Consider the following 47,242-nt stretch of genomic DNA (forward strand, 5'->3'; position numbering starts at 1 on the left):
ACGGCAAGGTGTAAGGACTACGTCCCGCTTACGCGATTGGCAAGGTGGTGATTGCTGTGCCGCCGGAGTACACCACCCAGGAGTGTTCAAGGTGCGGCTACCTGGTGAAGAAGACTTTATCCACTCGCACACACCGATGCCCGCGTTGCGGTCTGGTGCTGTGTCGCGACCACAACGCCGCTCTCAACATCTTGCGCCGAGGTCTAGAACTCTTGGGCATGGTGGGGAACGGTACCTCAGGGCAAAGCGCTCCCCGCCGCTGGCGCGAGGAGGGAACCGCCCCGGAAGGGGGAACGCTTGGGGAGAGCGGCACCGCTGCCATGAAGGGGCAACCTGACATGGTAAGTGCGCTCGTGGAACCAAGAACGAGAATCCCCGGCCTACGGCCCGCTGTCGCGAATGCCCTTCAGGGCGGGGAGTATGTCAACAAGTTGCGGCGGCGGCAGGAGTACGATTAGTTTAGCGCTTCCTCGCCGATCCCTGAGCCGGGAAAAGTAAGCCATGCCTGCCCCGATGATTCTTCTCAACCACGTCAGCAAGGTCTATGCCAACGGCACAGTGGCCTTGCAGGATATGAGCCTAGCCATTCCAGAGGGGCAGTTTGTCAGCTTGGTGGGGCCCTCTGGCTGTGGGAAAAGCACAGTGCTCCGGCTAATTGCCGGCCTAGGGCAGTTGACCAGTGGCTCTATTGAGTGGGGGGGCCGCTGCCAGCAAAACCTCCCCAGCCGCTCGGTGGAACCCAAGTTGGCTTTTGTCTTCCAGGAGCCAGCCCTCCTGCCCTGGGCCACGGTGATGGAGAATGTGCGCTTGCCCCTGAAGTTGGCGGGCGAGCCTAGGGAGAAAGCGGAGCCCAAGGTATTGCAGGCGCTGCGCCAGGTGGGCTTGCAAGGGTTTGAGCGCAGTTTTCCCCGCGAGCTCTCAGGGGGGATGCGCATGCGCGTTTCCATTGCCCGCGCCCTCGTCACCCAGCCCCAGGTGCTGCTCATGGACGAGCCGTTTGGAGCTTTAGACGAGATCACCCGCAGCAAATTAAACAGTGAGCTGCTGGAGCTGTGGCAGGAGCAGCAGTGGACGGTAGTCTTTGTTACCCACAACATTTACGAGGCCGTCTACCTCTCCAACCGTGTCGTGGTCATGGCGGCCCGTCCGGGGCGAGTAGTGGCGGATATCCCCATCGATGCCCCCTACCCTCGGTCAGAAGACTTTCGCACCTCGCCCCTTTACAACGACTACTGTCGGGAGGTGGCAGCCCGTTTGCGCGAAGCTATGGGTAGCACGACTCAGGAGCCTTGCCTACCTCCTCTCTCGGTTGGACGGTTGCGCTGACAGGGTGCCTGCTTTTCTCTATGCTGGATCTTTTCGCCTCCCTTCTCCAGTTCCTGGATCGCCGGCTGGGATCCCTGCTTGTCCTGCCGGAGCGCTGGTCTTGGCATGGGTTGGCTGGGAATCTAAGCAGTGGGGTGAAAGAAAAACTCAGGCCTGGCCCCCGCGGTGAGGCTGAGGTAGCTGGCTCTGGCCTGCCGACTTCTCCCCAGCGGTTGGATCTGGGCAGGTGGCTCAATCCAGATGTGATTGCCCCTGGGATCGTCGGCCTCCTCTTTCTGGGGCTTTGGGAGGTGGCGGTGCGGCTGACAGGGGTTCCCCCTTACCTGTTGCCGGGGCCGGTTTTGGTGGCCAGAACCCTGGTGAAGGAGTGGGGATCCCTTTTTCCTTCGCTGCTGGTTACCTTGCAGGTTACCGTGGTGGCTTTCCTCTTGGCTGCCATCTCTGGGCTGTTGCTGGCCGTTTTGTTTAGCCAGAGCAAATGGATTGAGCGCAGCCTTTTCCCCTATGCGGTGGTTTTGCAGACAACGCCCATCATTTCCATCGCGCCACTCATTATCATCTGGCTGCGCAACAACACCTTTGCGGCCATGGTGGTCTGCGCCTGGATTGTTGCCTTCTTCCCCATTCTCTCCAACACTACCCTGGGGCTAAACAGCGTCGATCACAACCTGCTCAACCTGTTTCAACTGTACAAGGCCAATCGCTGGCAAACTCTGATCTACCTGCGCCTGCCCAGCGCCCTGCCCTATTTCCTCGGGGGCTTGCGCATCAGCGGTGGCCTTTCTCTCATTGGAGCGGTGGTGGCCGAGTTTGTTGCAGGTAGCGGCGGGGAGCGGGCCGGGATCGCCTACCAGATTTTGATCTCCAGCTTCAACTTACAGGTGCCCCGCATGTTTGCGGCTCTGGTGCTGCTGACTGGCCTGGGGATCCTAATCTTTGTGGCCTTGAGCGCCCTGTCCGACAAAATCCTGGGCCACTGGCATGAAAGTGTTGTGCGCCGCGAAAACTAGGGGGGCTGCCTGGTGGCCAACTTGCCAGCGCCAGCAAGCTCCCAACCTAGGGTGTGGACCTATCTCGAAAAGCTCAGGAAAACAAGATAGGATGCCAGGAACCAGATTCGAACTGGTGACACGAGGATTTTCAGTCCTCTGCTCTACCAACTGAGCTATCCCGGCTTTTCGTAGCCCCTATTTTAGGGTGCTCAGGAGGTCTTTGGCAACAGGTAGCGCCCTAGTTTAGCCAAGGAGCTTTTCCAGGGCCTCCAGCTGCGGAATACAGAGGATGTTGCGGTTGCGATCCCGGCGGATCAACTCCTTTCGTTCTAGCTTGGAGAGAACGCGGGTAACGGTCTCCCTAGCTAAGCCGCTTAAGCTACTCAGCTCCCGATGGGGTAAGTTGGGGATTTCCACACCGCTGCGGCTGACCCAGCCCCGGGATTCGGCCAAGAAGAGGAGAATATCGGCAACGCGGGCAACACTGCTGGCCTCGCGCAACTGCAGCCGCCGGTTAAGCTGCCGCAGACGGCGGGACATAAGCTGGGCAAGGCGAATGCCAGCCTGGGCATTGGCAGCCAAGAAAGCTAGAAAATGCTGGGCCGACAGAGAACAAACCTTGGTCGGTGTTAAGGCAACCACATCGCTGGAACGAGGCGCCTCATCCAAAGCGGCCATCTCTCCAAAGATCTCGCCTGGGCCGAGAATGGTGAGGGTAATCTCCCGCCCCTCTGTATCGTGAGTGCGAATCTTGACCCAACCCTCCAGGATGAAATAGACGGTACTGCCCCAGTCATTTTGCAACACGATGGCCTGGTTGACGGCATGGGAGCGCAGCGCCATCTGACGGGCTAGCGGCTCGAGCACCTCGGGGGAAAAGCCTTCAAACAACGGCATCAAGTGCAAATCCTTAGCCGTTACCTCGCTCACTGGTGATCTCCTGCAGTTGCGCTTGCCAATCTTGACTGGTGTCCAACACCGTCAAGTAAGACCGTTCCCCCTCGGAAAAATCCTGCCACTGCGCCTGCTGCTGGGCAAGGAGATCGGCAGTGGCATCGGCAATGTCGGCTAGGTTTCCTCCCTCGACTGTACCTGCGGCCATACGCCGTTGCAGACGCTCACGGAGGACAGGTTCAGGGGCGTAACAGTGGAGGATGCGCAAGGGAATCCCGCACTTTTGGGCCTGTTCAATGGCCATGCCCCGCAGCGCTTGCCGGTCAAACTTGGCGTCCAGAATTACGCTATAACCCTCTCGGGCCAACTCCACGCCCAATTCCACCAGGCGGCGGTAGGTCTTCTCGGTCATCTCTGGCGTATACACCTCCGGCCCCCCCCGCTGCCGCAGAGGGATCCCGGCCAAGTGCTTGCGCACGGCATCGGAGCGGATGTGAATGGCTCCCCGCTGCCGGGCTAGGTACCGGGCCACTGTACTTTTGCCCGCTCCTGACAGGCCAGCCATCAAAAACAACTGTCCCTGTTTGGGAAGCGTGTATTCCCAGGCCAGTCGGTAGTAGCGGGCGGCAGTGTGGAAGGCATTGGCTTTGTCAGCTTCCGCAGCGGCAGGATCGTCCAGCAGAAAAGAGGTAACCTTGGCCCGCACATAGGCCTGGCGATTGAGGTAAATGGGCAAGATCTTCAGTCCTTCCCAGTCACCCGTTTCTTCCAGATAGGTGTTTAAGTAGGCGTTGCCCAGATCAGAACGGTGGCGGGCGTCCAGATCCATCACTGCATAGGATACGTCGTACATCGTATCCACAAAGCGGAAAGCCTCGTTGAACTCGATGCAGTCAAACAGCAAGATCTGGCCTTCCCACCAACAGAGGTTGCCAAGATGCAGATCCCCGTGGCCTTCGCGGATGCGGTCTTGGGCCATCCTCTGGTAAAACAGCTCCTGCCGCTCGGCAAAAAAGCGCTCCGTGTAGGCTTGGGTCTCCTGATACTGCTCAGCCGTCTGGGGACCGCCCACGTAGCGCTGGGTTTGGGCGTAATTTTCGTCGAAGGCCTCCCGTACCCGCTCTGGCCGGCCAAAGCTGCGGATGTAGTCGTTGGTCTCAGCCTGGGCGTGAAAGGCTGCCACCACCCGTCCCAGCTCCTCCATCAAGGCTGGCGTCAGCTCCCCCCGCTCGAGGAGGTTGCTGAAGAGTTGCTCTTGGGGAAATTGCCGCATTTTAAGGGCGTACTCCACCGGCTCGCCACTGCCGCCAAGCTGAAACCGGCCTTGGGTTTGCCCAATGGGCAACACCTGGAGGTAAAGCCCCGGCGCCCCGCGCTGGTTTAGGCGCAGCTCTTCTTGGCAAAAGTGGCGCCGTCGCTCCAGGGTGGAGAAGTTTAGAAAGCCAAAGTCCACGGGCTTCTTTACTTTGTAGGCATAGTCGCCCGTCAGGAGAACATAGGAGATGTGGGTTTGGAGAAGCTGGATCGGCTCCCGCACCGGATGGGGGTAAAACCCCGGCTCCAACATTGCTTGAATGAGGGGCGGCAGGTGGGCACTGGCCATAGAAAACTGGGGATAAGGGATCCCTATTTTCGCTTAGCCTCCAAAGGGCAAAGCAGCCTCTGGGGGTGAAAGGCGAATAATGCTGATCCCTTGCTTAACCAGAGTCTCTTGAGCGGCAGCAGAAAGGGCGTAGGGCCAGACCAAGTATTTGGTGTTGATGTAGTCTTGTCCTCGCTTGGCCAGGCTCACCTGTTCCGAAAGCATGCGCACTTCTGGCCCGCGGGTGATGATGGCTTCGGTGCGGCGGATGCGTTGCATCAGTTGGCTAAACAGCTCTTGGGGCTGCTGCACGAACACCACAATTGCCAGGTCGCAGGGATTGTAGTAGGTGCCGATGCCGCAAAGTAGGAGAGCCTCGCTGGCAAGGACAAGCGTCTCCTCGTCTCCTAGGGCCACCACCGGGTAGAGAAAGGTGCGCACGTCTTCCGGCTGCCAGTGGTTAAAAGAACGGCTATCCACTTCTCCCCGCACCCACGAGGAAATTGGTGGGAAAACCGCTTCGCTCAGCAGCCGATAGACCGTCTGCGGCCGCCCCAGCCAGCAGAGGGCGTTCTCATAGAAGCTCTCGTTCTCCAGCAGGTGAGGGGTAAGTGGGTCAGCCATAGGCGGAGCTGGGCAGGGCCTCCCTTAGCCAGCCTAATCGGGAATAGTTAAGGCAATTTTGCCGAGAACGGATCCCTGCTCCAGCAAGCGGTGGGCAGCAGCCGCTTCGGCCAAAGGAAAGGTGTGGCTGAGACGGATACGCAGTTGGCCTTGGTCGATGAGGCGAGCGCACTGCCTGAGAATCTCTGCCTGATGTTGCTGGGCAGCAACAAGATTCTTCAGCATCGGCGTGAGCATCAGCTCAAAGCCTACCCGTAGGTTGCGGTCACGGGCCACCCGCCAATCGGTCTCCGGAGCAGGCGCCAGCAGCGTGACGAGATCGCCGTACACACGCACAGCCGGAAAGGTCTGCTCCAGTACTGGGCCGCCCAGGGTATCTAGCGCCAGATCCACTCCTTCCCCAGCCGTCCAGTCTAAGACAGCCCGCACAAAGTCAGTCTGGCGGTAGAAGATGGGCAGGTTGGCTCCCAGAGAACGGACGAACTCAGCCTTTTCTGGCGTGCTCACCGTAGTGGCCACCTCGCAGGCCCGCAGACGGGCTAGTTGAATGGCTACATGACCTACCCCTCCGGCGCCGGCGTGGATAAGCACCTTTTGGCCAGCCTGCAGCCGCCCTCGCTCGTAGAGGGCCTCCCAGGCAGTGATCAACACTAGGGGAGCCGCAGCAGCCTCGGCAAAGCTAAGGGTTCTGGGCTTGGGAGCCACAAAGCGCTCATCCACCACGATCAGCTCAGCATAGTTCCCCGGTTGCTTGCCCAGGCCGCCATAGCAGAAGTAGACCTCGTCGCCAACCCGAAACTGCCGCACCCCGGATCCCACCGCTTCCACAACGCCAGCCCCGTCACACCCCAAGATGGCCGGCATCTCTTCTGGGTAGAAGGTACCTCGCCGCCGCAGCTTAGTGTCGATGGGGTTGACGCCAGCAGCCTTGAGACGAACAAGCAGCTCTCGCTCGCCGCGGATCTGGGGATCGGGCACTTCCTGGAGTTGCAAGACCTCCGGCCCGCCGGGCACGTTCATGACAACAGCTTTCATGTTTTCGCTGCCTTTGGCTTGAGTCCACCAACTGCTCCCCTTCTGCCCCCAGCGAGGGAGGCTGTGAGGGACATGCAAAGGGCGACCTTCGCGCTTGGGTTCAACGATGCCGTGCCTTCCTGGAAAGTTAGGACAAGGCTTCGGGCCGCGCCCCACGGCCGCTCTTTCCCTTCCTGGGAGATCCTTAGCGCGCTACCACGATGGTAACGTACCCCCACCAAAGCAAGGGATCTGGGAAGATTCCTGCCCTCTCTATGAGGCTAGATATCGGTTTCACTGAGTTTGGCACTCAGGTAGTCGAAGGGCTCGGCTACAAAGCTGTAGTCCTCGTCGGTGCCAAGCAGCTCTAGGGTGCGCCGCTTCATGTTTTGGATCCCAATGACGGTTGGAGCAATCGGCACACCAAGGGAGTTGTAGGTCTCTCGCAGACCGGCCAAAACGCGCTCGTCCAAAATGCTGTTGTCGCCAGCCACCAGGGCGTAGGAGGCATAGCGCAGGAAGTAGTCCATATCCCGCAGGCAGGTGGCATAGCGGCGGGTAGTGTAGGCGTTGCCCCCTGGGCGGATCAGCTCCGGCACCTCGGCGAACAAGGCTGCCGCCGCCGTCTTGACAATGTCCACCGAGTTGAGGTTGATGACCTGCACAGCTTTGATGCGCCGCAACCCCGAATCGTAAAAGGCCCTAAGAGCGTCCATGGCATCCCGATCCAGGTAGCGGCCTGTCAGGTCGTAGGTTTTGATCAGGGTGGTTATGGCATCGCGCATATCCCCAACTCCGTTTTTGTGGCGTCTTAAAAGGCTAGGTTGAAAAGGCTAGGTTGAAAAATAGAACTCTTCAACTGCTCCCGGCAAGCAAGCTGCACCCACTGAGGCGTTTTCCGCCCTTGGTTGGCTCTCACGCAGTCTACCACACCGGAGGTTTTTCCCCGACAGGGAAATCAGGAATCCGGCAACAGCACCCGCAGCGGCTTGAGCAATCTGCCCTGGCGTTGTCCCAACCCCAAAAACTCTCCCTGGTGGCTTTTCACCCGCAGGGTCTCGGCAGTGGCCTGAGCGGGATCCAGAGGAATGGCCTGACCTTGCTGCCAGCGTCGGCTGTCTGAGGGTGACAGAGAAACTGACTCCCAGCTGGCAAAGCCCCACTCAATGGGCAGCAGGGCAGCAGCAGGATTGGCAGATCCCTGCCACACCTCTAGCGGCCAACTCTCTTCAAGGCGAAAAGGGCCACTTTGCAGCCGCCGCAGCTGGCTCATCAAGCCGCCACAGCCAAGCTTTTCCCCCACATCGCGGGCAAGGGCACGGATGTAGGTGCCGGGGCCACAGGCAATCTCCAGATCCACTTCCGGAAACTCGCCGGGACGCCAGTCCAGGATCTGCAGGTGCCGAATTACCACCCGCCGCGGCTCTAGCCCTAGCTCTGAGGCCTTTGCCCCCGCCCGCGCCAGCTCATAAAGCTTTTTCCCCTGCCGTTTGATGGCGCTGTAAAGAGGCGGCACCTGCCAGATCTCGCCGACAAACTCCCGCAGACATTCCTCCACCTGCTCGCGACTTAGCTCTGGACAAGGGGATCCCACCTCCACCTGCCCCTCGGCATCGTCAGTGTCGCTGCGCTGCCCAAAGCGAAAGGTTGCCCGGTAGACCTTGTCTCCTGGCAAAAACGCCAAAAAGCGCGTCGCCCGCCCCACGGCGATGGGCAAAACTCCCGTTGCCGCCGGATCCAGGGTGCCCCCATGTCCCACCTGGCGGGTGCGCAAGGTTCGCCGCACTGCTGCCACGCAGTCGTGGGAGGTGAGCCCTGCCGGCTTATCCAGATTGAGAAAGCCCTCCAGGGATCCCATAGTTAAGGTTTGTAACTAGGTTGCCGCAGCGCTTAACATGGGGTTGACTTCTGTTGTCAAGTTTGAAGCGCCTATGGCTCAATCCAACGAGTTATCTCAGCCTATCTGGCAACGCCTGCTGATGATTGCCCCGTTTTTCCTTTGGGGTTCGGCAATGGTGGCGATGCGAGATGCCCTCTCTGAGACCACTCCGCTCTTCATTGCCATTCTGAGGCTGTTGCCGGCCGGGATCCTGGTTTTGGCCTTCCGGATCTGGCAGGGGCGGGCCTCCGGAGCGTCTCAGCCCTGGCATCCCCAGGGACTGCAGGGCTGGCTGTGGGTCTTGGCCTTTGCCCTGGTGGACGCCACCTGTTTTCAGGGATTCTTGGCCCAAGGGCTGCAGGAAACCGGCGCCGGCTTGGGATCTGTGCTGATTGACTCGCAACCTCTGGCGGTAGCCCTGCTGGCCACCTGGTTTTACGGGGAGCGGCTGGGGGTGCTGGGCTGGCTGAGCTTGGGGCTAGGAGTTTTCGGCATCGGCCTTATTGGCCTTGGAGGGGGGGGATCCCTGCAGCTAGGAGCTGGCGTTGGCTGGATGTTGCTGGCTTCGCTGTCAATGGCCATCGGCACCGTGATGATGCCCAAGGTGGCAGAGGTGGCGGATCCCGTGTTGGCGACCGGCTGGCACATGGTGCTGGGTAGCCTGCCCTTGATCCTGCTTTCGGCGCTGACAGAAAGCGAGCAGTGGCAGCACCTAAGCGGCATCCATTGGCTGGATCTACTCTACGCCTCGGTGATGGGAAGCGCTGTGGCCTATGCCCTCTTCTTCTACTTTGCCTCCCAGGAAAATCTCACCGAGTTCAGCTCCCTGACCTTTCTCACCCCCGTGTTTGCCCTTTTCTTCGGCAGTACCCTCCTGGGTGAGACCCTCACCCCGCAGCAGTGGGTGGGCGTAGGCGTTACCCTACTCTGCGTGTACGTGATCAACCACCGGCAAAAATGGCAGGAGCGCTTGCCTCTGGTTTGGAAAGGGATCCTGGCCGAGCTGGGCCTTGCCCCTAGCCCTGTCGAAGTTCGCGAGGGGCAGTCTCAGTGAGGGATCCCTCAAGGCTCAGAAACCCCATTGCATCTCGCACCTTTTGGAGGGTTTGCTCGGCCACGGCACGGGCCTTGGCAGCATTTTCCCGCATTAGCTCGTGGAGGTAGCCAGGGTCACTCCAGAGCTCCTGGTAGCGCTTTTGAATGGGCTCTAGAGTGGCGATAATGCTGTCGGCAAGCAGGGGTTTGAACTGCCCCCATCCCATCTCGGCACATTCAGCCGCTACCTCCTCCTTGCTCTTGCCGGAGGTGAGCATGTAGATCGTCAGCAAATTGTGGGCTTCTGGGCGGGCCGGGTCGTCAAAGGTAATGCCTCGGATGGAGTCGGTCTTGGCTTTTTGAATCTTTTTGCGAATGGCATCCGGACTGTCCAGCAGGTGGATGCGGCTGAACTCGGAGGGATCTGACTTGGACATCTTGCGGGTGCCATCGGTCAAGCTCATGATCCGCGCCCCTTGCGGACGAATTAATGCCTCAGGGATGACAAAGGTCTGCCCAAAGCGGTCATTAAAGCGGCGGGCAATGTCCCGACATAGCTCAATATGCTGCCGCTGATCCTCTCCCACGGGCACGTACTTGGGCTGGTAGAGGAGAATGTCCGCCGCCTGCAGAATGGGGTAGCTAAACAGGCCAACACTTGTCTCCTCTCCCTGTTTTTCTTTCTTTTCCTTGTACTGGATCATGCGCTCTGCCCAGTTCATGGGAGTGATAGTGGCAAACAGCCAGGCCAGCTCCGTATGGGCAGGCACATGGGACTGCACAAACAGCACACAATACTCCAGCTTGAGGCCACAGGCCAAATAAAGGGCAAACAGGGAACGGGTGCGCTCCCTCAACAGCTTGGGATCCTGGGGCACAGTGACCGCGTGCTGATCCACAATGCAAAAGAAGTTCTCGTAGTGCTCCTGGTCGGCCACCCAGTTTTTAATCGCCCCTAGGTAATTGCCCAGGTGCAGCTCACCAGAGGGCTGAATGCCGGAAAAGGTGCGCGGCTTGGCCATAGCACTCTCAAAGCCCACAAGACGGCAGACAAAAGCCAAGAAAGTCTTTTTCAGAATACCAAGAGAGTTGCAGCCCTTCCTGACACTCATATGTCAGACCCCCAACCCGAACCGCTCCGCGCTGCCAATCACTACGTGCTGCTGATCCCGGGCCTGCCAGAGCAATTTCTCAGCTCTGAGGAATTGCAGGAGTTCCTCGTGCGGCTGCTTCAAGAACATCCCCATCTGGTGGATGCGGATCTGGCCCGCTACCCCACTCCCCAAGCCCAGGCGCAACGGCTCATCGACACTACTTGTGAACTGGAAGTCTCCCCTGGTGAAACCGTACAGTGGCACCCGGTGCGCCTAAGCAAGCGCCGCTCGGCCTCTTCTGGGCAAAGCTCAACCTAGGGGTTTTGTGGGCGTGGTACAACGCAAAGAAGAGGCACCCTAGGGGAGGTCAACCATGCCCCGCGGCATGAAGAACGACAACTTCATCGACAAAACCTTCACTGTCCTGGCTGATCTAATCCTCAAGTTGCTGCCGGGGGTGAGTTCGGAGGAGAAGAAAGCCTTTGCCTACTACCGAGACGGCATGGCGGCCCAAAGCGAAGGGGAATATGCCGAGGCCCTAGAAAACTACCGCGAGGCTTTGGCTTTAGAGAAGGACGACCAAGACCGCAGCTACATCCTCTACAACATGGGCCTGATTTACCAAAGCACTGGAGACCTGGACAAGGCCCTGGAGTACTACCACCAGGCCCTAGAGCTCAACCCCCGCCTCTGCTCTGCCCTCAACAACATTGCCGTTTTGCTGCACCACAAAGGTGAGCAGAGTCTGCAAGCTGGGGATGAAGAAACGGCTGAGGCCCTATTTGACGAAGCTGCCCGATACTGGATCCGTGCCATTCGCATTGCCCCCAACAACTACATCGAGGCCCAAAACTGGCTCAAAACCACAGGGCGTGCCAACCTGGAGCTCTTTTGAGGTCTGGCTAAGGTAAACTCATCGGTAGCCCATAGGGCCAAGGAAGCAATGCTGACCCGCGAAGAAGTACGCCACGTCGCTCACCTGGCGCGGCTAGAGCTCACTGAGGAGGAGGAAATCCAGTTTACCCAGCAGCTAGCAGATATTCTGGCCTACGTAGAACAGCTTAAAGAGCTGGACACTGAAGGCGTAGAGCCTACTTTCCATGTCCTCGATATCGAGCTGCCCACTCGCCCCGATGAGGTGGAGCCCTACGCCAATGTCGAGGGGATCCTAGCTAACGCCCCCGACCGCGTCGACATGTTCTTCAAGGTGCCCCGCATTTTGGAAGAGGAAAGCTAAAAGCTGCACTCCTGCCGGCCTTCGCCCTAGCGCCAGAGGGCGAACTTTCTGGGGGCTTTGCTACCAACCCCCTTATGCCAGCAAATGCAAGGAGAAGCCTCAGCTCTCCTCTGCGGGGATGGCCTTGACCAGCTACTCCACCCCCTCGATCCGGTCTTCCACTTCCTGATACAGCTCCTGCAGGCGCTCGATGTTGGCTTGGGAAGTTTGCCAGTAGCCACGCCCATGCACCTCCAGCAGGGTGCCGACGATGCGCCGGAAGGAGTGGGGGTTGAGGTTCATGAGGCGCTGCCGCATTGCCTCGTCCTTGATAAAGGTCTCGTTGGCCTCCTCATAGATCCAGTTGTCCACCGCACCTGCCGTGGCCGACCAGCCAGAGGTGTTCACCAGCCGCTTGGCAATCTCCCGCACCCCTTCGTAGCCGTGCTTGAGCATGCCCTCATACCACTTGGGGTTGAGGAGCTTGGTGCGAGCGTCCAGGCGAATGGTCTCGCTCAGGGTGCGGATCTGGGCATTGGGCGTGGTGGTATCGGCAATGTAGGCTGAGGGAGCCTTGCCGTCGGGGCGCAGGCTCTGCACCAGTTTGGTGGGATCCGCATCAAAGTAGTGGCTGACGTCTGTCAGACTAATCTCCGACGAATCCAGGTTTTGGAAGGTTACATCCACCGTCTTCAGGCTGGCCTCAAAAAGCTGCCGCATCTGCTGGTTGGGCAAATTGGAGCCGAAGGCAAAGGACTTGCGGGATAGGTACATCTCCCGCAGCTCGCTTTCGTCCTCCCAAGAGCTGTTTTCCACGGCCAGGCTGATGTTGGCCGAGTAGGAGCCAGAAGCGTTGGAAAAGACCCGCGTTGCCGCCTGCTCCAGAGTCAGCCCCAATTCTTCTGCCTGCTGTAGGGCATGCTTGCGCACAAAGTTCAGCTCCAGCGGCTCATCGGCTAGGGCTGCTAGCTTCACTGCCCGGTCGAGAAGGGCCATTTGGTTGACAAAGAGATCCCGGAATACCCCGGAACAGTTCACCACCACGTCAATGCGGGGCCGCCCCAGCTCCTCCAGGGGGATGAGCTCCACTTTGTTTACCCGCCCCAGGGCATCTGGCTTAGGACGCACCCCCAGCAGGCAGAGCACCTGCGCCAGCGACTCGCCGTAGGTCTTGATGTTGTCCGTGCCCCAGAGCACCACTGAGATGGTCTCCGGGTACCTGCCGCCGTTGGCGCTCAGCTCCCGCGCCAGCAGCCGTTCCACCACAATCTCCGCCGACTTGATGGCCGCTGCCGTGGGGATGGACTGGGGATCCAAAGCATGGATGTTGCGCCCAGTTGGCAAGACGTTGGGGTTGCGGATGGGATCCCCTCCCGGGCCCGGCGGGATGTACTCCCCTTCCAAGGCCCGCAGCAGCGATCCCAGCTCGTAATCTGCCGTAATCTGCTTGAGGCACTCCTCCAGAAACTCAAACAAAGGCTTGAGCAGGTCTGGATCCACCTGCGGGTAGCCCGCCTCCTTCAGGGCCACCAGCCAGGGCGCCTGCCGTCCCATGTTGAAGAAGTTGAGCTTGGCCACGCGCGAGACCCGCCCCTGGGCGTCGGTCTGTTCCCGCACGAGCGCGGCCACTGCTTTATGGCAGGCCTTGTTGATGCGATCCAGCAGCTCTGTATCCGCCAGGTGCCCCCGATCCCGGTTGCGGTAGATTTCGTCGATATCCCGCCCCAGGCTCTGGGCAATGATGCGGGGTAGGCCGAGGATCCCTTCCTCCGGCCGGTCAATGCTGGCAATGCTTACCAAGGTGGCAATCGCCTCTTCTGCTGTGGGGGGCGCCCCAATCACATGCAGCCCACAGGGCAACAGCCGCGACTCAATCTCCATCAGCTTGGCATAGAGCTTGCCCACCACCGTGTCCCGTTCCTCTAGGGTGAGCTGGGCAGCGTCCACCGTCGGCAGCTCCACGTCTTTGTCTAGGTTGACTAGCCGCGCCTTGTCGCAGATGGCGTTGACAATGGCAATGCCCCGCGCCCCCTCCCGCAGGGTTTGGTAAGAGCCAATCAGCTCCCGCAGCTCCTGCAGCCCCTTGTAGAGGCCAGCGTTTTCTGCCGGCGGTGTCAGGTAGCTGATGGTGCAGGCATAGCCCCGCCGCTTGGCGATGGTGGCCTCGCTGGGGTTGTTGGCAGCGTAGTAGTAAAGGTTAGGCAGGGATCCAATCAGGTTATCCGGGTAGCACTCGCTGGACATGCCAATCTGCTTGCCCGGCATGAACTCGAGAGACCCGTGGGTGCCAAAATGGATGACCACGTCGGCTTTCCAAACCTTTTCCAGGTAGGTGTAGTAGGCGGCAAAGCCGTGGTGGGGACTGGCCGACCTGGAAAAAAGTAGCCGCATGGGATCCCCTTCGTAGCCAAAGGTGGGCTGCACCCCGATGAACACGTTGCCAAAGTGCTTGCCGTAAATCAGTAGATTTTGCCCATCGGTGTTCAGGTGCCCTGGAGCTGGCCCCCAGTATTTCTCAATGGCTTTGACGTAGGGGGTCAGGGCCTCGTACTCCCGCACCGACAGCTTGGCCGCTACATTCAGCTCCGGGCTAGCGTACTGAGCTTGGGGATCGTGGAGGATGGACTCCATCAGCTCCTGGGGGGTTTTGGGCAGCTCTGGCCCCAGGTCGTAGCCATTGTGGGCCAGCGCCTGCATCACCCGGTGGATGGAGGCAAACACATCCAGGTAGGCGGCTGTTCCCACATTGCCCTTGTCTGGCGGAAAGCTGAAAATGGTGATGGCAATTTTCTTCTCTATCTTGGGCTTGCGCCGCAGATTGGCCCATTTAATGGCCCGCGCTGCAATCAGCTCAATCCGATCCTGCATCGCGTGAGCTTTGCCGGTGACGGCGTCGCGCCCCGAGAGGATGATTGGCTCAATGGCCCCGTCCAGCTCGGGAATGGCAACTTGCAGCGCCACCTGCACGGGGTGCAGGCCCAAGTCACTGTTGGCCCATTCCTCGGTGGATTGAAACACCAAGGGCAGGGCCACCATATAGGGGCGATTTAGCCGCTTGAGCGTCTCCACTGCCTTGGGGTGATCCTGCCGCGCCGGCCCGCCCACCAGAGCAAACCCGGTTAGCGACACCACTACATCCACAATGGGCGCCGTTTTCTGCTCGTTCCAGAAAAACTCGTTCACTGGCTTGGAGAAGTCCAAGCCGCCGGCAAACACCGGCACCACTCGCGCCCCGCGCGACTCCAGCTCTTGCACCATGGCAACATAGTGGGCATCATCCCCCGTCACCAGGTGGGTGCGCTGCAGCACCAGCCCCACGCAGGGGGCCAAGGGATCCTTCACGTCTTCCGGCAGATCCTCGCGGGCATTGTACCAGTCCCAGTACTCCGCCAGGCTGGCAAACATTTGTGGTGCCAGCGGGTGCCAGATACCCATCTCCAAGTAGGTGACGGGCTCAGCAAAGGAGAGCTGCCCCCGCATCCCTGGCAGGTAGCGATCCGCCAGCATGAGCAAAAAGTTCTCCAGGTTCTCCCGGGATCCGCCCAGCCAGTACTGGAAGCTGAGCATGAAGTTGCGGGCATCCTGCGCCTTGTCGAAGGGCAAGTACTTCAACACCTTGGGCAGGGTCTGCAGCAGCTTCAGCATCCCCTCTTGGAAGCTGGATCCCTGCTGGCGCTTGCGCATGAACTGGGCAATGGCGCTCTTGGACTGCCCTAGCTGCGCCATGGAGAAGGATCCCAGCTTATTAAGGCGCATCACCTCCGGCATGGAGGGGAAGACCACCACCGCATCCAGCCGCTCCCGCAGGGGCTCCACCGCCTGCACTACTTTCTGGGCAATGTCTTCGATAAAAATCAGGGATCCAATAAAGACATTGGCCGTCTCCAGATCCCGCTGGAAAGCCTCATACCCCGAGGGATCCCGCAGCTCCTCCACCAAGTACCCCGACAGCTCCACCGCCAGCTTAGGGTTGTGGGCATTGATGCGCTGCACCGCCGCCGTCAGGGCGCTCTGATACTGCGGCTCCAACACCACGTACACCACCTTCATCAAGCGGCGATCCCCCACCTCAGCAGGGGCAACGTGGCGGGTGATGGGCTTAACCAGAGTAAACATGCGGTCGCTCTCCGTCCGGTGATGCAAACAGCCTACGGGTAAGCATTATCCCCTATGACCTGTTTCCCGTTCTACCCGAGAAACGGATCCCTGCTGGGGGCACGGAGGCAGGGCTGTAACAATTCGAAATAACCTTTGAGCCTCTGTAAGGGCAGAGGGATCTGATCACTCTGTGGGAGCCTTTCGCGTTACCCTTAGCAAGGGAGCAGTGCATTACGTTGTCTACGTTAAGGCTGCAGAGGATTGTTGAAGCAGAAGAGGATCGGCTAGGGTGAGTGAAGCGGAGTTAGCAGAACTTGTTTTGACTAAGCTTAAAGAAGCTGGGTTCGTAGTAACAGATGAAGGTAAGCTACGCCCTTCTGTCCTTGGTAAGGAGAGCTTGCGGCGGGTACACAGGCCTGCTCTTCAGTTAGAAATCGCTAACCGGCAAGATTGGCTTCGCCAATATCTTCCTAAATACCTCACCTTCTTCGCAGATGGTAACGAGATTATACCTGAGCGCATTGATCCGGTTTTAGTTGAGGTTACCAAACAGCAGCACCATGACCTCTTCCGCATAGCTCGGCTACTCTGGTCTATCCCGTTCTCCAAGGGATATGGGCGCCGCTCCCGGTTTCTAATCATAGACAAAGCTAATGACAAGCTGATCGGTCTGTTAGCTCTGCAGTCCCCGCCTCTTAGTTTTCCAGCTCGCGATCGTCTGTTTTGCTACCCCCCTGGCAAAAAAACGGAGATGGTTAACCAGACAATGGATATTCAAACTTTGGGCGCTGTGCCACCATATAACCGTCTCCTAGGTGGAAAACTGGTAGCGTTGGCAGCAGCGTCAAATGAGGTTCGACAAGCCTACTGGCACAAATACCTGGGTCGTGTGACTGAAATCGAACAGCGCATCCTAAAACCTCACCTAGTTGCACTTACAACCACAAGTGCTTTTGGAAGAAGTAGCCTGTATAACCGCCTGAGTTACAAAGGAATTCTTATAGCTAAGTCTATTGGCTATACCGAAGGATACGGAGCTTTTCACCTAGCGGAACTTTATCCACTATTCCGAGAGTTTTTAGAAAACCAAGGCATTTCGACTCGCGGTGGCTTTGGTAGTGGGCCAAGGCGGAAATGGCAAATAATAGTGAAAGCCCTCAGACGGCTAGGTCTTTCAGATCAGCTCCTCTACCATGGCATAAAGCGGGAAGTGTTTCTGTTTCGCCTGGTGGACAATCTGGAAGCATACATGGAAGGCCGTGACACTGAACCAATCTATCGCAATTTGCCATTCTCGGAACTGGTCGCCTGGTGGCGGGAGCGCTGGCTGCTGCCGCGAGCAGGGCGAGTGGATGGATGGCGGGCTTGGCGCAAAGAGGAAATCAAGAATATACTTCTGATGGAACAGAATAAGGCCACAGAGTAAAGATGGAGTAATTTGTAATGGAATCTGGAGAGCGTCCCTTTGGTGAACTTCCTGCTGCTTTAGTTGATGAGGCTCTCAAACGCACAGCGGATCTTAGTCAGAAACTGCTGGATAATTTTGAGCAAGTACGCACTCGTCGCGAGGAATGGCGAGAGGGCCTCAAGAGAGCAGGCTTGCTTCATCGCGATGCCGAGGTTCCCTATACGTCTGTTCCAACAACCTGCGGTGTAGATGGTTCCTATGCTGTTGAGCGATTGTTAGCCAGCGACCTGATTGCAGCAGCTGCTGTGGCTGTCGAAGGCTTGACGCCACCTTCAGAAACGCGCTACTGGCCCGAACCTCGCCACCGAATTTGGATAGAGACGGAGGCGCACGAAGCCGAAACGGGCACCATCCTGCGTGCTCTGATGATCGGTATGGAGTTAGAACTGGCAGCACAAGCGCCGCACGAGGTTGTCTTTATAGATGGCTCTCTCACGACCCCTCTCATTTACTTTAATCAGGCGTTGAACAAGAGTCAGGATGCTTTACATTTGCATACGACGGCCCGTTTTCTTGGGGGCGTGCTCTCGTTCCTGGAAGCTTACCGAACAGTATTGGCCTCAGATCGAAGCGACCGTTGCTGGGTAGCGATACCCAAATATACGACAAGACGGGAAATTGGCCAGAAAATGGGCTGGCCTGATACCCACGACGATCGCGGACTTCTAAGTTTTGTGCTGGAGCCGGGTGAATACACAGGCCCTATGGTTCTCCAACAGCCTTCTCAACCCTGGCACTTGAATCTGGATCCACTCGCATCTAATCTCAAGCAAGAAGCAGAAGGCGTAACAAGGGAGATTGTTGCTCTACTGGATGAAATCCGGGTCGTTTATTATCGTCCTTATCCCTGGCTTCCCGCTCTTCGAGTGGAGATGAACCCGAGGGTATCTGAAAATCGGGCGCGCCTGGCCACAGTGCTCCATGGCATTCGTCATCAATGCGGTACACCGGCGGTCATGGAGCCCTACCCCCTCTACATGGCGGATCGTATGGTCAAGCACTTGCCCAAGGCCATCCCTACGTTTCGGCAGGTTACCAGCCAGCATATCGCTGAGACGTATTTGGGGGACATTAGTGAGGTTTTTCTAGGCCTGCATGGTTATCGCACCGAGTCAGGAGCCTGATCCTATGCCAACGAATAATCTTGATCAGCTTGTGGATGCAGCGGAACGGATTGGCGTGGTGGGGTCACCATCCTCTACCAGTGAATTGGCGCTGGACATCTTGGCCGGAGCCGTCAGCAAGAAGCTTGTGGGGGAACTGGCCCTGTTTCGCTATTACCAGGATGGGCTTTCTCATTATGCTTTGGGACAGATTACTGAGGTGAAACTGCGCAATGTCTGGCACGAAGACCCCACCATGCGCAGCCTGATTCGTCAGCGTGGGCGGGTGGATACAGTCAGCGAACGCCAGGATACCCATACAGGGGAGATGACGATCAGCGCCGTCTTCTCTGCTGAATCCAATGGCTACCGTCCCAGTATCCTGGGCACTGTCCCGGCTACAGGCACGCCCATTCATCTTGTCAATGATGCCGTTTTATCCGAATTGCTCTCGCCCTATCGTGACCAGCTTTTCTACCTGGGGCATGTCTATGGCTCAAAACCGCTTTTGCCCCTTTGGTTCAAACATTTCGACACTGGTCCCCAGGGTGCTGGCGAAGCCTACCATCTGGGCATTTTTGGCAAAACCGGTTCTGGAAAGTCGGTGCTGGCTAAGATGATCGTGCTGGCCTATGCCCGCTATCCCGGGATGGCACTCCTGGTCATTGATCCGCAGGGTGAATTTGCTAAAGAGGCGAGAGGTGAGGCAGTTCCAGGCGCATTCCAGTTGCGAATGAAAGAAGTCCTGGACAGGCTTGGAAAGCCGACCAATGTGTATAGCGTGAGGAATTTGGTGCTGGACCGGTGGAACTTGTTTGAACAGATCCTCTTGGAGTCAGGATTCTTTCAGCGGCTTGGCGTTAAAGCAGTCGAAAACCAGCGTCAGGCCGCAGAGGCCATAAGTGAGCAGTTGCAGAAAGACGGTGTACATCTTGCCAAGTTACACAAACGTGAGAGTTTCGATAAAGCGTGGGGATATTTGCAGGAAGAGCGTATTCAGGTGCGATTTTATGGTTCGAAGGAGGCTAGGGAACGAGTCCGTCAGCAGATGGCTGGTGCCAATCAGAATGACCTATATCAGACAATTTGGCTTCCTGTTACGCAACTGTTTCGTGAAGATCGATCAGGAGCACAGAAAGTAGAGCAGCTGTTGGCCAGCCTGTTTAACTCTGATCGAAATCAGCGGCCTCTCGTCGTGATAGACTTGTCTATAGAACAGGCAACTCAAACTGCTGCGAGTTGGAATACGCTCCCCCTTTTTGGTGGAGATCAATCCCAGCCGCAAAGTACTCCCTTGTTCTGGAATGAGACGATACAAGCGCTGGTGATCAAACGGCTATTGGAAGGTACTCGCACAGCGGCAGAATATGCCTATCGGCAAAGCCAAGGTCTCAACACACTGGTGCTGATAGATGAAGCTCACCGCCTTGCACCTCGTGAAGAACCTGAGAGTGAAGAGAAGAAAGCTGTACGGGACATCTTGATTGATGCGGCACGCACCACTCGTAAGTACGGAGTAGGCTGGCTATTCATCAGCCAGACCCTCTCTAGCCTGCACCGAGAGATTTTGGAGCAGCTGCGCATCCTTTTCTTTGGCTTCGGCTTAGGTATGGGAGCTGAATTCAAGACATTGAGTGAGCTAGTAGGTGGGCGTAGCAAAGCCCTTGATCTCTATCAGCTATTCCGTGACCCACACTCGTCCTTTGACACTGAAAGCCGAGAGTACTCATTTATGACCATTGGCCCAGTTTCTCCTCTCTCGTTTGCGGGTACACCGTTGTTCTTCAACGCTTTTAGCAATGCCGACGAGTTTTTAGGGGCCAATAAGCTGTAAAGAGCACGATGAAGTTAAGGGGATCCATCAACTACCTCCAAGTACACTAAGAAACCCAGCCCCCGGAAACGTGACTGCCTGATTCTAGAAGCAGTGACAGCGAGGCAGCCTGGCAAGCCACGGGGGCTATGCTAGGCCGGGAGGTTAGTCTTGAAGCTGAGATGCGCGCTCACTACCTGCAACATGTGCCGTTTGAGGGTCTTGGCTACATAGAGTCCTGGCTTAGAGCCAAGGGATACCCTGTAACAGGCACAAAGTTTTTTGAATCGACGAGATTGCCGAGCCTGGATGAATTTGACATACTCATCGTCATGGGTGGCCCTATGAGTGCCAATGACGAAAGCACGTTTCCTTGGCTGGTCCAGGAGAAAGAGTTCATCCGCAATGCTATCGAGGCTGGCAAGTCTATTTTGGGCATCTGCCTGGGGGCGCAACTGATTGCCAGCGCAATGGGGGCTCGGGTGTTTCCCAATCCTGTCAAGGAAATAGGCTGGTGGCCGGTGCAAGGGATCCAACCGGCTAACGAGCTGTCCTTTCGCTTCCCGCCTTCGATTGAGGTTTTTCACTGGCACGGGGAAACTTTCGAGCTGCCGCCCGGTGCAATTCACCTTGCCAAAAGCGAAGGCTGTGAGAATCAGGCCTTTCAGCTTGGACGCTCAGTGATCGGCCTCCAGTTTCACTTGGAAACCACGCCAGAACTGGTGCAAGGGCTTGTCTCCAACTGCGGCGACGAACTATTGCCATCTACCTATGTGCAGTCAGAGGCAGAAATCCTCTCAGCCTCCCCTGAGAAGTACCAAGCCATAAACCGTCTAATGGGCGAGGTCCTCTCCTTTCTCTGTCGTTGCAATCCCTAGCCCAGTGCCACGCTCTAGAGGGCGGCTAGATTTGTAAAATGCGGATCTGCAAGCCCAAGTTGCCAAGGAACTAGACGTGGGCCATCAAGTTCTAGGGCTGGGGATCGCAGGTCGGTCGGCTGCACGGCTGCTGCGAGCGCAAGGAAAAGAGGTTTGGGTCTGGGACGAGCAGGACTCGGAGATCTTGCGGCAACGGCAGGCGGATCTGGAACGAGAGGGGATCTCTGTCCACTTGGGCCAGCCTTTTCAACTGCTGCCAGGGGTGGAGCAAGTGGTGGTTAGCCCCGGCATTGCCTGGGATCACCCGCTGCTGCAAGAGGCACGTCGGCAAGGGATCGAGGTGTTGGGAGAGGCAGAGCTGGCCTGGCAGTTCCTAGAGCATCTGCCTTGGGTGGGGATCACGGGCACCAACGGCAAAAGCACCACCACGGCCCTGGTGGCGGAGATGTTCAAGGCGGCGGGGCTGGAAGGGATCCCTTGCGGCAACATTGGCTTGCCCCTGTCCCAAGTGGCTCTGGAGACTTGGCAAGGGCAGCGTCGGCCAGATTGGATCGTGGCAGAGCTGAGCAGCTACCAACTGGAGGCCAGCAGCCGCCTGATGAAGAGCTCCCCTGGCAGCCCACCCCGCATTGGAGTGTGGACAACTTTCACCCCAGATCACCTAGAGCGGCACGGCACGCTGGAGCGCTATGCCAGCTTTAAGGCGCGGCTGCTGGAGCGGGCCCAGTGGCGGGTGGTCAATGGCGAGGACCCCTACCTCTTTCGCCGGCGGCGAGACTGGGAAAAGACCTACTGGGTTTCGCTGCAGGATCCACAAGCGGATGTCTTCCTGCGAGGGAGCACGCTTTACATCCAGGGGGAGGCGGTGGCGGAGCTGGAGGACTTTGCCGAGCGCTGCCCTGGCTCACACAACTTGCAAAACTTGCTCTTGGCAGCAGCGGCTGCTCATCTAGCCGGGATCCCCAGCGCTGCCCTTCAAGCCGCCATCCGCTCTTTTGCCGGCATGCCCCATCGGCTGGAACGGGTGGCCCAAATCCGGGTGGGATCCACCCCCATCCGCTTTGTCAACGACAGCAAGGCCACCAACTACGAGGCCGGCTGGGTCGCGCTCAACGCCCTCTCCCCGCCCATTATCCTCATTGCCGGGGGAAGGGCCAAACAGGGGGATCCCTCGGCCTGGCTGCGGCTTATTCAGGCCAAGGTGGCCCGCGTGTTGCTCATTGGGGAGGCTGCTCCTAAGCTGGCCAAGGCTCTTCAGGAAATCCGCTATACTGACGTCGAGATCCTGCCGACCCTAGATGTGGCGGTGGAAAGGGCCTTTGCAGCCGCCTGCTCCCTAGCGCAAGCTCTAGCCAATCCAGCTCAGCCCATCACCGTTTTGCTGTCGCCCGCTTGTGCCAGCTTTGACCAGTACCCCAGCTTCGAGCACCGTGGCCACCACTTTCGAGCCTGCTGCCAAGCCCTGGTGGGATCCCTGGAACGCTGAAGCGCGCTGGCTGCGTTGGCTGACGCTGGTCTGGCTGGGGATAGGGCTGGCGGTATTGTTTTCGGCCTCCTATCCGGTGGCGCAGCAGACTACCGGCGATGGCCTCTACTTTTTCAAGCGCCAGTTGCTTTGGGCGGGGCTGGGGCTGGCCTGCTTTACCCTCTTGGTGCGTATCCCCTTGCAGCGCTGGTTCCCCTGGGCCGGGATCCTCTGCCTGCTGGGCATTGGCTTGGTCTGGGCTACCCAGGTGCCGGGGCTAGGGGTTTCCCGCCTGGATGCCACTCGCTGGCTGGATTTGAAGGTGATCCCTGTCATCCAGCCTTCGGAACTGCTCAAGCCCCTGCTGGTGCTCCAGGGAGCTTGGGTGTTTGGCCGTTGGTTCGAGCATCCCCGCTGGTTTCGTAGAGTCTGGGTTGGGCTCTTTGCTTTGGGGCTGGTGGGGATCCTCACCCAGCCCAACTTGGGCACCACTGCCATCTGCGGTCTTACTCTCTGGGTTATGGCCTGGACGGCTGGGGTCCCCCTCTTCGCCCTTTTGGCTACGGCAGGCCTGGGGACGCTAGCAGCAGTGGTGAGCATCCTCAGCAAAGACTACCAACGGCGGCGCATCCTGGCTTTTTTGGATCCCTGGGGCAATGCCCGAGGAGATGGCTACCAGTTGGTGCAAAGCCTCTTGGCTATTGGCTCAGGGGGGTGGTGGGGCAAAGGCTACGGTCTTTCTCAACAAAAGCTGTTCTACTTGCCCATCCAGTACACGGACTTCATCTTTGCGGTCTATGCGGAGGAGTTTGGCCTAGTGGGATCCCTCTTCTTCCTGGTGCTGTTGGGCTCCTATACCTGGGTGAGCTTGCGAGTCATGTGGCGCTGCCCGGATCTGCCCACTCGTCTAGTGGCCTGTGGCTGCTTAATGTTTCTGGTGGGCCAGGCCTTGCTCAACATCGGCGTGGTGAGCGGGATGCTGCCAACTACAGGGGTGCCCCTGCCTCTAGTGAGCTATGGGGGTAGCTCGATTCTCTCGGCGCTGATCATGGCGGGGCTGCTGGTGCGCGCTGCCCGCGAGGTCGGCTGACCGTTTTACTCGGCAGCCAGTAGATAGAGACTTTTGGGTTCAGATGGGATCAATCGGTACGGATCCGCTTGGTTAAGCTCTCGACAGAGGCGAGCAAAAGACTGGAGACCTTCAAGGCGCTCGGTGAGCTCGCTGAGGGTATCTAGGTATTCGGCTAAAGCAGCTTGGGAAAGGTACCAAGACTTGTCCAACTCCTGGAAATAGGTCATCTGAAACTCGACGGAAAGATTCTTTTCTCTGAGAAAGACCTGCTCTGGCGTAAGCCCTCGATCAAGTGGGGAAAGACGAGCAATGCGCTGGATGCGTTCGCTAGAGATGCGGCCAGCGAAGCCAGAAGCCTTGTACGTATAGGCCGTCCGGAGCTGAGGCCGGTCTGCTGGCAAGAGAGCTGCACACCACCTTTCGCTCAGTTCCCGGAAACGAGGGACCTCGAAGTTTAGGACATCAACAGCATCTTGAAGGTACCCATGTTTAAGCAGAAGCTGGGATTCCGCCGCTAGGGAAACTGCCCAACCCTTGAGAGCAATATCGCTGAGCAATAGGCAGTGGACCTGGCGCTCAGCAGGGATCTGATGGGCTTGGTCAGAGAAAAAAATTCGGATATTTCCTGTCCTTCCTCGATGCTGTTCTCGAGGTTAAGTAGCCACGACCTCAGCTCCTTATCACCTCCCGTAGAGGCTTTAATGAAGTTATAGCAGTCTTTAAAAAGAGAGCTGACCATCCATCGCCTGGTACTGGGATCTACATCCGACGCTTCAGAAGAGTTAGCTCCCCAAGCACATTGAGCATAAAAGAGTGCAATAGCAGAAAGAGGAACGATGCAAGGTGGCTCTGGAAGAGCCAGAATCTCCTGAATTTCCTCCCTCAGCTCCTCGATCCTTTGCTCTAGAGGGTTGTCGGTTTGATTCCGCATGTCAACCCTGTTGAGCAAGAAGACCATCAAACTGGTTTGACCTCTGAGAAACTCTACGACATCCTTTAGCTCTCTCAAGAGAGTTTCCCGTCCTTGCCAATCTGTCTGAGAGTAATTCAGTGCAACAAAGCTAAAGCACTTGCTGACATGCTCTTGGATAATCCTAAGGCTTGTTCTATCTTGAATTGAGTTTAGGCCAGGCAAGTCATAAATCTCGACCTGTAAGCCCTCAGGCAGGCCTAGCAGAAAAGGATTTCTGACCGGCAGCAGCGGACACTCAACGTCTACCTGAGGGATGCCCACCTCCGCTTCATCCCTCTTCTTCCTCTTCTTTCGCCGCTCTTGGTGGTAGGCCTCCATCGTCAGCTTGAGCCGGCTGTAGATTTCTTCGTCCCTCAGGTCTTCCCACGTGCCGCATTCCCAGGTAGCTCCTTCGGTATTGTGGATAACTAGCCTGCTCCGCTCGCTGTGCCTAATCCGCAGGAATCCCGGCACTCATCTCCTGGGCCTCAATAGGCGCGATTTTCCGGCCAATGAGGGCGTTCACAATAGTGGATTTGCCCGAAGAGGTGGTGCCAATGGTGGCAATCCGGAAGGAGGGCTTCTGTAGGCGGGCAACAGCCTCTTCGTAGACAACCCGAAAGGCCTGCAGCTTTTCCAGCAGCACAGAGCTGCTAATGACGTCGTGGTATTCGCTGAGGATCCCGGCAGTGAGGTTGCCAAGGGTGAACAGTGACTCTCTTGCGATCCGCAGGGCTACCGAGGGATCCGTAGAATCAAGCCTGTGATGCGCTCCTTCAGATAGAGTTGAAGATGAATGCCGACAGCTCTCAAGCCGCTTCGCCGGCATTATAGTCATTATAGTCCTTTCGCCAGTACCGTGGTTCGTTTTCTTCGCATTTTTTCAGCGTCCTTCTTGCCAGCAATGCTGATTTAGTAGCATAAAGAAATGGCTCTAAAATGCACATAGCCGCCGGCAGTTCTGGGGTCAACAAGAGGTAGTTTGCGAATGATGGATGGCTCTTTGCAATCTTTCTTCGCCTCTGCCAGCCAGGTGGGGCTGGGAGTAGCGGTCTTCCTGGCGCTGCTCACTCTGCTGGCCTGGATACGCAACTGGCCTTGGAAGTTTTCGCTAGTGGGCTACACAGCCTTTACCTTGGTTCTAACGGCAGGCTGTTTTGCCCTGAGCCTAGGGCCCATTTTCCGCTCCCGCATCCCCGGGGCTGCTCCCTACACCACTGTCTATGACCAAGGGGCGGAGCGGGCGGTCATTGCCGTTAGCCCAGATATTACCCCGGAGCAACTGATCCTTACGCTGAAGCAGGCAGCTAGCGATCTGGCCTCCTCTGGTCGTTTCTCTACCGGCTCGCCGGTATTTACCCTGCAAGCCCGCACTGTCATCCACCCCGAGCCGGGAGTCTCTGAGCCCTTACTTTTGGGCACGCTGCAACAGCCTTTGGGGAAACGCCTGCGCACCCCGGAAGAACAACAGCAGCAGCAAATCCACCTGGAGGAAGAGGCCTTTGCTCGGCTGCGTAGGTTAGCCCAAGTTCAGGAGGCCGCCCCGCCCTCTGAGGGGACTTTGCAAGAGCCTCCCCTGGCCCAGTCCTGAGCCCTCAGCCAGCGGCGCAGATCTTGCTCTACTTGCTCAGGGATCTCCCAGGGAAAGAGGTGAGCCACGTTGGGATAGACAATGCAGGTGCACTGGGGGAGAAGGCGAGCCGTGGCTAGGCTGCTGGCAACAGTGATGTGGCAGTCCTGCTCCGCAGCCAGAATCAAAACCGGCAGGTGCAGGCGGTGCAGCTCCCCCTCGCGGTTGTAGCCCTGTCGAAGGGCAGCGCGTAGGGCCTGGCGAGCCTGAGGAGAGGTATGCAGGTAGGCCGGCAAAGCTGCCTGGGCCAGGTAGCGATAGGTTCTCGGGGTATGTCTCTGGATTAGGTAGCGGTAGAGAGAGCGGCGGCCAAAGGTGTTGATGTTCCAACTCCAGCCGGGCCAAAGCCAGTTGAGCAGCGAAGCAATGCCGGTGTTGAGCTGATCCCAAAAATCGGTAGGGGGATGGTTGCTGCGGGGACAGGCAGCGCTGGCCACTAGGATCAAACCTTTGACCCGCTGGGGTAGGCGCAAAGCCAACTCTAGGGCTAGGATCCCGCCCAGCGACCAGCCCAGCAGCAGACACTCCCGCCAGCCCAGGCGATCCAGCAGCTCCTGCAAGTCCTCCAAGTGGGCCGACATCTCAAAGGGATCCCGTACTTGCGAACGCCCGTAGCCGCGCAGATCTGGGGCTACGCAGGGGTGCATCCCAGCCACCGCCTCGGCAAAAACTTCCATGCAGTCGGCATTGCCAGGATGGCCGTGGAGCAGCAAGATGGGCAGGGAAGGGATCCCTTCTCCCCAGGCCCGGTAGTAAAGCTGTAGGCCCATAGCTTAAGCGCTGGCCACCTTTTTTGGCGTCGGCTGCAGCTTCACCCCATTGGGAATGCAGATCAGGTTCTGATCCAGGATCTGCACAAACCCCTTCGAGCGCAGGGATCCCAAAAGGCGGGTTACCGTCACGCGGGTAGCGCCAATGGCATCCCCAATCTGGGCGTGGGTTAGAGTCCAGGGGAGGTACATCCCCTGGTCGCAGGGCTGGCCGTACTCCTCGATCAACAGGCTTAGAAACCCCCTGAGGCGGTCAATGGCTCGACGCTGGCCCAGGTTGCCTAGCCAGAGCAACTTGCGCTGGAGTTGCTGGCGGAAGCTTTCCTGAATCTTCTGGTGCAGATAGGGCCACTGTTCTAAATCCTTCCAGTAAAACCACATCACCGTGGTGCGATCGACGTGGGTACAGGCTTTTAGCTCAAAGCGCTCTGGGTGGCTCACCTCAAAGGGCACGCCAGGTGTGATAAACCCAACAAAAACTTCCCGCCGCTCTGGCGTTTGGCTGACCAGGCGCACCACCCCCTCCTGGGGGATATACACCAGTCCCGGACGGGTGGGGATGCGCACATCTTTGGGAAAAGTGCGAGAGCGGTAGTGCTCCCCAGCCCACTGGCAGAGTTCTCGCCACTCCTGAGCTTCTGTTGCCGATGCAATGGAAACTAGGGACATGGGATAGACTTCCTGTCGATTGGGCAACCTCAGGGGCTACATTGGGCTCTTCCCTCCACCAAAGACGCCATTGGCAGCCCCCACAAGAGGAAGAAGACTAGCTTTACCTTAGCTTCATAATGACCCTCAAAATTTACTGAACGACACCGTACCTCTACGGATATTGTCCGTAAGACTATGCTCAATGATAACATGCTAGGCTGCGCTTCTCAGGCTTTGTCTTGGCTTCCGGCCGGCTGTAGGCTTGGCAGCAGAGGGCATCATAGAGGCAGCCGAGCTTGGTCGAAGGGAAGGATGGCCAGGGGTGGGTGAGGGGTGGCACTGATGAATATTCTCGTCAGCAACGATGACGGCATCCAAGCGGCCGGGGTGCGGTGTTTGGCGGCAACGCTGGCTCAGATAGGCGGGCACCAGGTAACGGTGGTCTGTCCGGATCGGGAGCGCTCGGCCACGGGCCATGCCCTAACCTTGCACAAGCCTCTAAGGCTGGAGCCGGTGCGGGAGGGGTTTCCGCCAGAGGTGCAAGCTTGGGCCTGTTCAGGCACACCTTCGGACTGCGTCAAGCTGGGTTTGGATGGCTTGCTGCAACATCGTCCCGACTGGGTGATTTCCGGCATCAACCAGGGGGCCAACTTGGGCACCGATGTGCTCTACTCAGGCACTGTCTCAGCGGCCATGGAAGGGCTGTTGGAAGGGATCCCCAGCCTGGCAGTGAGCCTGGCCAGCTTTACCCACCAGGATTTTCAGCCGGCGGCCCAGGTGGTGCTGACCCTGCTGGAGAAGCTGAGCCTGAAGCCCCTAGAGAAGCCAATGCTGTTGAACGTCAACGTGCCGCCGCTGGGGCTAGCTGAAATACGCGGCATGGTCTTGGCCCGCCTGGCCTGGCGCAAGTACACAGATCTCTACGAGAAACGAGTAGACCCCCGCGGCAAGGCTTACTACTGGCTGGCAGGAGAGGTGGTGGAAGAGGAGGTGGATCCCTGCTCTGATGTGCGGGCAGTTGCCGAGGGCTACGTGTCGATTACGCCCCTGCAGCCAGATCTGACGGCCTACGCAGCTTTCGACAGCCTGCAGCGCTGGGGACTCTCAACCTTTGGCTCTTGAAGCTTTGGCAGTCGATCCCCTTGCCAGGGGCCAAGAGGCCTCTAGCTGGCTCGCCCTAGCCTCGTAGGACTAGGGGGAAAAGGCTGTCAGTTCCAGCAGCCGTTCTGCCACGACCTGGGGAACGGGCATCACCGACAGTCGCGTGCCCCGCCGCACCACCTCTAGCTCTGCAGGGGTAAAAGTGGCCCGCAACTGGGCCAAAGGGATCAAGCGCTCAAAGGCAGCAACGAATTGCACTCGCACCGTGTACCAGCGGGGAGCTGCAGGGGTTGACTTGGGATCGTAGTAGGGGCTGGTGGGATCAAACTGGCTGGGATCCACCACCTGGGTTTCCACGATCTCCATTAAGCCGGCTATGCCGGGAGGGTTGGCGTTGGAGTGGTAGAAAAAGGCGCGATCCCCAGGCTGCATAGCCTTCAGGTAGTTGCGGGCTTGGTAGTTGCGCACGCCGTCCCAGAGAGTTTGGCCCTCCCGCTGCAGATCCCGGATGCTGTAGACGCTGGGCTCCGATTTCATCAGCCAGTAGTTCATGGGGCTTGGGAAAAGCCGAGGCCTAGGTGCGGGCCAGGGATCCGGCCACAAAGTCCACGAAGTTTTGCAAGATCTTCAAACCAACCGGACCGGACTTTTCCGGGTGAAACTGGGTGGCCAACACGGCGCCCTGGGCAATGGCGGCCACACAGGTTTGGCTGCCGTGCTGAGTAGTGGCGGCCACCCAGCTTGGGTCGTGGGGCACCGCGTGGTAGGAGTGGACAAAATAGACCCAGGCTTGGTCAGGGATCCCTGCCCAAAGGGGAGACTGGGGCTGGGTGAGGTGCAACTGGTTCCAGCCCATGTGGGGGATGCGCAGGCCTGGCTCTGGTCGAAAGCGTTGCACCCGTCCTGGCACGATGCCCAGCCCTGGCTCGTTTCCCTCTTCGCTGCTTTCAAACAAAACCTGCAGCCCAAGGCAGATGCCCAGGAAGGGCTGCTGCCGCTCCACTGCCGCTCGGAAGGCTTCCACAAAGCCCCGCGCCCGCAACTGCTGCATGGCTGGGTCGAAAGCCCCATCTCCTGGCAGGACGACGCCATCAAAAGCCTCTAGGCCGTCCGGCTCTGTTACTATCTGCACCTCGGCCCCGGCCCGCTCCAGCCCTTTGCAAGCTGAATGCAAGTTGCCGGCATCATAGTCGATCACCGCCAGGCGCACGGCTTTCATGGATCCTTTCAAGGGCCTATCAGTAGAGTGGTTCTATGGCAGTCGCAGCACCTACGGAAAAGCTGACCCCCTCCGCTCAGCTTGGCTGGCCGAAGGCTGCCTACCTGCACATCCCCTTCTGTCGGCAGCGCTGCCACTACTGCGATTTTGCCACTGGCCTGGGCACCCGCGAGCTCATAGAAACCTATGTGCAGGTGCTCTGCCAAGAGATCGGTGGCGCCTATCGCTACCGCCATTTGGCCGGGGATCCCCAACCCTTGACCAGCATTTTTTTCGGCGGCGGCACTCCCTCCCTGCTGACGGTGGAGCAATTGGGCCGGATCTTGGCTCAACTTAGGGAGCGGATCCCGTTTCATCCCGACTGCGAGATTTCGCTTGAGGCCAACCCCGGCACCTTGACGCGGGAGCAGTTGGCGGGCTACCGGGACCTGGGGGTCAACCGCATTAGCTTGGGAGCCCAGGCGTTTCAGGCAGAGCTGCTGGCCGCCTGCGGTCGCCTACACGGAGTGGAAGAAATTTATGAAGCTGTGGCCGACTTGAAGGCGGTGGGCTTTGAGAACTTCAACCTGGATTTGATCTTCGGGCTGCCCTACCAAACTTTGGAACATTGGCAGGAGTCGCTGCAAGCTGTTCTTGAAATCAACCCGGCCCACGTCTCCGTTTACGATCTCACCCTCGAGCCCGAAACTCGCTTTGGTCGTCTGTACCGGCCGGGAGAGGCGCCCCTGCCCAGCGAAGAGGCGACCGTTGAAATGTACTTGATGGCCCGGCGTCTCCTCACCCAGGCAGGCTATATCCACTACGAGATCTCCAATTTTGCCCGCCCTGGGTATGCCTGTCGCCACAACCGGGTGTACTGGGAAAATCGCCCCTACTTTGGCTTTGGCATGGGATCTGTCGGCTACGAAGGGGGGCGGCGCATTCACCAGCCGAGGACTCTCCACAAGTATTTTGAACAGGTCAAAGCCCAAGTTCACCCCCTCCCGCCGCCAGCCTCTCTAGAAGAAATCTGGATGGATACGGTGATGTTGGGGCTGCGCCTCCAGGAAGGGCTGGATTTGGCAACTTTACAGGAGCGCTTTGGCAGCAGGAGGGTGGAGCAGGCTTTGCAGAGGCTGGATCCCTACTTTGAAAAAGGTTGGGCCAGTTGCGAAGGGGGACGGCTACGGCTAGTCCCGCCCGAGGGCTGGCTGTTTTCCAACGAGATTATTGAAGAGCTGTTGTTTTGAAGTTGGCCGAAGGCCGAGTGGAGGCAGACTCCCAGCCGAAGCTAAGGCAGCTCAGGGGCTGGGGGGTGTTGCTGCAAAACCTGCTTCAGGTACCGCCCCGTATGGGATCCCGGGTGTTCGGCTACTTCTTCCGGGGTGCCGACGGCAACAATTTGGCCGCCCTGGTCGCCCCCTTCCGGCCCTAAGTCGATGATCCAGTCGGCACAGCGGAGAATGTCCAGGTTGTGCTCGATCACCAGCACGGTGTTGCCCGCATCCACCAGCCGCTGCAGGACGTTCAAAAGTTTGTGAACATCGTAAAACGACAGGCCGGTGGAGGGTTCATCCAATAGATAAAGGGTTTTGCCGGTGGAGCGGCGGGCCAGTTCTGCGGCCAGCTTCACCCGCTGCGCTTCCCCACCCGAGAGGGTTGAAGCCGGCTGACCCAGCTTGATGTAGTCGAGGCCCACATCGGCCAGGGTCTGCAGGATCTTAGCCGCAGGGGGCAGGGCCGCGAAAAACTCCAGCGCCTCTCCCACCGTCATATCCAGGACTTCGGCGATGTTTTTGCCCTTGTACTTGACCTGGAGGGTCTCGCGGCTGTAGCGCTTGCCGCCACAGACTTCGCAGGTAACATACACATCGGGCAGGAAATTCATCTCAATCACGTTCACCCCTTGCCCTTTGCAGGCTTCGCAGCGCCCTCCCTTGACGTTGAAGGAGAAGTGGCCAGCTTGATAGCCTCTGGCTTTGGCGTCCCGAGTCTGGGCAAAGGCTTGGCGGATGGGATCAAACAGACCCGTGTAGGTGGCAGGGTTGGAGCGAGGAGTGCGGCCAATGGGGGATTGGTCGATGACAATAACCTTGTCGATGTGTTCAATGCCGTGTAACTCCCCCATTTCCGCCGGCTTGGGCACCTTCTGGCCGAGGTAGTGCTGCAGGGCAGGGTAGAGCAACTCGTTGACCAAGGTGGACTTGCCGGAGCCGGAGACCCCTGTAACACAGACCAGCTTGCCCAGGGGGATCTCCACATCGATGTGTTTGAGGTTGTTTTTGTGGGCATTGGTGAGCTTGAGGGCAACCCCTTTCCCCGGTCGGCGCTGGGCAGGGGTAGGGATCCGCCTCCGCCCCGAAAGGTAAGCTCCCGTCATGGAGCGCTCGCAGGCCAGGATGTCGGCTAGAGACCCTTGGGCCACCACTTCTCCTCCGTGGATGCCAGCTCCAGGGCCAATGTCCACAATGTGGTCGGCGGCGCGGATGGTTTCCTCGTCGTGCTCCACCACGATTAGGGTGTTGCCCAGATCCCGTAGGCGGAACAGGGTTTGCAAGAGGCGGTGGTTATCCCGCTGGTGCAAGCCAATGGAGGGTTCGTCCAGCACGTAGAGCACGCCCGTCAGGCCAGAGCCAATCTGGCTAGCCAGCCGGATCCGCTGCGCTTCACCCCCCGAAAGGGTCATGGCCGGGCGGGCCAAGGTGAGGTAGTCAAGGCCCACGTCGATCAAAAACTGCAGCCGGGTTTTGATCTCCCGCAGCACCAGCTCGGCAATCTGCGCCTGGCGAGGGGTGAGCTTCAAATGCTCTAAGCGGTGTAGGCACTCCCGGATAGAGACCTCGGTGAGATCAGTAATGCGGTAGCCGCCGACGCGCACTGCCAGGGCCTCAGGGCGAAGGCGAGCCCCCCCACAGGCCGCACAGGGGCGGTAGGTGAGGTAGGTTTCCAGCTTTTGCCGGTAGGTCTCGGAGGTGGTTTCTTGGTAGTGCCGCTGCAACTGCGGGATCACCCCTTCGTAGCGACGGTAGTAGCCCCGGCCCCGGTAGGGGGATTCTGCCTCAACGTAGATCTCCTGGTCGGTGCCGTAGAGGAGGATTTGCTGCTGCTCGGGCGTGAGGTCGCACCAGCGGCTGCTGAGGTCAAAGCCAAAAGCCTTGGCGACACCTGCCAGCAACGCCAGGTAGTAGGGGTTCTCCCGCTCGGCCCAAGGTGCGATGGCCGCGTAGAGGGGAAGTTTGGGATCGGGCACAATGCGGTCGGGGTCGAAGATGGGCTCAAAGCCCAAGCCGTGACAGACAGGACAGGCGCCAACGGGCGAGTTGAAGGAAAATAGCCGCGGCGACAGCTCGCTCAGCACCGAGCCATGTTCGGGGCAGGCGAATTGCTCAGAGAAGATCAGCTCCGTCGGCTTGCCGTTGAGGTACTGCCCCGCCACCTCGGCTACTTTTTGCAACAGATGTTCCCGCTCCTCCTCGCGGGGCAAGAGCTCCACCACCGCCAGTCCCCCCGACTGGCGCAGACAGGTGGTCAGGGAATCGGCCAGCCGCTCTGCAATGTCGGGGCCCTTGACCAGCCGATCCACCACCACCTCGATAGTGTGGGTCTTGTTTTTGTCCAAGGTGATCTCTTCGCTGAGATCCCATACCTGGCCGTCGACACGCACCCGCACAAATCCCTGCTGGCGCAGGCTTTGCAGGAGCGCTGCGTGGGTGCCCTTTTTCCCCCTCACCACAGGCGCAAGCAGCTGAAAGCGCGTCCGATCCGGCAAGGCCAGGATCTGATCCACCATTTGATCCACCGTCTGGGGAGCGATCACCCGGTCGCAATGGGGGCAGTGCGGGATCCCAGCCCGCCCGTAGAGCAGCCGCAGGTAGTCGTAGATCTCGGTAACGGTGCCCACCGTGGAGCGGGGGTTGTGGCTGGTGGACTTTTGGTCGATGGCAATGGCCGGGCTCAAGCCCTCGATGCGATCCACATCCGGCTTGTCCAGTTGCCCTAGAAATTGCCGCGCATAGGCACTGAGGGACTCCACATAGCGCCGCTGCCCCTCGGCAAAAATGGTGTCGAAGGCCAGCGAAGACTTGCCGGATCCGGAGACGCCCGTAAACACCACCAGGCGATTGCGCGGGATCCGCAGCTCGATGTTCTTGAGGTTGTGCTGCCGCGCCCCCACTACGTGGATTTCGTTCTGGCCGGACATCTCGTCCCCTCTGTGCGCAGCGCAGGTCGAAAAACAACGAAAGTTAAGGAACATTAACGATTCTAGTGCTTTCTAGTGCCGCGGCAGAGGTCTGTCTTCTCCAATCGAGAAGGGGTACCAGCAAGCTGGGTCTATCGTGGGCAGGAGAAGGAAAAAGACTTGGCTATCTTGGAAGGGCCACTTGAGGGATCCCGAGGCAACCTAGCCCATGGCCTGGCCGCTGCTTGCTGTCCAAAAAGTCTTCATCTACCTGCTGGTGGGGATCGCCTTCACGGCCCTCTGCCTTGGAGATCGGGCCCTGTCGCCGGCGGTTATCGCCCTCTGCTTGGCGGCGGGGGTGGGCAGTTGGTTCTGGGAGCCACCCCGGATTAGCTTTGCCCGCTATGCGCCCCTCTGGATGCCGCTGACGGTGAGCGTGTTGGTCAGCTTGGCGGCGTTGGTGCTCTCGGGCTTCCTGCAGCTTTCGGATGGGGCCATTGGCCTGGTGCTCTACCTAACGGGGGCCAAGTTGTTTCAGCGGGAGCGGGCAGCAGATCACATCCAGTTGGCGGTGTTGTCGCTGCTGTTGATGGCAATTGCCACCCTGTTCAACCAAGATATTAGCTTTGGACTCCTCTTCCTGCTTTACGTGGGGGTAGGGCTAGTTAACCTCACCCTTTATCATCTGCGCCTCCAAGCCGAGCAGCGCCCGCAGGCGGCCAGCCAAGTCCGCAGGATCGACCTTGGCTTTCTGGGGTTTCTTGGATCCCTGGCCTTGCTGGCCATGGTCCTGTCGGTGGCTTTGTTTTTCCTGTTTCCGCGCGTCGGCTTGGGGATCTTAGGCCGGCAGGCCCGTTCGCTGGTGATGACCACTGGCTTTGCCGAAGAGGTCAGCCTGGGGGAGTTTGGCACCCTCAAGACTGACAACACCGTTGTCATGCGGGTGGAGTTCCCGGCAGGGGTGCCGCCCCAGATGGAGTCTCTCTACTGGCGTGGCATGAGCTTTGATCGCTACGACGGGCGGGCTTGGTCGCGGACGCTAGATCGCTCGCTCTCGATTTTCCCCAACGCGGCAGGGGTTTTTGAGCTCTCGGCCTCCCCCTTGATCCCTGCTGCCTCCGACCTGCAGTTCTTTCCGCTGGAGCAGCTCATCTACCTAGAGCCGCTGGACACCAACACCGTTTTTGGGGTGGCGCCGCTGGTGGAGGTGGAATGGCTGGATCGAGGTGGGGCGATGACCCCACAGCAGAGGTGGCAATGGCAAAACCGCCGCCTGCTCCTGCGCGAGACTGGAGATGTCAGCCATTCTCTGCCCCCCCGGATGCCCTATCTCTACCGTGCCGTGAGCCGGATCCCACGGGATCTGGAACCCCGCCTGCGCCAGCTTGGCCGGGAGGAGCTGCTGAGCGCTCTTGACCCAGTCCAGCAACAAGCCTATCTGCAGTTGCCAGAAGACCTGGATCCGCGCATTCCCGCCTTGGCAGAGGAGATCACGGCTGGGATCCCCGATGTCTTTGGCAAGGTAACGGCTCTGCGGAACTACCTGCTAGAGAACTACGCCTACACCACCAATTTGCCGGATCCCGGTGCCGAGCCGCCTTTGGAGGCTTTCTTGTTTACCCATCGCCGCGGCCACTGCGAATACTTTGCCACCGCTCTGACGGTGCTGGCCCGCAGCCTTGACATACCGGCCCGCGTGGTCAATGGCTTCTTGGGCGGTCGCTGGGTGGCGCAGGAGAAGTACTTGGCAGTGCGCAACGCCGATGCCCATTCTTGGACGGAGATCCCCTTTGGCCCCTATGGATGGATCATCTTCGATGCCACGCCGGCAGAGGCCAATGTTAGCCAGCGGGAAACCTGGTGGGATCCCATCCTAGACTTCTACGACAGCCTGCGCTTTCGCTGGTTTAAGTATGTGATTCAATACGACCTATCCACCCAGCGGCAGATCTGGCGGCAAATCCAAGAGCTGGCTAGCCGCGTGACTGCTCCCCAAAAGCAAGAGGATGTCGTCGCCGCCTTCCGCCGCAGCCTGGTGGGCTGGGGGCAAACGCTGCAGCAAAACGGCCTGCCGCTGGTGGGGGTGATTTTAATCACCAGTTCCATGGCCTACTGGGGTCGCCGCCGCCGCTATCGGGCTTTGCGCTGGCAGGATGGGGGGTGGATTCTGTTGGCCACTGCCGGCAATGGGGTTTTGCTGGGATCCCTGTGGCAGCCTCCGCCCCCCTGGCCCACCTGGATGGTTGGCCTCTTGCTGCCGAGTCTAGCCTTTGCCGGGATGCGCTGGCTGCCGGCAGCCCTGCCCAAGTCCCAGCGGCGCCGCCAGGTCATCTCAAGGCTTTATCTGCAACTGCGGGACCTGGCGACGGCAGTGGGGATCCCAGCCCACCTAGGGCCAGAAGCTTGCCTAGAACACTTGCGCCAGGCCGACTTGCCTCAGGTTGAACTGGCCATCCGGTTCCTGCAGCGCTACCTGGAAGTACGCTTTGGCGGGATCCCGCTGGAAGCCGGGGAACTGCAGCGTTGGCAACACCACCTTAGACAGCTTAGGCGGTCCTGGCAGGCCAAGAGTTCGACGCCTGCTCCCAAAAGAACAGCTTGACTGGAAGACGGCTATAAAGCTCTACGAGAAGCCTTGACGTTATGAGGCAGTTAAGAGATAGTTAACTCTAGGTATAGACCTCCTAACCTGCCCCACCCAAGTAGCAGACCTTAGGAGAGGGTCGTCGCTGCAGGTAAGTTCTGCAGGGGTATTTGCGTGCGCTCTTGCTAACTGCTCAAGGCCGTGTTACTTTCCTTGACGTTCAGCTTTGAGCAAGCAAGAGCGGGTTAGCTATGCGTAACCATCCTCTGAGGGCAGCTTTGGCTGCAGCGCTGTGTTTGCTGTCCTCTTCGCTTTTTTCCTCTAGCCTGGCCCAGGCGGCGCCAAAGCCGACCGGCAACGGGGCGATCTTTTTCCACCCCGATGGCACTTCGGCCTCCCACTGGGATATTACGCGCATTCTCTACAAGGGCCCAGATGGCTTCTTGAACTGGGATCGTCTTCCCGTGATTACCACCTATCGCGGGCACCTTTTCGACCAGCTTGGGGGAACTTCCAACGCCGGAGCGGTGACCCATGCCACAGGAACTCGGGCTCACGCCAAGAGCTTTGGGTTGGATCCGGACGGCAAGGAGTATCCCTCGGCCAACGGCACCCTGAACACGATCATGGAAGAGGCTGTGGCGGCAGGCTTGGGTACAGCTTTGGTTCAGTCTGGATCCCTCATTGAGCCGGGGACGGCTGCGTTCGTTGCCGAGGCTGCTAAGCGCAGCGACTATGAGGGGATTGCCCTGCAGGTGGTGGAGTCAGGGGTAGACATCATCCTCGGCGCTGGCGAGGAATGGCTGCTGCCGGAAGGTGTCCAGGGACGCTTTGGCCAAGGGAAGCGCAAGGATGGCCGCAACCTGATTGAGGAGGCCAAGAAAAAGGGGTACGCCGTTGTCTACACCCGCGACGAGCTGCTAAAGCTGCCGGCAAATGTCTCCAAGGTTTTGGGGGTGTTCAACGTCGAGGACACCTTCTACGACAAGCCTGAAGAAGAGTTGCGGAAAGAAAACTTGCCCAACTACATCGCCAGCGCCCCCACCATTGCCGAGATGACACAGTTTGCCCTGGAGCGGATCTCCCGCAATCCCAAGGGCTTCTTCGCCGTCATCGAAGAAGAGGGCACCGACAACATGTGCAACAACCTCAACGCTTCCGGCTGCCTGGAGGCCATGAAGCGGGCTGACGATGCCATCGGGGTGATTCTCAACTTTATCGAGAAGAATCCCAAGACCTTCATGATTACCACCAGCGACAGCAATGCCGGCGGGATGCAGCTGGTGGATGTCGAGTCTGCCGATAATCCTCTGCCGCCCACTGAAGAAAGCGGCGCTCCCCTTGACGGGGTGGACGGCACTGGCACAAAGCCCTTCCTCTCCGCTCCGGACAAAAATGGCAAGCGTTTTCCCTTTGGCATCTCCTGGGCCAGCAAGGACGATGTGGGCAGCGGGGTCATTGCTCGCGCGGCGGGCCTGAACGCTCGAGAGCTAGTGCCGGTCACCGGGATCCTGAACACGGACATCTACCGCATCCTCTACTTCGTGCTCTTTGGGGAGCGCATCCCCAGCGAGCTAAGGCGGTAGTCTCAAGCAAGTGGGGATTGGCGGGGATCCCTCGGATCCCCTTTTTTATTGCTACGCAACGCTGTCGCAAACCTGCTGGCGGCGCGGAGCGCTTCTGGGAGTGACGAGAAGTCCTTGCCACGTCTTGTCAGAAAGGAGGAGAAAGACTGCCTTGAGCGGGCTTAGAGTGGCCGTGCTGCACTGCCTGGTAGCGCCGCTTGAACTCCTGCTGCTGCACCTTGTGATCCACGATGGGATCCGGGTAGCCGCAGCGCCGCCGCTCCTGCAGAGCCCAGGATCCCTTGGGGTCATTCCCCACCCACAGCAAAGCTGGGGTATCCAGCCCCGCTAGCTCCGGCAGGTAGCGGCGGATATACTCCCCCTCTGGGTCGTAGCGGGCCGCCTGGGTGGCTGGGTTGAAGATGCGCAGGGGCCTGGGATCTGTGCCCACACCGGCGCTCCACTGCCAGCCGCCGTTGTTGGCAGCCAGATCCCCGTCTACAAGCTTTTGCATGAAGTAGCGCTCCCCCCAGCGCCAGTCGATGAGTAGATCCTTGGTTAAAAAGCTGGCCACGATCATGCGGCAGCGGTTGTGCATCCAGCCAGTTTCGTTGAGCTGGCGCATGGCCGCATCCACAATGGGGTAGCCCGTCTGGCCGGCACACCAGGCCTGAAACCAGTCCTGGCGGTTGTCCCATTCCAGCGCATCAAAGGCTCGTCGGTAGGCTCCGCTTTCCACATGGGGCCAGTGGGCCAAGACATGCTTGTAAAACTCGCGCCAGCACAGCTCCTGCCGCCACGTGCGCAGGCTGCTCTCGGCCTCTTCGCTGCGGGCCTCCGCTTCCACTTCACAGGTGGCCTGCCACACCCGCCGAATGCCGATGGTTCCCCAGCAGAGGTGGGGACTAAGAAGAGAGGTGCCCTGCTCGGCGGGGAAGTCGCGAGCCCGCTCGTACTCGAAAATGCGCAGGCCCTGGCAGAAATCCTCTAGAAGCCTCTGAGCCACACTCTCACCCGCGGCCGGGATCCGCTGGTTGCAGACAAAGCCCAGATCCGCCAAGCTGGGCAGAGGTTGGGCTTTCAGGCTGGACAACGGCTGCAGACCCTTGGGGATGGGGAAGGGATCCGGCTTGGGCAAGCTAGACCAGCGGCGCCAGAAAGGGGTAAAAACCGAGTAGGGCTCCCCCGCCTGGGTCAACACTTCCCCTGGCCCGTGCAGCAGCATGTCTTGGTAAGAAAAAGACGGGATCCCAGCTTCCGCCAAGCTGGCCCGCACCCGACTCTCCTGCTGCCGAGCCCAGGGATCCAGATCCTCGTTCCAAAACACGGCCTGCGCCCCTAGCTCGGCGGCCAACTGCCGCAGCTCCACGGCTGGATCTCCCCGCCGCCACAGGAGTGGGATCCCCATCTGGGCGTAGCGCTCCTGCAGGTCCTGCAACGCCTGGAGCAGAAACGCCACCCGGGCTGGGGCCATGTCTGCCCGCTGCAGAAGTTGGGGGTCGAAAACGAAAACCGGCACTACCTGGGGGCTGCGCTGGGCTGCCACATGGAGGGCTGTGTTGTCTCCTAGGCGCAGATCGCGGCGATGCCAGAGGAGAACTAGGGAAGTCATAGGAGGCCAAGCAACTGGATCCCATCTTGGCTGCTTTTCCTTCCTCTCTTCAATTCCCCTCAGGCTGCCGGCAGTGTCTATCTCCCAAAAGACGGCCAGGGCAGAGACTTCGCTGGCCATCGCTGTAGCCCATGGCGTAAGCTGTATCTCCCAGCATCACCACCACCTGAGTTAGCTTGAGGGCAAGTAGCGGATCGAGCGGCTCCGTTACATCGAGCATGAACTGCTCCACGGAGCGCCGCAGCGCCTCTGGGGTCTTGATCATCTTGTCTCCATCCATCGCTGGCTTTAGGTATTCCTACTCAGGAGAGGGTGGACATTGACCCAAAATAGAGGGGGAAGGAGAAGAGGCGCGTAGCATCTGCTACTGTTCTGAGAACATGGCGCGGAGAAGCCAGCACTCCCCAAGGGCCGAAGTTTGCAGAGGACAGGAACCTGAGGATCGAAAAATGGCAACAGAGCGACGGGTAGCCCGGGTAGCCGAGCAGATCAAGCGAGAGGTTAGCCAGATCCTGCTCTCGGAGATCAAAGATGCCCGCGTGGGGGCGGGCATGGTCAGCATTGTGGACGTAGAGGTTTCCAGCGACCTGCAAAACGCCCGCATCTTCGTCAGCATCTATGGCGACGAAGCAGCCCAGCGGCAAGCAATGGAAGGGTTGGTCGCCGCCACCCCCTTCGTGCGGCGGGAGATTGGCCAGCGGCTGGGCCTGCGACGAGTGCCGACGGTGGCGTTTTTACAAGATCGCTCCTTGGAACGGGGGTCCCGAGTCTTGGCCCTGCTCAACCAACTGAAACGGGAAGCCGAGGCTCGACAGCAGGGATCCTCCTCCAAAGACCAGGAAACGGTTGAAGAGGGGGATGGTGGCGAGGCCGAGGAGTTGGACGGCCAGTAGCTGCACCATTTCAGCCCTTAACCATCGGGGGTTGCAGGAGGTAAGAGGAGACCCGTCCTGCTGCCTAAGAGGCCGCAACCGGTTGGTGAACCTTGCAGTCCAGCAGGGCAATAGCTCATCGGTTGCCTTTTGAGAGGTTAGCAACCGCAAAGTTCTAGGATTTGTTAGGCTTAAGGTGTCCTACAGCTCTTCCTCCAGTTAGAGCCGGCACCACACCCGCCTCCTCCTAGGAGGCGAGGTTCTGCTTCTTTTGCTACCCAGTGCCTATGGCAGCACCCCAGCGGCTCCAGAAGCTTTTGGCTCGGCAGGGGCTAGCTTCCCGCCGCCAGGTGGAAGCCTGGATCCTGTCTGGGCGCATTCGGGTCAATGGGAAGGTGGTCACCGAGCTGGGCTTTAAAGCCGATCCGGAACGGGATTGCGTCGAAGTGGATGGGCAGGCAATCTCCTGCGGGGATCCGGCCCGCTACGTTTTGCTCCTGCACAAGCCCCGGGGGGTCTTGTCTACCTGCAAGGATCCCTGGGGGCGCAAGACCGTCCTGGATCTGCTTCCGCCACCCTGGAACCGGCAGATCCGCCTCTATCCAGTGGGCCGGCTGGACGCTGACAGCAGTGGCGCTTTGCTGCTCACCAACGACGGCGACCTGACCCTGAAGCTGACCCACCCGCGCTATCATCTGCCCAAGACCTATTGGGTGCAGGTGCAGGGTCGCCCTAGCCAGGCCACCCTACAACGATGGCGGGAGGGCGTCGATTTGGATGGGTCTACCACTCTGCCGGCAGTGGTGGAGTTTTGTGATCCGCCCCCTTTTGGAAATAGAAGAAACTCCAACTCCTCTTGGCTGAGGGTGGTCTTGTTTGAGGGCCGCAAGCGGCAAATTCGGCGGGTGGCCGAGCAACTGGGCCATCCTGTGCTCAGCTTACACCGGGAGGCGATTGGCCCGCTGCGCCTTGGCAACCTCAAGCCAGGTCAGTTTCGCCTGTTGGAGCCCCAGGAGGTTCAGGCTTTGCTGGCCTCGTTTGCTGACAATGCCCAAGCGCTCAGAGAGTAGGGGAGCGCGATCTGCATGAATCCCATCTTGGGGTACGTTACCATATGCGTGTCAGGCCTCTCCCGTGAATTGGGGGGAGGATGTCACCTGAGTGTGCGTTCACAGGTAAGCGACGATGCAGGAACCAGCACACTCTCTAGAAGCTCTGGGATCCCTGTTGCGGCAAACACGGGAGGCACGGGGGCTGACGTTGACAGAGGTAGCTAACGATACCTTCATCCGCTCCCAATACCTGCAGGCCCTGGAGGAAGCCGACTTAAGCCGCTTGCCGGAGCCAGTCTACGTGCAAGGCTTCATTAAACGCTACGCCAACTACCTAGGGCTGGATGGCGAAAGGCTATCTCGGCAAGCGTTGCCGCTGCTATCGGCCAAAATGCCCTCTGCCTCACCTCCGCGAACTGCTGTTGGCGAACAGACCGCCTTTGCTTTGCGCCCCTTCCACCTCTGGGCTGCCTATGTGGGGCTGGTCGTGCTGGCGGTGGGAGGGCTGTCGGCTTTTTTGGAGAGCAGGGGCAATCCCTTTGGGCAGTGGCTGGCTAGCCGTTCGGGCGGTGAGGGATCCCAGCTACAGCCGCCGGCGGCCAACTCCTTGGAGCGCAAGTCAGACCCCGAGCCGACCCTTCGCCAGATGTTTCCTACCCTAGAGCAATGGACGCGCATCGAGGGGGTTTTCCCCGACCTCTTGGAAGCCCAGCAGCGCAAGCCAGTGCGCCTTGGTATTCGCGTGGTGGAACATCCTTCTTGGCTGCGGGTTATTGTCGACGGAAAAACTGTTTTTGAGGCTACCCTACAGCCGGGGGCGGAGCTGAACTGGGAGGCCGAGCGATCGATTGTGCTGCGCACTGGCAATGCGGGCGGGGTGCTGGTGACCTTCAACGATCGCCCTCTGGGACTGATGGGACGGTTTGGAGAGGTGAAAGAGGTGAGGTTTGAGCCAGGGCTGGACCTTCGATCCCTGCAGTAGGGATCGGGCGCGAGCCTCCCTGGCTTGCAGGGGGTTGAGACTGGCCAGGGGCGATTGCCCAACCTTGGGATGCTAACTGCTGCAGCAGACGCCGGACTTTGTCTAGGTCTTTGTCGCCCGGCTGGCGTTCGACACCGCTGGAGAGATCGATGCCGGCAGGCTGAAGGTGGCTGAGCGCTTGCAGAACATTGTCTGGGTTGAGGCCACCGGCCAGAAGCCAGGGCAAGGGCAGAGAGCAGGAGGCCAGTTCCGACCAGTTGAGCGTTTGCCCAGTGCCACCTGCCCGTTGGGGGTGATAGGCATCCAGCAGTAAGGTCTCTACACAGTCGCGGTAGAGGTCGGCCACCTCCAGGTCTGCTGGGCACCGAATGCGCAGGGCCTTGATGCGGCGGATGCCGGGGAGCCACTCTCCCAGTTGCCGACACATCTCTGGAGATTCCTGGCCGTGAAGCTGAACAGCCGTGAGGCCAGCCGTTTCCACCCAGGTGGCGATGGTGCCGGGATCCTGATCCAGAAAAACCCCTACCTTTTCCACATGGCGGGGCAGGGATCCCACCCAGCGCGCTGCCGAAAGAGGCAAATAGCGCGGCGTGTTGGGCACGGCCACAAACCCTAGGGCGCTTACCCCCAGCGCCGCAATGGCTTCGGCCTGATCCTGCCGCGTGATGCCGCAGATTTTGACAAACAACCGGCCCATTGGGATTGATGCTACTTTTGTTCAGGGTGCATCAAAGGCTCTGACCTTTCGGGAGGGAGCTTGTTGATTCGGCGCACCATTTGCCACAGCCGCCCAAAGCTGCGCTGGTTAAAGCGCATTACTAGCCGCGGCAGATGGGCAATGTCTTCCTCAGCTTCCTCGGGCAGAGCCTCTGTTTGCTCAATCCGGCCCGACTCGAGAATGTCAGCAAACTCTTGGTTTAAAATTTCTAGGGCTTCCGGTGAAAGCTTGGTGTTTAAGCGCAAAACCAAAAGCTCCCGCACGTAGCGATTGCTGTGAAAGATGCGATAGAAATCGACAATCTGCTGACAGGCCTCCCCGACATCGTCAGTTAGGGAGTAAAGGTGGAGATCCTCGGGGCTGATTAGGCCGCGGCTGAGCAAGTGCTCTCGCACATATTCATCCCATTCTTTCCAGTAGCAGCCGCCTTGCTTGTCCACCAGCACCAGCGGCATCAGCTTGGTCTTCCCGGTCTGCATCAGGGTCAGGCACTCAAAAGCCTCATCCTGGGTGCCAAAGCCGCCGGGAAACAGCACCAGGGCATCTGTCTCCTTGACAAAGAAAAGCTTGCGAGAAAAGAAGTACTTAAAGTTAATAACCCGGTCGCTGGCGGCAATGAAAGGGTTGGCTACCTGCTCAAAGGGCAGCTGAATATTCAGCCCAAACGAGTTTTCTTGCCCTGCCCCCCGGTTGCCAGCTTCCATGATGCCGCCGCCGCCCCCTGTCAGCACCATGAAGCCCAGCTGACTAATGCGGTGGGCAAATAGCTGCGCCTGCTGGTACTCGGGGCTGTCCTCCCCTAGACGCGCCGAGCCAAAGACGGTTACCTTGCGCCGATGGGTGTAGTTTTGGAAGGTGGCAAACCCCTGCTCCAGATCCTCAAGCGTAGCTGCCAGGATCTTGGCGTCCAGACGGCTGAGCTTCAGGGATCCCATCCGCTGCAGCGACCGCAAGATCCGCAACCAAGCTGTTCGGTTGGGGTGGTGTAACTGCTTGAGACGAGCTTCCGCACTGGAAAAAATCTCTTGCAGCAGCAAGGAAAGAGAATCCGTCAAGCTGGGATCCAGAATCCTCTGTCTACTTCTTTTACCCACTTTTACTGCAATAGGCTCCCCCGGCTGGGGTACTTGCCTTCTGGTGGAGAGCCGGCAAGATCCCTGGTCTTGGCCAAAACCTTAGCCCTCGGCAGAGGCTCCAAGGTGCTTTTCCAAGATCGTGGTCAGCGTTGCCTTGGGAACGGCGCCAACCACCACATCTACCTTTTGGCCACCTTTGAAGAGAATCAGGGTAGGAATACTCCGAATGCCGTACTGACTGGCAGTTTGGGGATTTTCGTCGGTATTGATTTTTACAACCTTGATTTTACCAGCATACTGCTCTGCTATCTCCTGCACCACAGGAGCTACCAGCCGGCATGGGCCGCACCAGGGTGCCCAAAAATCAACCAAAACTGGAATCTCACTGCGTAGCACCTCGGCTTCAAAGGTAGCATCAGCAATATCTATTGCCGCAGACATGCCTGGGGAACTCCTAAAACATCATTTAGTATCCTGTTTATCATCGTACCACAACTAGGGTCGCCACTGGGCTTTTCCCGAGCAGGGCAAGGTATCCTAGGAGAAACGTGAAAGTTTGCCGGGTGCCGATGGTGTTTGAGCTTGAACCAGACGACAACAGTCAGGTAACAGGCAGGGCAGTGACCGTGGATTTTGTTCGCCACGGCATAGCCGAAGAGCCCCAACCAGGGAAGGAGGATAGCCTGCGCGCCCTAACGGATAAAGGCCGCCAGCGCTGTCGCAAAATTGCCCGCCAGCTCAGGAGCATGGGCTGGAAGTGGGATCTCCTGCTCGCCAGTCCTCTGGTCAGAGCGCGGCAGACGGCAGAGATCTTCGTGGACGAGAACTTGGCCGAAGCCCTGGAAGTGTTTGAGCCGTTGGCCCCCGGCGGCAGCTTTGCCGACTTGGTGCGCTGGCAGACAGAGCGGGATCCCTTCACCTCGCTGGCGGTAGTTGGCCACCAGCCGGATCTGAGCCTCTGGGTACAGGCAGCCATTGGGCTACAGCCAGCCCATCCCGAGGCCATTACCCTCAAGAAAGCAGGCCTGGCTCGCGTGCGCTTTGCTCAAGGGCGCATTGATTGTGGCCAGGGATCCCTGACGCTGTTGCTCTCTCCCAAGGTGATGCTGGGGTAGCGTGACCGCGCTCATGCCAAAGCAGGGGCTTGAGGACTCCCTCCGGAGAGAGGGCCAGCTCCTGCGGATTTCAATTGGCAGCTGCCTCCGGCTTTAGAAGGGAGGCAGTGGGGCAGAGATCAGCTAGGAAGCACTGCTGGCAGAGAGGCTGGCGGGCGGTGCAGATGGCTCGGCCATGCTCGATAAGGCGAAGGGACCAATTCTCCCAATCCACCTGCGGCAGCAGCTGCATGAGATCCCGCTCAATGCGCACGGGGTCCTCGTGCTCGGTAAGGCCAAGGCGGCGGCTGAGGCGCTTGACGTGGGTATCGACCGTTACGCCAGCGTTAATGCCAAAGGCATGGGCTAGTACCACGTTGGCCGTCTTGCGGGCCACTCCTGGCAGGGTGAGCAACTCCGGCATGGTGCGCGGCACCTGGCCACCAAAGTCTGTCAAGATCTTGCGGCAGGCCTCTTGGATGTGTTTGGCCTTGTTGCGGTAGAAGCCGGTGGGCCGAATTAGAGCCTCAATCTCCTCCCGCGGGGCTGTGGCCAGAGCCTGGGCATCGGGGAAGCGGCGAAACAGCTCTGGGGTTACCTGGTTAACCCGCTCGTCAGTGCACTGGGCTGACAAAATCGTCGCCACCAGCAGTTGCAGCGGCGTCTGGTAGTGGAGAGTACACTTGGAGTTGGGGTAATGGCGCTTCAGGCGCAGCAAAATCTCCAAGGCTCTTTGGCGCAAAGCCCGCTTGCTGGTCATTGGCAACTAGCCCGACCCGGTGACAATGGCAAGAGTATCTTTGAAGATCAGGAACACCCCCAGCCCCAGGAGAAGCGCCAAGCCTGTCTGCATCACCCGCTCTTCGACCTCCCTGGGCAGCCGCTTGCCACGGATGGCTTCCAAGATCAAAAAGGCAATGTGGCCTCCATCCAAGCCAGGGAGGGGCAACAGGTTAAGGACGGCCAAGTTGATGCTAATCAAGGCAGTGAAATTCAACAAGCTGGCAACGTCATCCCGCGCTAGGTCTGCGCCAATCTTGACGATCCCCACCGGCCCGGATATCTGAGTAGCGGTGTTTTGGAAGTTCCGCAGCAGCTCCTGCAGACCAGTGAGATTCATCGTCACCAAGCGCTGGTAGGCGTTTCCAGCTTCCGTCAGGATCTCCCCCAGGTTTTGGGCGGGGCGCAGGTTCACCTCCTGATTGGGCGCTAGGCTAACCCCGATGGCTACTTTCTCCCCTTGCCGCTCCGGGATTACGGTAATCTCCAGCAGCGCTTCTTTTTCCCTTCGTCGCACCTGCAGGGGAACGGGTTGGTTTGCGCTACTGCGGATGAGCGTCTGAAAATCGTTGAGGGCCGCCAAGGCCGAGGCGGCATCGGCAAGGTCGCTGTAGTCGTGGTCAGCTGCCCGCAGCACCACATCTTCTGCCTGTAGGCCCGCCCGCTCTGCCGGGCTACCTGGCATTACCTGAGCAATGAGAATGCCGGGCTGGATGCGGGTAACCGAGGGGATCCCCAGCAGAGCAAACGTCAGCACCAGCACCAGGTAGGCAAAGGCCAAGTTGGCCAGCACTCCGGCACTCATCACCACCAGGCGATCCGCAAGGGGGCGGTTTTTCAAGAGATTCGGGTCATCGGGGGGGTAGGGGGAG

Annotated in this window: 44 protein-coding genes, 1 tRNA gene and 2 pseudogenes; 23 read left to right on the plus strand and 24 right to left on the minus strand. The window is 59.0% G+C overall.

Going from position 1 to position 47,242, the window contains the following annotated elements:
- The first annotated feature begins 44 nt into the window (after positions 1 to 44).
- The 3 genes from NW808_RS01935 to NW808_RS01945 are packed head-to-tail and all read left to right on the plus strand — an operon-like array spanning position 45 to position 2,336.
- Positions 45 to 458, plus strand: a complete 414-nt coding sequence (locus NW808_RS01935) for a zinc ribbon domain-containing protein (protein ID WP_414420097.1) — start codon at positions 45 to 47, stop codon at positions 456 to 458.
- 43 nt (positions 459 to 501) lie between these two features.
- Positions 502 to 1,326, plus strand: coding sequence for an ABC transporter ATP-binding protein (locus NW808_RS01940; RefSeq protein WP_414420098.1), 825 nt, complete (start codon positions 502 to 504; stop codon positions 1,324 to 1,326).
- 20 nt (positions 1,327 to 1,346) lie between these two features.
- Positions 1,347 to 2,336 carry an ABC transporter permease gene (locus NW808_RS01945; protein WP_414420099.1) on the plus strand — a complete coding sequence of 330 codons (990 nt, stop codon included), beginning with the start codon at positions 1,347 to 1,349 and terminating at the stop codon, positions 2,334 to 2,336.
- Between the two features lie 92 nt (positions 2,337 to 2,428).
- Here NW808_RS01945 and NW808_RS01950 read toward each other — a convergent pair.
- The 7 genes from NW808_RS01950 to truB all read right to left on the minus strand — a co-directional run bounded on the left by NW808_RS01950 (position 2,429) and on the right by truB (position 8,290).
- A tRNA-Phe gene (locus NW808_RS01950) sits at positions 2,429 to 2,501 on the minus strand.
- Positions 2,502 to 2,561: 60 nt separating this feature from the next.
- Positions 2,562 to 3,215, minus strand: coding sequence for a Crp/Fnr family transcriptional regulator (locus tag NW808_RS01955; RefSeq protein WP_414420100.1), 654 nt, complete (start codon positions 3,213 to 3,215; stop codon positions 2,562 to 2,564).
- A gap of 13 nt (positions 3,216 to 3,228) precedes the next feature.
- On the minus strand, positions 3,229 to 4,815 hold the full coding sequence (locus NW808_RS01960; protein WP_414420101.1) for an AAA family ATPase: 1,587 nt from the start codon (positions 4,813 to 4,815) through the stop codon (positions 3,229 to 3,231).
- A gap of 33 nt (positions 4,816 to 4,848) precedes the next feature.
- On the minus strand, positions 4,849 to 5,418 hold the full coding sequence (locus NW808_RS01965; protein ID WP_414396817.1) for a hypothetical protein: 570 nt from the start codon (positions 5,416 to 5,418) through the stop codon (positions 4,849 to 4,851).
- Positions 5,419 to 5,451: 33 nt separating this feature from the next.
- The gene (locus NW808_RS01970; RefSeq protein ID WP_414396815.1) at positions 5,452 to 6,453 is read right to left on the minus strand and encodes a zinc-dependent alcohol dehydrogenase family protein; all 1,002 of its coding nucleotides are present in this window, start codon (positions 6,451 to 6,453) and stop codon (positions 5,452 to 5,454) included.
- Between the two features lie 260 nt (positions 6,454 to 6,713).
- Positions 6,714 to 7,217, minus strand: a complete 504-nt coding sequence (apcB, locus tag NW808_RS01975) for an allophycocyanin subunit beta (protein ID WP_414396814.1) — start codon at positions 7,215 to 7,217, stop codon at positions 6,714 to 6,716.
- Positions 7,218 to 7,390: 173 nt separating this feature from the next.
- Positions 7,391 to 8,290: a tRNA pseudouridine(55) synthase TruB gene (gene truB / locus NW808_RS01980; RefSeq protein WP_414410068.1), complete on the minus strand. Its 900-nt coding sequence runs from the start codon at positions 8,288 to 8,290 to the stop codon at positions 7,391 to 7,393.
- A 73-nt stretch (positions 8,291 to 8,363) separates the two neighbouring features.
- Here truB and NW808_RS01985 point away from each other — a divergent pair, with 73 nt between their 5' ends.
- Positions 8,364 to 9,365: a DMT family transporter gene (locus NW808_RS01985; protein ID WP_414420102.1), complete on the plus strand. Its 1,002-nt coding sequence runs from the start codon at positions 8,364 to 8,366 to the stop codon at positions 9,363 to 9,365.
- Here the strand turns inward: NW808_RS01985 and trpS are convergent.
- Positions 9,328 to 10,368 (minus strand): tryptophan--tRNA ligase, encoded by a 1,041-nt coding sequence (gene trpS / locus NW808_RS01990; protein ID WP_414420124.1) that lies wholly within the window; start codon positions 10,366 to 10,368, stop codon positions 9,328 to 9,330. The two genes, NW808_RS01985 and trpS, sit on opposite strands and share 38 nt — an antisense overlap.
- Before the next feature lie 90 nt (positions 10,369 to 10,458).
- Here trpS and NW808_RS01995 point away from each other — a divergent pair, with 90 nt between their 5' ends.
- Genes NW808_RS01995 through gatC form a run of 3 tightly spaced genes read left to right on the plus strand, consistent with a single transcriptional unit; the run spans position 10,459 to position 11,677 of the window.
- On the plus strand, positions 10,459 to 10,758 hold the full coding sequence (locus NW808_RS01995) for a chlororespiratory reduction protein 7 (protein ID WP_414410066.1): 300 nt from the start codon (positions 10,459 to 10,461) through the stop codon (positions 10,756 to 10,758).
- Between the two features lie 55 nt (positions 10,759 to 10,813).
- A complete protein-coding gene (locus NW808_RS02000) occupies positions 10,814 to 11,335 on the plus strand; it encodes a photosystem I assembly protein Ycf3 (RefSeq protein ID WP_414396804.1) in 522 nt (173 codons plus the stop codon).
- Positions 11,336 to 11,383: 48 nt separating this feature from the next.
- Entirely contained in the window at positions 11,384 to 11,677 is a 294-nt protein-coding gene (gatC, locus tag NW808_RS02005) for an Asp-tRNA(Asn)/Glu-tRNA(Gln) amidotransferase subunit GatC (RefSeq protein ID WP_414396802.1), read from the plus strand.
- A gap of 132 nt (positions 11,678 to 11,809) precedes the next feature.
- Here gatC and NW808_RS02010 read toward each other — a convergent pair whose 3' ends face one another.
- On the minus strand, positions 11,810 to 15,772 hold the full coding sequence (locus NW808_RS02010) for a magnesium chelatase subunit H (protein ID WP_414420103.1): 3,963 nt from the start codon (positions 15,770 to 15,772) through the stop codon (positions 11,810 to 11,812).
- 271 nt (positions 15,773 to 16,043) lie between these two features.
- Between NW808_RS02010 and NW808_RS02015 the strand changes: the two genes are divergently transcribed.
- The 6 genes from NW808_RS02015 to NW808_RS02040 all read left to right on the plus strand — a co-directional run bounded on the left by NW808_RS02015 (position 16,044) and on the right by NW808_RS02040 (position 23,571).
- The gene (locus tag NW808_RS02015; protein ID WP_414396797.1) at positions 16,044 to 17,180 is read left to right on the plus strand and encodes a Druantia anti-phage system protein DruA; all 1,137 of its coding nucleotides are present in this window, start codon (positions 16,044 to 16,046) and stop codon (positions 17,178 to 17,180) included.
- 17 nt (positions 17,181 to 17,197) lie between these two features.
- Entirely contained in the window at positions 17,198 to 18,346 is a 1,149-nt protein-coding gene (locus NW808_RS02020; RefSeq protein WP_414420104.1) for a DNA double-strand break repair nuclease NurA, read from the plus strand.
- Between the two features lie 4 nt (positions 18,347 to 18,350).
- Positions 18,351 to 20,159, plus strand: coding sequence for an ATP-binding protein (locus NW808_RS02025; protein ID WP_414420105.1), 1,809 nt, complete (start codon positions 18,351 to 18,353; stop codon positions 20,157 to 20,159).
- A gap of 161 nt (positions 20,160 to 20,320) precedes the next feature.
- Positions 20,321 to 21,016 (plus strand): type 1 glutamine amidotransferase, encoded by a 696-nt coding sequence (locus NW808_RS02030; RefSeq protein WP_414420125.1) that lies wholly within the window; start codon positions 20,321 to 20,323, stop codon positions 21,014 to 21,016.
- Between the two features lie 76 nt (positions 21,017 to 21,092).
- Positions 21,093 to 22,502: a UDP-N-acetylmuramoyl-L-alanine--D-glutamate ligase gene (gene murD / locus NW808_RS02035; protein ID WP_414420106.1), complete on the plus strand. Its 1,410-nt coding sequence runs from the start codon at positions 21,093 to 21,095 to the stop codon at positions 22,500 to 22,502.
- On the plus strand, positions 22,447 to 23,571 hold the full coding sequence (locus NW808_RS02040; RefSeq protein ID WP_414420107.1) for an FtsW/RodA/SpoVE family cell cycle protein: 1,125 nt from the start codon (positions 22,447 to 22,449) through the stop codon (positions 23,569 to 23,571). The genes murD and NW808_RS02040 overlap by 56 nt, the downstream gene beginning before the upstream one ends.
- A gap of 5 nt (positions 23,572 to 23,576) precedes the next feature.
- On the opposite strand, the gene NW808_RS02045 is transcribed toward NW808_RS02040, so the two are convergent.
- The 3 genes from NW808_RS02045 to NW808_RS02055 form a co-directional block, all read right to left on the minus strand.
- A complete protein-coding gene (locus NW808_RS02045) occupies positions 23,577 to 23,954 on the minus strand; it encodes a hypothetical protein (RefSeq protein WP_414420108.1) in 378 nt (125 codons plus the stop codon).
- A 113-nt stretch (positions 23,955 to 24,067) separates the two neighbouring features.
- Positions 24,068 to 24,979 carry a GTPase domain-containing protein gene (locus tag NW808_RS02050; RefSeq protein ID WP_414420109.1) on the minus strand — a complete coding sequence of 304 codons (912 nt, stop codon included), beginning with the start codon at positions 24,977 to 24,979 and terminating at the stop codon, positions 24,068 to 24,070.
- Positions 24,957 to 25,343, minus strand: a complete 387-nt coding sequence (locus NW808_RS02055; RefSeq protein WP_414402069.1) for a dynamin family protein — start codon at positions 25,341 to 25,343, stop codon at positions 24,957 to 24,959. The genes NW808_RS02050 and NW808_RS02055 overlap by 23 nt, the downstream gene beginning before the upstream one ends.
- A 153-nt stretch (positions 25,344 to 25,496) precedes the next feature.
- On the opposite strand from NW808_RS02055, the gene NW808_RS02060 reads away from it, so the two are divergent.
- Positions 25,497 to 26,096 (plus strand): Ycf51 family protein, encoded by a 600-nt coding sequence (locus NW808_RS02060; protein ID WP_414405041.1) that lies wholly within the window; start codon positions 25,497 to 25,499, stop codon positions 26,094 to 26,096.
- Here NW808_RS02060 and NW808_RS02065 read toward each other — a convergent pair.
- On the minus strand, positions 26,036 to 26,905 hold the full coding sequence (locus tag NW808_RS02065; protein WP_414420110.1) for an alpha/beta fold hydrolase: 870 nt from the start codon (positions 26,903 to 26,905) through the stop codon (positions 26,036 to 26,038). The genes NW808_RS02060 and NW808_RS02065 overlap by 61 nt on opposite strands.
- 3 nt (positions 26,906 to 26,908) lie before the next feature.
- Positions 26,909 to 27,574 (minus strand): Crp/Fnr family transcriptional regulator, encoded by a 666-nt coding sequence (locus tag NW808_RS02070; protein WP_414420111.1) that lies wholly within the window; start codon positions 27,572 to 27,574, stop codon positions 26,909 to 26,911.
- 324 nt (positions 27,575 to 27,898) lie between these two features.
- Here NW808_RS02070 and surE point away from each other — a divergent pair, with 324 nt between their 5' ends.
- Complete coding sequence (surE, locus tag NW808_RS02075) at positions 27,899 to 28,678, plus strand: 5'/3'-nucleotidase SurE (RefSeq protein ID WP_414420112.1); 780 nt, start codon at positions 27,899 to 27,901, stop codon at positions 28,676 to 28,678.
- A 69-nt stretch (positions 28,679 to 28,747) separates the two neighbouring features.
- Here the strand turns inward: surE and NW808_RS02080 are convergent, their stop codons facing one another.
- Complete coding sequence (locus NW808_RS02080) at positions 28,748 to 29,209, minus strand: EVE domain-containing protein (protein WP_414420113.1); 462 nt, start codon at positions 29,207 to 29,209, stop codon at positions 28,748 to 28,750.
- Between the two features lie 22 nt (positions 29,210 to 29,231).
- Positions 29,232 to 29,876, minus strand: a complete 645-nt coding sequence (gene hisH, locus NW808_RS02085; protein ID WP_414420114.1) for an imidazole glycerol phosphate synthase subunit HisH — start codon at positions 29,874 to 29,876, stop codon at positions 29,232 to 29,234.
- 35 nt (positions 29,877 to 29,911) lie between these two features.
- Between hisH and hemW the strand changes: the two genes are divergently transcribed.
- On the plus strand, positions 29,912 to 31,105 hold the full coding sequence (gene hemW / locus NW808_RS02090; protein WP_414420115.1) for a radical SAM family heme chaperone HemW: 1,194 nt from the start codon (positions 29,912 to 29,914) through the stop codon (positions 31,103 to 31,105).
- Positions 31,106 to 31,146: 41 nt separating this feature from the next.
- Here hemW and uvrA read toward each other — a convergent pair whose 3' ends face one another.
- Positions 31,147 to 34,056, minus strand: a complete 2,910-nt coding sequence (gene uvrA / locus NW808_RS02095) for an excinuclease ABC subunit UvrA (RefSeq protein WP_414420116.1) — start codon at positions 34,054 to 34,056, stop codon at positions 31,147 to 31,149.
- Positions 34,057 to 34,264: 208 nt separating this feature from the next.
- Here uvrA and NW808_RS02100 point away from each other — a divergent pair, with 208 nt between their 5' ends.
- Complete coding sequence (locus NW808_RS02100; RefSeq protein WP_414420117.1) at positions 34,265 to 36,637, plus strand: DUF3488 and DUF4129 domain-containing transglutaminase family protein; 2,373 nt, start codon at positions 34,265 to 34,267, stop codon at positions 36,635 to 36,637.
- A gap of 278 nt (positions 36,638 to 36,915) precedes the next feature.
- The gene (locus NW808_RS02105) at positions 36,916 to 38,205 is read left to right on the plus strand and encodes an alkaline phosphatase (RefSeq protein ID WP_414420118.1); all 1,290 of its coding nucleotides are present in this window, start codon (positions 36,916 to 36,918) and stop codon (positions 38,203 to 38,205) included.
- A 127-nt stretch (positions 38,206 to 38,332) separates the two neighbouring features.
- Here NW808_RS02105 and NW808_RS02110 read toward each other — a convergent pair whose 3' ends face one another.
- Positions 38,333 to 39,796, minus strand: a complete 1,464-nt coding sequence (locus NW808_RS02110; protein WP_414410045.1) for a cryptochrome/photolyase family protein — start codon at positions 39,794 to 39,796, stop codon at positions 38,333 to 38,335.
- Positions 39,797 to 39,845: 49 nt separating this feature from the next.
- On the minus strand, positions 39,846 to 40,061 hold the full coding sequence (locus NW808_RS02115) for a hypothetical protein (protein WP_414410044.1): 216 nt from the start codon (positions 40,059 to 40,061) through the stop codon (positions 39,846 to 39,848).
- 184 nt (positions 40,062 to 40,245) lie between these two features.
- Here NW808_RS02115 and rbfA point away from each other — a divergent pair, with 184 nt between their 5' ends.
- The 4 genes and pseudogenes from rbfA (at position 40,246) to NW808_RS02135 (ending at position 42,702) form a co-directional block, all read left to right on the plus strand.
- Positions 40,246 to 40,689, plus strand: coding sequence for a 30S ribosome-binding factor RbfA (gene rbfA / locus NW808_RS02120; protein WP_414410043.1), 444 nt, complete (start codon positions 40,246 to 40,248; stop codon positions 40,687 to 40,689).
- A gap of 266 nt (positions 40,690 to 40,955) precedes the next feature.
- A complete protein-coding gene (locus tag NW808_RS02125) occupies positions 40,956 to 41,738 on the plus strand; it encodes a pseudouridine synthase (protein ID WP_414420119.1) in 783 nt (260 codons plus the stop codon).
- A 115-nt stretch (positions 41,739 to 41,853) separates the two neighbouring features.
- Positions 41,854 to 42,066, plus strand: a pseudogene (locus tag NW808_RS02130) (helix-turn-helix domain-containing protein); the annotation flags it as partial.
- A 300-nt stretch (positions 42,067 to 42,366) separates the two neighbouring features.
- Positions 42,367 to 42,702 (plus strand): DUF4115 domain-containing protein, encoded by a 336-nt coding sequence (locus tag NW808_RS02135; RefSeq protein ID WP_414420126.1) that lies wholly within the window; start codon positions 42,367 to 42,369, stop codon positions 42,700 to 42,702.
- 70 nt (positions 42,703 to 42,772) lie between these two features.
- On the opposite strand, the pseudogene NW808_RS02140 reads toward NW808_RS02135, so the two are convergent.
- The 3 genes and pseudogenes from NW808_RS02140 to trxA form a co-directional block, all read right to left on the minus strand.
- Positions 42,773 to 43,399, minus strand: a pseudogene (locus NW808_RS02140) (phosphoribosylanthranilate isomerase); the annotation flags it as partial.
- A gap of 11 nt (positions 43,400 to 43,410) precedes the next feature.
- Complete coding sequence (locus NW808_RS02145) at positions 43,411 to 44,475, minus strand: TIGR00730 family Rossman fold protein (RefSeq protein ID WP_414420120.1); 1,065 nt, start codon at positions 44,473 to 44,475, stop codon at positions 43,411 to 43,413.
- A 120-nt stretch (positions 44,476 to 44,595) separates the two neighbouring features.
- Positions 44,596 to 44,937 (minus strand): thioredoxin, encoded by a 342-nt coding sequence (gene trxA, locus NW808_RS02150; protein ID WP_414420121.1) that lies wholly within the window; start codon positions 44,935 to 44,937, stop codon positions 44,596 to 44,598.
- A gap of 128 nt (positions 44,938 to 45,065) precedes the next feature.
- On the opposite strand from trxA, the gene sixA reads away from it, so the two are divergent.
- On the plus strand, positions 45,066 to 45,611 hold the full coding sequence (sixA, locus tag NW808_RS02155; protein WP_414420122.1) for a phosphohistidine phosphatase SixA: 546 nt from the start codon (positions 45,066 to 45,068) through the stop codon (positions 45,609 to 45,611).
- A gap of 70 nt (positions 45,612 to 45,681) precedes the next feature.
- Here sixA and nth read toward each other — a convergent pair whose 3' ends face one another.
- Both nth and rseP read right to left on the minus strand, forming a co-directional pair.
- Positions 45,682 to 46,350, minus strand: a complete 669-nt coding sequence (gene nth / locus NW808_RS02160; protein ID WP_414405029.1) for an endonuclease III — start codon at positions 46,348 to 46,350, stop codon at positions 45,682 to 45,684.
- 6 nt (positions 46,351 to 46,356) lie between these two features.
- Positions 46,357 to 47,242, minus strand: an 886-nt coding sequence (gene rseP, locus NW808_RS02165; RefSeq protein WP_414420123.1) for an RIP metalloprotease RseP, incomplete at its 5' end; no start/stop codon positions are given.

The sequence above is a fragment of the Synechococcus sp. W70.1 genome, assembly GCF_047461515.1.
Taxonomy (GTDB): domain Bacteria; phylum Cyanobacteriota; class Cyanobacteriia; order Thermostichales; family Thermostichaceae; genus Thermostichus.

Excerpts from the sequence above, each read along its gene's own strand:
- truB (WP_414410068.1), bottom strand. The coding sequence starts at position 8,290 with ATGGGATCCCTGGAGGGCTTTCTCAATCTGGATAAGCCGGCAGGGCTC.
- nth (WP_414405029.1), bottom strand. The coding sequence starts at position 46,350 with ATGACCAGCAAGCGGGCTTTGCGCCAAAGAGCCTTGGAGATTTTGCTG.
- gatC (WP_414396802.1), top strand. The coding sequence starts at position 11,384 with ATGCTGACCCGCGAAGAAGTACGCCACGTCGCTCACCTGGCGCGGCTA.
- NW808_RS02070 (WP_414420111.1), bottom strand. The coding sequence starts at position 27,574 with ATGTCCCTAGTTTCCATTGCATCGGCAACAGAAGCTCAGGAGTGGCGA.
- hemW (WP_414420115.1), top strand. The coding sequence starts at position 29,912 with ATGGCAGTCGCAGCACCTACGGAAAAGCTGACCCCCTCCGCTCAGCTT.
- NW808_RS02010 (WP_414420103.1), bottom strand. The coding sequence starts at position 15,772 with ATGTTTACTCTGGTTAAGCCCATCACCCGCCACGTTGCCCCTGCTGAG.
- NW808_RS02000 (WP_414396804.1), top strand. The coding sequence starts at position 10,814 with ATGCCCCGCGGCATGAAGAACGACAACTTCATCGACAAAACCTTCACT.
- NW808_RS02125 (WP_414420119.1), top strand. The coding sequence starts at position 40,956 with ATGGCAGCACCCCAGCGGCTCCAGAAGCTTTTGGCTCGGCAGGGGCTA.
- NW808_RS01995 (WP_414410066.1), top strand. The coding sequence starts at position 10,459 with ATGTCAGACCCCCAACCCGAACCGCTCCGCGCTGCCAATCACTACGTG.
- NW808_RS02115 (WP_414410044.1), bottom strand. The coding sequence starts at position 40,061 with ATGATCAAGACCCCAGAGGCGCTGCGGCGCTCCGTGGAGCAGTTCATG.
- sixA (WP_414420122.1), top strand. The coding sequence starts at position 45,066 with ATGGTGTTTGAGCTTGAACCAGACGACAACAGTCAGGTAACAGGCAGG.
- NW808_RS02100 (WP_414420117.1), top strand. The coding sequence starts at position 34,265 with ATGGCCTGGCCGCTGCTTGCTGTCCAAAAAGTCTTCATCTACCTGCTG.
- hisH (WP_414420114.1), bottom strand. The coding sequence starts at position 29,876 with ATGAAAGCCGTGCGCCTGGCGGTGATCGACTATGATGCCGGCAACTTG.
- NW808_RS02020 (WP_414420104.1), top strand. The coding sequence starts at position 17,198 with ATGGAATCTGGAGAGCGTCCCTTTGGTGAACTTCCTGCTGCTTTAGTT.
- NW808_RS02025 (WP_414420105.1), top strand. The coding sequence starts at position 18,351 with ATGCCAACGAATAATCTTGATCAGCTTGTGGATGCAGCGGAACGGATT.
- NW808_RS02080 (WP_414420113.1), bottom strand. The coding sequence starts at position 29,209 with ATGAACTACTGGCTGATGAAATCGGAGCCCAGCGTCTACAGCATCCGG.
- NW808_RS02110 (WP_414410045.1), bottom strand. The coding sequence starts at position 39,796 with ATGACTTCCCTAGTTCTCCTCTGGCATCGCCGCGATCTGCGCCTAGGA.
- NW808_RS01970 (WP_414396815.1), bottom strand. The coding sequence starts at position 6,453 with ATGAAAGCTGTTGTCATGAACGTGCCCGGCGGGCCGGAGGTCTTGCAA.
- NW808_RS02135 (WP_414420126.1), top strand. The coding sequence starts at position 42,367 with ATGTTTCCTACCCTAGAGCAATGGACGCGCATCGAGGGGGTTTTCCCC.
- uvrA (WP_414420116.1), bottom strand. The coding sequence starts at position 34,056 with ATGTCCGGCCAGAACGAAATCCACGTAGTGGGGGCGCGGCAGCACAAC.
- trpS (WP_414420124.1), bottom strand. The coding sequence starts at position 10,368 with ATGGCCAAGCCGCGCACCTTTTCCGGCATTCAGCCCTCTGGTGAGCTG.
- NW808_RS01965 (WP_414396817.1), bottom strand. The coding sequence starts at position 5,418 with ATGGCTGACCCACTTACCCCTCACCTGCTGGAGAACGAGAGCTTCTAT.
- surE (WP_414420112.1), top strand. The coding sequence starts at position 27,899 with ATGAATATTCTCGTCAGCAACGATGACGGCATCCAAGCGGCCGGGGTG.
- trxA (WP_414420121.1), bottom strand. The coding sequence starts at position 44,937 with ATGTCTGCGGCAATAGATATTGCTGATGCTACCTTTGAAGCCGAGGTG.
- NW808_RS01955 (WP_414420100.1), bottom strand. The coding sequence starts at position 3,215 with ATGCCGTTGTTTGAAGGCTTTTCCCCCGAGGTGCTCGAGCCGCTAGCC.
- NW808_RS02055 (WP_414402069.1), bottom strand. The coding sequence starts at position 25,343 with ATGACTATAATGCCGGCGAAGCGGCTTGAGAGCTGTCGGCATTCATCT.
- NW808_RS02060 (WP_414405041.1), top strand. The coding sequence starts at position 25,497 with ATGGATGGCTCTTTGCAATCTTTCTTCGCCTCTGCCAGCCAGGTGGGG.
- apcB (WP_414396814.1), bottom strand. The coding sequence starts at position 7,217 with ATGCGCGATGCCATAACCACCCTGATCAAAACCTACGACCTGACAGGC.
- NW808_RS01940 (WP_414420098.1), top strand. The coding sequence starts at position 502 with ATGCCTGCCCCGATGATTCTTCTCAACCACGTCAGCAAGGTCTATGCC.
- NW808_RS01945 (WP_414420099.1), top strand. The coding sequence starts at position 1,347 with ATGCTGGATCTTTTCGCCTCCCTTCTCCAGTTCCTGGATCGCCGGCTG.
- NW808_RS02065 (WP_414420110.1), bottom strand. The coding sequence starts at position 26,905 with ATGGGCCTACAGCTTTACTACCGGGCCTGGGGAGAAGGGATCCCTTCC.
- NW808_RS02030 (WP_414420125.1), top strand. The coding sequence starts at position 20,321 with ATGCGCGCTCACTACCTGCAACATGTGCCGTTTGAGGGTCTTGGCTAC.
- NW808_RS01960 (WP_414420101.1), bottom strand. The coding sequence starts at position 4,815 with ATGGCCAGTGCCCACCTGCCGCCCCTCATTCAAGCAATGTTGGAGCCG.
- NW808_RS01985 (WP_414420102.1), top strand. The coding sequence starts at position 8,364 with ATGGCTCAATCCAACGAGTTATCTCAGCCTATCTGGCAACGCCTGCTG.
- rbfA (WP_414410043.1), top strand. The coding sequence starts at position 40,246 with ATGGCAACAGAGCGACGGGTAGCCCGGGTAGCCGAGCAGATCAAGCGA.